This is a genomic window from Roseibium sp. M-1, assembly GCF_054515675.1.
In genome coordinates, this window is sequence record NZ_CM137257.1 from 3,855,001 (window position 1) to 3,912,081 (window position 57,081).

The 57,081-nt window shown below is 62.0% G+C and carries 50 protein-coding genes (2 of these 50 cut by a window edge); 20 read left to right on the forward strand and 30 right to left on the reverse strand.

The window, feature by feature from the left end:
- The 5 genes from ACX3M4_RS17370 to ACX3M4_RS17390 all read right to left on the reverse strand — a co-directional run.
- A protein-coding gene (locus tag ACX3M4_RS17370) for a dihydroneopterin aldolase (RefSeq protein WP_459354251.1) crosses the window boundary here: on the reverse strand, positions 1-269 show its 5' portion. 145 nt of this gene lie to the left of the window's left edge; the window shows 269 of its 414 coding nt (coding positions 1-269); the start codon lies at positions 267-269; its stop codon lies off the left edge, out of view.
- 94 nt (positions 270-363) lie between these two features.
- Positions 364-1,545 (reverse strand): mannonate dehydratase, encoded by a 1,182-nt coding sequence (gene uxuA / locus ACX3M4_RS17375; protein ID WP_459354252.1) that lies wholly within the window; start codon positions 1,543-1,545, stop codon positions 364-366.
- Between the two features lie 48 nt (positions 1,546-1,593).
- Positions 1,594-2,334, reverse strand: coding sequence for an FCD domain-containing protein (locus ACX3M4_RS17380; protein WP_459354253.1), 741 nt, complete (start codon positions 2,332-2,334; stop codon positions 1,594-1,596).
- Positions 2,331-4,151 carry a glycoside hydrolase family 2 protein gene (locus ACX3M4_RS17385; RefSeq protein WP_459354254.1) on the reverse strand — a complete coding sequence of 607 codons (1,821 nt, stop codon included), beginning with the start codon at positions 4,149-4,151 and terminating at the stop codon, positions 2,331-2,333. The genes ACX3M4_RS17380 and ACX3M4_RS17385 overlap by 4 nt, the downstream gene beginning before the upstream one ends.
- A 40-nt stretch (positions 4,152-4,191) precedes the next feature.
- A complete protein-coding gene (locus tag ACX3M4_RS17390) occupies positions 4,192-5,172 on the reverse strand; it encodes a TRAP transporter substrate-binding protein (RefSeq protein ID WP_459354255.1) in 981 nt (326 codons plus the stop codon).
- 259 nt (positions 5,173-5,431) lie between these two features.
- On the opposite strand from ACX3M4_RS17390, the gene ACX3M4_RS17395 reads away from it, so the two are divergent.
- The 3 genes from ACX3M4_RS17395 to ACX3M4_RS17405 are packed head-to-tail and all read left to right on the forward strand — an operon-like array spanning position 5,432 to position 9,684.
- The gene (locus ACX3M4_RS17395) at positions 5,432-5,956 is read left to right on the forward strand and encodes a TRAP transporter small permease (protein ID WP_459354256.1); all 525 of its coding nucleotides are present in this window, start codon (positions 5,432-5,434) and stop codon (positions 5,954-5,956) included.
- A 25-nt stretch (positions 5,957-5,981) separates the two neighbouring features.
- On the forward strand, positions 5,982-7,292 hold the full coding sequence (locus tag ACX3M4_RS17400) for a TRAP transporter large permease (RefSeq protein WP_459354257.1): 1,311 nt from the start codon (positions 5,982-5,984) through the stop codon (positions 7,290-7,292).
- Between the two features lies 1 nt (position 7,293).
- Positions 7,294-9,684 carry a glycoside hydrolase family 31 protein gene (locus ACX3M4_RS17405; RefSeq protein ID WP_459354258.1) on the forward strand — a complete coding sequence of 797 codons (2,391 nt, stop codon included), beginning with the start codon at positions 7,294-7,296 and terminating at the stop codon, positions 9,682-9,684.
- Positions 9,685-9,699: 15 nt separating this feature from the next.
- Here the strand turns inward: ACX3M4_RS17405 and proC are convergent, their stop codons facing one another.
- From proC to ACX3M4_RS17460, 11 genes are all read right to left on the reverse strand, one after another.
- The gene (gene proC, locus ACX3M4_RS17410; protein ID WP_459354259.1) at positions 9,700-10,554 is read right to left on the reverse strand and encodes a pyrroline-5-carboxylate reductase; all 855 of its coding nucleotides are present in this window, start codon (positions 10,552-10,554) and stop codon (positions 9,700-9,702) included.
- 275 nt (positions 10,555-10,829) lie between these two features.
- Positions 10,830-11,855, reverse strand: coding sequence for a trans-3-hydroxy-L-proline dehydratase (locus ACX3M4_RS17415; protein ID WP_459354260.1), 1,026 nt, complete (start codon positions 11,853-11,855; stop codon positions 10,830-10,832).
- A 25-nt stretch (positions 11,856-11,880) separates the two neighbouring features.
- Positions 11,881-12,984 (reverse strand): cis-3-hydroxy-L-proline dehydratase, encoded by a 1,104-nt coding sequence (locus ACX3M4_RS17420; RefSeq protein ID WP_459354261.1) that lies wholly within the window; start codon positions 12,982-12,984, stop codon positions 11,881-11,883.
- Between the two features lie 12 nt (positions 12,985-12,996).
- Entirely contained in the window at positions 12,997-14,247 is a 1,251-nt protein-coding gene (locus ACX3M4_RS17425; protein WP_459354262.1) for an NAD(P)/FAD-dependent oxidoreductase, read from the reverse strand.
- Between the two features lie 167 nt (positions 14,248-14,414).
- Positions 14,415-15,845, reverse strand: coding sequence for an aldehyde dehydrogenase family protein (locus tag ACX3M4_RS17430; RefSeq protein WP_459354263.1), 1,431 nt, complete (start codon positions 15,843-15,845; stop codon positions 14,415-14,417).
- A gap of 15 nt (positions 15,846-15,860) precedes the next feature.
- Positions 15,861-16,793, reverse strand: a complete 933-nt coding sequence (locus ACX3M4_RS17435) for a 4-hydroxyproline epimerase (protein ID WP_459354264.1) — start codon at positions 16,791-16,793, stop codon at positions 15,861-15,863.
- 7 nt (positions 16,794-16,800) lie between these two features.
- Positions 16,801-17,742, reverse strand: coding sequence for a dihydrodipicolinate synthase family protein (locus tag ACX3M4_RS17440; protein ID WP_459354265.1), 942 nt, complete (start codon positions 17,740-17,742; stop codon positions 16,801-16,803).
- A gap of 87 nt (positions 17,743-17,829) precedes the next feature.
- Positions 17,830-18,552: an amino acid ABC transporter ATP-binding protein gene (locus tag ACX3M4_RS17445; RefSeq protein ID WP_459354266.1), complete on the reverse strand. Its 723-nt coding sequence runs from the start codon at positions 18,550-18,552 to the stop codon at positions 17,830-17,832.
- Complete coding sequence (locus ACX3M4_RS17450; RefSeq protein WP_459354267.1) at positions 18,549-19,211, reverse strand: amino acid ABC transporter permease; 663 nt, start codon at positions 19,209-19,211, stop codon at positions 18,549-18,551. Before ACX3M4_RS17450 ends, ACX3M4_RS17445 begins: the two co-directional genes overlap by 4 nt.
- A 10-nt stretch (positions 19,212-19,221) precedes the next feature.
- Positions 19,222-19,884: an amino acid ABC transporter permease gene (locus ACX3M4_RS17455; protein WP_459354268.1), complete on the reverse strand. Its 663-nt coding sequence runs from the start codon at positions 19,882-19,884 to the stop codon at positions 19,222-19,224.
- Between the two features lie 309 nt (positions 19,885-20,193).
- Positions 20,194-20,994 (reverse strand): transporter substrate-binding domain-containing protein, encoded by an 801-nt coding sequence (locus ACX3M4_RS17460; RefSeq protein ID WP_459354269.1) that lies wholly within the window; start codon positions 20,992-20,994, stop codon positions 20,194-20,196.
- A 338-nt stretch (positions 20,995-21,332) separates the two neighbouring features.
- Between ACX3M4_RS17460 and ACX3M4_RS17465 the strand changes: the two genes are divergently transcribed.
- Positions 21,333-21,992, forward strand: coding sequence for a GntR family transcriptional regulator (locus tag ACX3M4_RS17465; RefSeq protein WP_459354270.1), 660 nt, complete (start codon positions 21,333-21,335; stop codon positions 21,990-21,992).
- Positions 21,993-22,027: 35 nt separating this feature from the next.
- Here ACX3M4_RS17465 and ACX3M4_RS17470 read toward each other — a convergent pair whose 3' ends face one another.
- The 4 genes from ACX3M4_RS17470 to ACX3M4_RS17485 form a co-directional block, all read right to left on the reverse strand.
- Entirely contained in the window at positions 22,028-22,357 is a 330-nt protein-coding gene (locus ACX3M4_RS17470; protein ID WP_459354271.1) for a hypothetical protein, read from the reverse strand.
- Positions 22,358-22,401: 44 nt separating this feature from the next.
- A complete protein-coding gene (locus ACX3M4_RS17475; protein WP_459359451.1) occupies positions 22,402-23,046 on the reverse strand; it encodes a L,D-transpeptidase in 645 nt (214 codons plus the stop codon).
- A 32-nt stretch (positions 23,047-23,078) separates the two neighbouring features.
- Positions 23,079-24,026 carry an ABC transporter substrate-binding protein gene (locus ACX3M4_RS17480; protein WP_459354272.1) on the reverse strand — a complete coding sequence of 316 codons (948 nt, stop codon included), beginning with the start codon at positions 24,024-24,026 and terminating at the stop codon, positions 23,079-23,081.
- 146 nt (positions 24,027-24,172) lie between these two features.
- The gene (locus ACX3M4_RS17485) at positions 24,173-25,537 is read right to left on the reverse strand and encodes an MBL fold metallo-hydrolase RNA specificity domain-containing protein (protein ID WP_459354273.1); all 1,365 of its coding nucleotides are present in this window, start codon (positions 25,535-25,537) and stop codon (positions 24,173-24,175) included.
- A gap of 423 nt (positions 25,538-25,960) precedes the next feature.
- Between ACX3M4_RS17485 and ACX3M4_RS17490 the strand changes: the two genes are divergently transcribed.
- The 8 genes from ACX3M4_RS17490 to ACX3M4_RS17525 all read left to right on the forward strand — a co-directional run bounded on the left by ACX3M4_RS17490 (position 25,961) and on the right by ACX3M4_RS17525 (position 34,476).
- The gene (locus tag ACX3M4_RS17490) at positions 25,961-26,869 is read left to right on the forward strand and encodes a LysR family transcriptional regulator (RefSeq protein WP_459354274.1); all 909 of its coding nucleotides are present in this window, start codon (positions 25,961-25,963) and stop codon (positions 26,867-26,869) included.
- A 199-nt stretch (positions 26,870-27,068) separates the two neighbouring features.
- Positions 27,069-28,229 carry an ABC transporter substrate-binding protein gene (locus tag ACX3M4_RS17495; RefSeq protein ID WP_459359452.1) on the forward strand — a complete coding sequence of 387 codons (1,161 nt, stop codon included), beginning with the start codon at positions 27,069-27,071 and terminating at the stop codon, positions 28,227-28,229.
- Positions 28,230-28,307: 78 nt separating this feature from the next.
- Positions 28,308-29,309, forward strand: a complete 1,002-nt coding sequence (locus tag ACX3M4_RS17500; RefSeq protein ID WP_459354275.1) for an ABC transporter ATP-binding protein — start codon at positions 28,308-28,310, stop codon at positions 29,307-29,309.
- Complete coding sequence (locus ACX3M4_RS17505; RefSeq protein ID WP_459354276.1) at positions 29,306-30,259, forward strand: ABC transporter permease; 954 nt, start codon at positions 29,306-29,308, stop codon at positions 30,257-30,259. Before ACX3M4_RS17500 ends, ACX3M4_RS17505 begins: the two co-directional genes overlap by 4 nt.
- Entirely contained in the window at positions 30,249-31,064 is an 816-nt protein-coding gene (locus tag ACX3M4_RS17510; RefSeq protein WP_459354277.1) for an ABC transporter permease, read from the forward strand. Before ACX3M4_RS17505 ends, ACX3M4_RS17510 begins: the two co-directional genes overlap by 11 nt.
- A gap of 20 nt (positions 31,065-31,084) precedes the next feature.
- A complete protein-coding gene (locus tag ACX3M4_RS17515; protein WP_459354278.1) occupies positions 31,085-32,512 on the forward strand; it encodes a gamma-aminobutyraldehyde dehydrogenase in 1,428 nt (475 codons plus the stop codon).
- Between the two features lie 364 nt (positions 32,513-32,876).
- Positions 32,877-34,043: a patatin-like phospholipase family protein gene (locus tag ACX3M4_RS17520; RefSeq protein WP_459354279.1), complete on the forward strand. Its 1,167-nt coding sequence runs from the start codon at positions 32,877-32,879 to the stop codon at positions 34,041-34,043.
- A 112-nt stretch (positions 34,044-34,155) separates the two neighbouring features.
- The gene (locus tag ACX3M4_RS17525) at positions 34,156-34,476 is read left to right on the forward strand and encodes a hypothetical protein (RefSeq protein WP_459354280.1); all 321 of its coding nucleotides are present in this window, start codon (positions 34,156-34,158) and stop codon (positions 34,474-34,476) included.
- A gap of 59 nt (positions 34,477-34,535) precedes the next feature.
- Here ACX3M4_RS17525 and ACX3M4_RS17530 read toward each other — a convergent pair whose 3' ends face one another.
- The 8 genes from ACX3M4_RS17530 to ACX3M4_RS17565 all read right to left on the reverse strand — a co-directional run bounded on the left by ACX3M4_RS17530 (position 34,536) and on the right by ACX3M4_RS17565 (position 44,527).
- Entirely contained in the window at positions 34,536-35,207 is a 672-nt protein-coding gene (locus ACX3M4_RS17530; RefSeq protein WP_459354281.1) for a hypothetical protein, read from the reverse strand.
- 264 nt (positions 35,208-35,471) lie between these two features.
- A complete protein-coding gene (locus ACX3M4_RS17535; protein ID WP_459354282.1) occupies positions 35,472-37,022 on the reverse strand; it encodes a caspase family protein in 1,551 nt (516 codons plus the stop codon).
- Positions 37,023-37,153: 131 nt separating this feature from the next.
- Positions 37,154-38,995 carry an aminopeptidase P family protein gene (locus ACX3M4_RS17540; protein ID WP_459354283.1) on the reverse strand — a complete coding sequence of 614 codons (1,842 nt, stop codon included), beginning with the start codon at positions 38,993-38,995 and terminating at the stop codon, positions 37,154-37,156.
- A complete protein-coding gene (locus ACX3M4_RS17545; RefSeq protein ID WP_459354284.1) occupies positions 38,988-39,983 on the reverse strand; it encodes an ABC transporter ATP-binding protein in 996 nt (331 codons plus the stop codon). Before ACX3M4_RS17545 ends, ACX3M4_RS17540 begins: the two co-directional genes overlap by 8 nt.
- Positions 39,980-40,981: an ABC transporter ATP-binding protein gene (locus tag ACX3M4_RS17550; RefSeq protein ID WP_459354285.1), complete on the reverse strand. Its 1,002-nt coding sequence runs from the start codon at positions 40,979-40,981 to the stop codon at positions 39,980-39,982. Before ACX3M4_RS17550 ends, ACX3M4_RS17545 begins: the two co-directional genes overlap by 4 nt.
- On the reverse strand, positions 40,978-41,808 hold the full coding sequence (locus tag ACX3M4_RS17555) for an ABC transporter permease (protein ID WP_459359453.1): 831 nt from the start codon (positions 41,806-41,808) through the stop codon (positions 40,978-40,980). Before ACX3M4_RS17555 ends, ACX3M4_RS17550 begins: the two co-directional genes overlap by 4 nt.
- A gap of 32 nt (positions 41,809-41,840) precedes the next feature.
- Positions 41,841-42,782: an ABC transporter permease gene (locus ACX3M4_RS17560; protein ID WP_152512138.1), complete on the reverse strand. Its 942-nt coding sequence runs from the start codon at positions 42,780-42,782 to the stop codon at positions 41,841-41,843.
- Positions 42,783-42,928: 146 nt separating this feature from the next.
- Positions 42,929-44,527, reverse strand: coding sequence for an ABC transporter substrate-binding protein (locus ACX3M4_RS17565; protein WP_459354286.1), 1,599 nt, complete (start codon positions 44,525-44,527; stop codon positions 42,929-42,931).
- A gap of 285 nt (positions 44,528-44,812) precedes the next feature.
- On the opposite strand from ACX3M4_RS17565, the gene ACX3M4_RS17570 reads away from it, so the two are divergent.
- Positions 44,813-45,409 carry a helix-turn-helix domain-containing protein gene (locus tag ACX3M4_RS17570; protein ID WP_459354287.1) on the forward strand — a complete coding sequence of 199 codons (597 nt, stop codon included), beginning with the start codon at positions 44,813-44,815 and terminating at the stop codon, positions 45,407-45,409.
- A gap of 317 nt (positions 45,410-45,726) precedes the next feature.
- On the opposite strand, the gene ACX3M4_RS17575 is transcribed toward ACX3M4_RS17570, so the two are convergent.
- Positions 45,727-47,220, reverse strand: a complete 1,494-nt coding sequence (locus ACX3M4_RS17575) for an aldehyde dehydrogenase family protein (RefSeq protein WP_459354288.1) — start codon at positions 47,218-47,220, stop codon at positions 45,727-45,729.
- Between the two features lie 3 nt (positions 47,221-47,223).
- Positions 47,224-48,330: a mandelate racemase/muconate lactonizing enzyme family protein gene (locus tag ACX3M4_RS17580; protein WP_459354289.1), complete on the reverse strand. Its 1,107-nt coding sequence runs from the start codon at positions 48,328-48,330 to the stop codon at positions 47,224-47,226.
- Positions 48,331-48,472: 142 nt separating this feature from the next.
- Between ACX3M4_RS17580 and pdxR the strand changes: the two genes are divergently transcribed.
- The 7 genes from pdxR to ACX3M4_RS17615 form a co-directional block, all read left to right on the forward strand.
- Positions 48,473-49,972 carry a MocR-like pyridoxine biosynthesis transcription factor PdxR gene (gene pdxR, locus ACX3M4_RS17585; protein WP_459354290.1) on the forward strand — a complete coding sequence of 500 codons (1,500 nt, stop codon included), beginning with the start codon at positions 48,473-48,475 and terminating at the stop codon, positions 49,970-49,972.
- A 104-nt stretch (positions 49,973-50,076) separates the two neighbouring features.
- Complete coding sequence (locus tag ACX3M4_RS17590) at positions 50,077-51,153, forward strand: extracellular solute-binding protein (protein WP_459354291.1); 1,077 nt, start codon at positions 50,077-50,079, stop codon at positions 51,151-51,153.
- A gap of 131 nt (positions 51,154-51,284) precedes the next feature.
- Positions 51,285-52,409: an ABC transporter ATP-binding protein gene (locus tag ACX3M4_RS17595; protein WP_459354292.1), complete on the forward strand. Its 1,125-nt coding sequence runs from the start codon at positions 51,285-51,287 to the stop codon at positions 52,407-52,409.
- Positions 52,409-53,278 carry an ABC transporter permease gene (locus ACX3M4_RS17600; RefSeq protein ID WP_459354293.1) on the forward strand — a complete coding sequence of 290 codons (870 nt, stop codon included), beginning with the start codon at positions 52,409-52,411 and terminating at the stop codon, positions 53,276-53,278. Before ACX3M4_RS17595 ends, ACX3M4_RS17600 begins: the two co-directional genes overlap by 1 nt.
- A 10-nt stretch (positions 53,279-53,288) precedes the next feature.
- Positions 53,289-54,149, forward strand: a complete 861-nt coding sequence (locus ACX3M4_RS17605) for an ABC transporter permease (protein WP_459354294.1) — start codon at positions 53,289-53,291, stop codon at positions 54,147-54,149.
- Between the two features lie 8 nt (positions 54,150-54,157).
- Positions 54,158-55,780, forward strand: a complete 1,623-nt coding sequence (locus ACX3M4_RS17610; protein ID WP_459354295.1) for a GMC family oxidoreductase — start codon at positions 54,158-54,160, stop codon at positions 55,778-55,780.
- A gap of 7 nt (positions 55,781-55,787) precedes the next feature.
- A protein-coding gene (locus ACX3M4_RS17615) for an NAD(P)/FAD-dependent oxidoreductase (protein ID WP_459354296.1) crosses the window boundary here: on the forward strand, positions 55,788-57,081 show its 5' portion. It continues 5 nt past the right edge of the window; 1,294 of the gene's 1,299 nt are visible here — the first part of the coding sequence; it begins with the start codon at positions 55,788-55,790; its stop codon lies beyond the right edge, outside the window.

Genomic DNA, 57,081 nt, shown 5'->3' on the forward strand with positions numbered 1-57,081 from the left:
TCGATATGACCGCCGGTAGCCGCCTTCTCCTTGATGAAGGCGACCGTGTCGGCATAGGAGACATAGGCTCCCGTTTCGCAGACGATCTTCCGGTAGCCCGGCACGGTCCGGATCTCCACATCGAAACGGACGGTCTGGCGTCGCCCCTTTTCGCTTTCGAGAACGCCGATCTCAACCGGGAGGCTCAGGCCCTCGATCAGGATGACATCCTGGCCGTCTTCAACAAGCGCGTCTGACGATCGGTCGGTCTGGGAGAATTCAGAAGACATGGGTGTTTCCGGAAACCTGATGAGAATGGAAGGCCGGGCAAAGCCATGTCATCCCACCGGCCTCGACGTCAAGCCGAAGCAGAGGGGCTCCGATTCAGCCCCCCGTGGCATCAGCCCCTTCGAAGGCGTCGACCGCGAGGGCAACGCCGCGCAGTTCCGCCAGACCACGCAGGCGACCGATGGCCGGATAGCCAGGCGTCGAGGAGCCGGTGAGATCGTTCAGGATGCGGTGACCGTGATCCGGCCGCATCGGGATCGTTTTTCCTCTCCGCCGCTCCAGCCGGCGCAGGGCGCGGATGATGGCGACCATGTCGATGTCGCCTTCCAGATGTGCGTCTTCATGGAAACTGCGCGGATCGGCTTCCCGTCTTGTGGCTCTCAAATGCACAAAATGCACCCGTTCGCCGAGTGCTTCCACAATCGCCGGAATATCGTTTCTGGCGTTGACCCCGAGCGAACCGGAGCAAACCGTGAAACCGTTTGCATGCGACACATTCATCGCGGCGATGCGCTGCAGGTCTTCCAGTGAGCCGACAATCCGCGGCAGGCCGAACAGGGAGCGGGGGGGATCGTCCGGATGGATCGCCAGCACGGCGCCGGCCTCTTCGGCCGCCGGCACGACGATGTCGAGGAAGTTCTGCAGGTTCTGAAACAGCTCCTCCCGGCCGACATCCGCATAGGCGGCGAGCCGGTCGCGGAAACTCTCCAGGGTGTAGCTTTCCTCCGAGCCCGGCAGACCGGCGATGATATTGGCCGTCAGCCGCGCGCGCCCTTCCGGTGTCAATTGCGCCAGCCGCGCTTCCGCCAGCGCGATGTCTTCCGGTTGGTAGTCAGCGTCGGCTCCCTCCCGTTTCAGGATGAAGAGATCAAAGGCGGCGTAGGCGGCATACTCGAAGCGCAGCGCCGTCGCGCCGTCGGCAAGCTCATAGTCGAGGTCCGTCCGGGTCCAGTCGAGCACCGGCATGAAATTATAGCAGATGGTCCTGATACCCTGACGGGCAAGCGCCCGCGCGGTTTCCGCCCAGTTCTGCGCCCAGCGTTCCCAGCCCGGTGCCCCGGTCTTGATATCCTCATGCACCGGAATGCTTTCCGTCACGACCCATTCCAGACCGGCCGCCTCGATCGTGCGTCGGCGCGCGGAAATTTCCTCCTCCGGCCAGAAGGTGCCGTTCGGGATTTCGTGCAGGGCGGTGACAATCCCGCGCGCGCCCGTCTGGCGGATGTCCCTCAGGGAGATGGGATCCTGCGGCCCGAACCAGCGCCAGCTTTCGATCATCGCTTCAAGGTCTTTCTTGTTGTTGTCGCGACAGGAAAATTGAAAGGGTCAGAGAGCCGCCTTGGCGGGCGTATAAAGGTAGCCGTCGAAATCCGGATCGCCGACATCGGAGAGTTCAAGCAGGGTCAGACGCACGTTTTCCAGATGCTGCCACATGGCCTGGCGGGCTTTCTCGCCATCGCGGTGGCGCAGGGCTTCCAGGATCTCCGCATGGTCGTCGAGCCATTTTGCCCGGTAACTGAGGTCGAAGATGCGGTCATGCAGCCGCGCCCACATGGAACTGTTCTCACGCTTCGACCACAGGTCCTCGACCTGGGCATGGAGAACACTGTTCTGTGTCGCCTCGGCGATCAAAAGGTGGAACTGCCGGTCGGCGGTATAGTCTTCCTCGCCGTTCTCGATGGCCTTGCGCTCCAGCTCCAGGGTCTCGCGCAGCTGGACGATGTCGCTCTTGGTGATGGTCGTTGCGGCAAAGCCTGCGATGCTGCTTTCCAGGAGCTGGCGTGCCTGCAGCAGTTCGAACGGGCCGAAATCGGCTTTCGGGACATGCAGCGAGATCTTCTCGCCGTCGGCGACATAACTGCCGGAGCCCTTGCGAACATCGAGATAGCCCTCGATTTCCAGAACGATAAAGGCTTCGCGCACCAGCGAGCGGCTGATGCCGAGCTCAAGCGAAATCTGGCGCTCGGTCGGAAACTTGTCGCCGGGCTTGTAACCGCCCTCCTCGATGCGGCGCGCCAGCAGCTCCGCGATTTCCTGATACCGGCGCTTGGAAATGTCGCTGGTCATGAGGCCTTCCTCGCATTCTCTCTGGCAGCGGCAATCTCTCGGTAATAGTCGGCCAGGATATGGAATGCTTTTTTCTTGGTTTTCTTGTCGGCGGCGATCAGCCCCTTGTGGTTATAGCCGTTCTGAAAGATGTTTTGCCGCCGTTCAACACGAAAATCATAGAGTATCCACGGAGACATGCCCTTTATGTAGCCAAGTTCGCGCAAGGTCGCGATCTGCCGGCGGTAGACTTCGGCCATATAGTCTTCGCTGAAGAGGCCCGTCTTCGGGCCTTTGTCGCCGATGACACCATCGGCGCCGGTTTCCGAAATCACCACCGGCCGGTCCGGGTCCGAGTTCTCGCCGATGGCGGCAAGATCGTCGAAATTCTCTTCATACCAGCCGTAATATTCATTGAGGCCGATGACATCGATATGCGCGGCCAGACGGTCTTCGATCCTGTTGCGGGCATGGTTGACGAGACAGGCGGCCGAGGTCAGCCGGGTCGGGTCCAGCTGCTTGCAGGTGTCGGCGAGACCATTCATGAAGGTCAGCCGCGCATCGGTGTCCGGATTCTCGTTGCCGACCGACCAGATGATGACGCTGGCGCGGTTGCGATCCCTTTTGATCAGTTCGCAAAGCTGGTTTTCCGCATCCCGGTATGTGGCCGGATTGGCAAAATCGATCGCCCAATAGACCGGGATTTCCTCCCAGAGCAGAAAGCCGAGTTCGTCGGCCAGCTCAGCAGCACGCTCGTGGTGGGGATAGTGGGCCAGACGCAGATAATTGCAGCCGAGCTCGCGGGCATGATCAAAACGGCGGCGGAGATCATCTTCGCTTGTCACCTTGCCGTGAACCGCATCGTCCTCGTGCACAGAAATGCCGCGCAAAAAGAGGCGCTCGCCGTTGAGAAGAATGTCCGTGCCGCGCCGTTCGATCTGGCGAAAACCGATCCGGTCGCGGACAGCGTCCTCGCCGAATGTGGCAGTGACGTCATAGAGCACCGGCGTCTCCGGGCTCCAAAGCCTCGGCCGGGCAGGAATGTCGAGGCTGCCTTGGCCATCTTCGTCAATTGCGATCTCCTTCAAGATGCCGAGACCGGGGATCGACAGGGTGACCGGCTCTCGCGCAGGTCCGTCGACTGTCACCTCGGCGCGCAGGGTCGCATAGGTTCCGTCCGGCACCAGATAGACGAAGAGGTCCTTGATCAGGCATTTCGGCGTTTCGAAAAACGAGACCTCGCGGTAAAGGCCGCCATAGTTGAACCAGTCGGTGTTGCGCATCGGCACACGGTCGCGGGTGCGGGTGTTGTTGACGCAGGCCATGATCCAGTTGCGGCCGGGCTTGAGCTTGCCCGTCAATTCCACGCAGAACGGTGTCGACGCGCCGTAGTGGTTGCCGAGGAACTCACCGTTGAGAAAGATCTTGCAGTCATAGGCCGCCGCGCCGAAGCGCAGGAAATGGCGTTTTGAAGGGTCGAGCGTGTCGACATCCAGCGGCCGCGTGTACCAGGTGCTGCCTTCGAAGAAGTACCATTTCTCTTTCAGCATCGCCCAGTTGGAGGGCACCGGCACGGTTTCGCCCATGTATGGGTCGTAGTCCCAGGGCTCGGACCGGTGTTCGGGAGCCTCCGGCAGCATGGCGAACCATTTCTGCCGGAGACCGGTATCGAGGAGATCAACGCAGAAAGTCCAATCGCCATTGAGGCTTTCCGATGCCCGCCCGCCCATAAAGATCAAGCCGGCATGGTTGAGAGACTGCGTGTTGAAGGGCACGTCATAGTCTTCGTCATGCAGCGCCTGCAGCGCATTGTCGGCAAGGTCTGAACGTTCGAGCATCTGCGGCCTCCGGCCAGGACTTTCTGCGGTGTGGTGAGCGTTACTGCGCTGCGGCCTTGATGCGCTCGATCAGGTCTGCAACGACTGCCGAGTTCTTCGCGGCTTCCTCATGCATCGGCAGGACGGCTTCGATGAACGGGCCTTTTTCCACTTCGATGAATTCGACGCCCAGTTCGGTCTTTGCGGTCTCGACGGCTTCCGCGCTCATGGCGTCCCACTGCTCGCGGTGGAAATCCATGCTTTCGCGCGCAGCGGTGCGGACCGCTTCCTTCTGCGCATCGTCGAGGTCGTTCCAGCTCTTGGTGGAGATCATCACCACCGACGGGATCATGGTGTGGCCGTCGTCGGAGAAGAACTTGGAGACTTCGCCATGGCGGGCGGAGGTCAGGGCCATCGGGTTGTTTTCAGCTCCATCGACCACACCCTGCTGCAGGGCGCTGTAGAGTTCGCCCCAGGCGATCGGCGTCGGGTTGGCACCGAGCAGCTCGACCATGCGGATGGCCGACGGGCTCGGCTGCACACGGATCTTCATGCCCTTCAGGTCTTCCGGGGAATGGATCGCCTTGTTGGCATAGAAGGAACGAGCGCCCTCGATGTAATAGGCAAGGCCGATGAAGCCCTTGTCCTCGGACGAAGCCAGGATGTCGGCGCCGATGTCGCTGGTCAGGACATCGTAATAATGGTCGGCGTTGACGAAGATATAGGGCAGGTTCAACGCACCGTAGGATTCCTCGAAGGCCTCCAGTTCCGACGCGTTGGAGCGGGCCATATCCAGCGAACCGTTCTGCATCAGCTCCATGGATTCGCGCTGCGTGCCGAGCTGGGCATTCGCATAGATGCGGATCTTCAGATCGCCGTTGGTCAGTTCCTCGACCCGGTCGGCCATGAACTGCATCGACTTGTGCAGCGGATGATCTTCCGGGTTGTTGTGATTGAGACGCAGCGTCTTGGCAGAAGCGGCAGAGCCCAGCGCAACGACGCCTGCAGCCAGGATGGCCGCGAGCTTCACGAATTTCGACATGATTTCCTCCCAGTTGCAGCCGTGGCCGCAGGAATGTCGCTCCCCCCGGAATTTCACTCCCTCGGGGAACGGATCGGTGCCGCGGCACGTTGGCGCCAATCCGCCGCGGAGGCCGAATTGTTCGTCCAATTTTCAAAATCAGTCAACCTTTTTTACAAAATTGGTTGACCAATTTTATTTCATGACGCATGTCTAGAAGCGCCGGAGCCTCGAGGAACGCACGTTTCCTTCGGGTCGGGACCGGTGCGGGAGGAATATCGTGACAGTCATCACCAGGGGCGTGGACTTGATCCTGCGCCTTGTCATCACCATCGCGTTTGCCGTTCTGGTCGTCTGCGTCGTCTGGCAGGTTATCTCGCGCTATGTGCTCGAAAGCCCGAGCACGGTAACCGACGAAATGGCCCGGTTCCTGTTCATCTGGGTGGCGCTGCTCGGCGGCGCCTACACGCTCGGCCAGCGCCGGCATCTGGCGATCGATCTCCTGCCTGTGATCGCCACAGGAAACCTGCGCACGCTCGTCAATCTCGCCATCGTTGCCGCAATCGCGCTCTTTGCCGGGCTCATCATGGTCTATGGCGGCCTCGACCTGGTGGGCCGGACGCTTGAAACCGGCCAGGTTTCGCCTGCCCTGCGCCTGCCCATGGGCCTTGTCTATGTCGCGATCCCGTTTTCCGGGCTCTGCATGCTGTTCTACTGCCTGACCTTCGTAGCCGACATCCTCGGCAGCGGCCGCGGCCCGAACGACCAGGGCGAGACCGCCTCCATCGGCGGACCGCTCGACTGACACCTGACCGGGAACGAATAACCTCATGGATATCCAGTCTGTCCTCGTCCTGTTCGGGACCTTCGCCCTTCTCATGGTCCTCGGCGTACCGATCGCCTATGCAATCGGCCTGGCGGCCTTTGCCACCTTCCTCCTGTTCATGTCCTTCGACCAGTCGGTCTATATCGTTGCCCAGCAAGTCGCTTCCGGCCTCGACAGTTTCACCTTGCTGGCGATCCCGTTCTTCATCCTGGCGGGCAACATCATGAACCGGGGCGGCATCGCCCTGCGCCTGATCGAATTCGCCAAGGTGCTTGCCGGCCGGCTGCCCGGCGCGCTCGCCCACTGCAACGTTATTGCCAACATGATGTTCGGCTCGATTTCAGGCTCCGCGGTCGCCTCGGCCGCCGCCGTCGGCGGGGTGATGTCGCCGCTGCAGCGCAAGGAAGGCTACGATCCGGCCTTCAGCGCCGCGGTCAACATCGCGTCCTGCCCGACCGGACTTCTCATTCCCCCGAGCGCCACCTTCATCGTCTATTCGCTGATCACCAACGGCACCTCGATTGCCGCGCTTTTTGTGGCCGGTTACATTCCCGGCATCCTGATGGGCCTCAGCCTGATGGCCGTCGCAGGCATCATCGCCAAACGCCGCGGTTACCCGGTCGAGGAGCGTCCGAGCCTTAGGGAAGTCATCGACAAGACCCTGGCTGCAATGCTGCCGCTCGGCCTCATCGTGATCGTCATGGGTGGCATCATCGGCGGCATTTTCACCGCGACGGAAGCCTCGGCGGTCGCCGTCGTCTACACGCTGTTTCTGGCCGTCATCGTCTATGGCGAGGTCAAATGGCGGGATATGCCGCGCATAATACTCGACAGCGCGGTAACGACCTCGATCGTGCTTCTCATGATCGGTTGCTCAATCGCCATGTCCAAGGCCATGGCCTTTGCCGACATCCCCTATTCGATCTCGGACCTGCTGCTCGGCCTTTCCGAAAACCCGATCGTGCTGCTGCTGATCATCAACATTGCGCTGCTCGTCGTCGGCACGTTCATGGACATGACGCCGGCTCTCCTGATCTTCACACCGATCTTCCTGCCGGTGGTGAAGGATCTCGGCATGGATCCGGTGCATTTCGGTGTCGTCATGACCTTCAACCTGTGCATCGGCATCTGCACACCACCGGTCGGTTCGGCACTCTTCGTCGGCTGTTCGGTCGGCGGGGTGAAGATCGGCGAGGTGATCAGGCCGATGATGGGTTTCTATGCGGTGCTGGTCGCCCTGCTCCTAGTGATCACGTACATCCCCGAACTCAGCCTCTTCCTGCCGCAACTGCTCCTCGGATACCAAGGGTCGTAAGATGAAAGCTCTCAAGACCTGGCGATATGCCGGCCGTTCCAGCGCCGGCATTGCGCTCGAAGTCGAAGGCCGGCACCGGCTTGTGATCAAGGTGCTGGAGGAGGCTCTGATCCGCGTTGTCCTCCTGAAGGACCGCAAGTACCGGCTGGACCGGACCTGGGCCATTGCACCGGAACGAGACGTTCCCTTCGACGGCCGCCCGCGGGACGATCTTGGCGGCTTCACCTGTCCGCCCTTCGAGCTCACGGAAGGTGACGGTGCTCTCATCTTGGAAACCGCGCAGCTCCGCCTCACCGTGAGGACACCGCTTGCCATGACCTGGGAAGCCCGCAAGGCACCCGGCGACCCGTGGCAGGAGGTTGCCCGGGACCGTCCGCAGGACGCCTACATGATCGGGCGAAGGGATCACCGCAATCATCATTTCCTGCGGCGGATGCCCGACGAGCGCTACTACGGTCTCGGAGAAAAATCCGGCCAGTTGGAGCGCACCGGCCGCCGCTTCGAGATGCGCAATCTCGACGCCATGGGCTATGACGCCCGCACGACCGACCCGCTCTACAAGCACGTCCCCTTCACGATCACCGACAAGGGCACGCTCGGCGCTGTCGGCCTTTACTACGATACGCTGGCACCGTGCTGGTTCGATCTCGGCAACGAGAAGGACAATTACCATCCGCCTTTCCGCGCTTTCCGGGCCGATGATGGCGACCTCGACTATTATTTCAGCTGGGCGCCGAGTGTGCTGGAAATCGTCAGGCGGCACCACTGGCTGACCGGCGGCACCGCCTTCATGCCGCGCTGGGGCCTCGGCTATTCCGGCTCGACCATGGCCTATACGGATTCGGAAAATGCCCAGGAGCGCCTGACGGACTTTCTCGGCAAGCTCTCGGAAGAGGACATGCCCTGCGACAGTTTCCAGATGTCGTCGGGCTATACGGCCATCAAGGGCAAGCGCTACGTCTTTCACTGGAACACGGACAGGTTTCCGGATGTCGAAGCGATGACAGCGGCATATCGGCAAGCCGGCATTCACCTCATTGCCAATATCAAGCCGGTGCTGCTCGACGATCACCCGCTCTACAGCGAGGCCGACCGGGCAGGGCTTTTTATCCGCGACTGCGACACCGGCGCACCCGAGCAATCGCCTTTCTGGGACGGTACCGGTTCCCATCTCGATTTCACCAACGAGGACACGGTCCGCTGGTGGCAGAATAACCTGAAGGAAAAGCTCTTCGACAGGGGCATTGCCTGCACCTGGAACGACAACAACGAATATGAAGTCTGGGACGACGAGGCTGTCTGCGACGGTTTTGGCATGCCGATCCCGGTCAACCTGATCCGGCCGCTGCACAGCCAGTTGATGACACGGGCCTCGCACGAAGCCCAGAGCATACACCAGCCGCGCAAGCGTCCCTATCTGATTTCCCGCTGCGCCTGCCCCGGTACCCAGCGCTATGCGCAGACCTGGACCGGCGACAATTTCACCTCGTGGGAGACCCTGCGCTGGAACATCCCGATGGGCCTCGGCCTCAGCCTCTCCGGCTTTTACAACATTGGCCACGATGTCGGCGGCTTTGCCGGTCCGAAGCCGGAACCTGAACTGTTCCTGCGCTGGGTGCAGAACGGCATTTTCCACCCGCGCTTCACCATCCATTCCTGGAACGACGACGGCACCGCCAACGAAGCCTGGATGTATCCCGAGATTACGCCGCTGATCCGGGATGCGCTGAAATTCAGGGCCCAGCTGATCCCCTATCTCTACAGCCTGCTGCATCTGTCGGTCACCGAAGGCGAGCCCATGCTGCGGCCGCTGTTCCTGGATCATCCGAACGATGCGGCCAGCCGCGAGGCCGAATTCGACTTCCTGCTCGGCCGGGATCTTCTTGTTGCGACGGTGGTGGAGGAAGGCGCCAGGACACGGCGCGTGACCCTGCCCGCCAACAGGGAAGGCTGGTGGGACTTCGACGGAATGAAATGGCACGAGGGCGGCCAGGTGATCGAGGTGCCGGTCTCGCTGGAAACGATCCCGCTGTTTGTGCGCGGCGGCACAGTGTTGCCGATGGCCGCTGCCAATCTGCGGTCCGATCCCTCCTTGGACACAGTGCGGAGCTGGCGGATCTATCCTCAGCCCGAGAATTGCCCGGACTGGCAGTCGCAGTTCTACGACGACGACGGCGATAGCGTCGACGCCCTTGCCGGCAGGCACTGCCTGACCCGCGTTTGCCTGTCACGCAAGGATGGCGGCGTCCATCTCGACTGGACCCGCTCGGGCAGCTGGCACCCTGCCTTCAACGAAGTCGGCATCTGGTTGGCAGGACCGGATGACTTGAGTGTCAACGGCACTCCGCACCGGGCTGGCGAAAAAATTGTTTTCGGAACATCCGCCTCATAAGAGCATCGGCAGACATCATTCCCTGACGATACGCAGGGTCTTGGGCTGCTCGGACGCCTTCAGCCCGGAGAGTTCCTTGCAGCGCTCGGCGGCTGCTTCCAGCGTGCGGCGGGCAAGATCCTGGATGCCGTTTTCATCGGCCATGAATTCCAGCATGCCGGCCTCGGTGGTGCCGCCCTTGGAGGTCACGGCGACACGGAAACCGGTGGCATCCGCGTCCGGCTGCGCCAGCATGCGCCCGGCACCGGCCACCGTACGGATGGCAAGTTCATGCGCCAGCTCTTCGGGCAGGCCAAGCTCCGCACCGGCGGCGGCAAAGGCTTCCGCCATGGCAAAGACATAGGCGGGCCCCGCGCCGGAAAGCGCGGTAACGACGGGCAGCAGGTCCTCGTTCGGCAGTTCCACCAGCGAGCCGAAGGCAGCAAGAAGCTCCATAACCTCGGATTTCTGACTGTCGTCTGTGGCGGGATTGGCGACGAAGGTCGTCACCGCAGCACCGACTGTTGCCGGCAGGTTGGGCATGGCGCGGATCACTGGGGTGTTGTCTGAAAAATGGGCGGCCAGCACGGAAATCGGCTTGCTGGCGGCAATCGACAGGATCACGGTTCTGCCGCCGCCAAAGTCCTTCAGGGGTGGCAGAACCCTTTCGACGATCTGCGGCCGCGTCGCGATGACGATGGCGGCTGGTGCCTCCGGAAACGGCTCGTTGATGTTGACGCCGGCCTGAGCCTGCAGCCAGTCGGACGGACGCGGGTCGCGCACGAAGATCGATCCTGCAGGCAACCCTTTTGCCAGCCAGGCCTCCAGAAGGGCCTTGCCCATAAAACCGCATCCGATGAGGCAAACGCCTCGCTTCGCCAGCTCTTCCATCTTGCCGCGATCGCCAAAAATTATTTCTGGAACCCAATAGAATAAATTCCAGGACCCGCGACAAGACGTAACCGTCTGACACCGGTAATTTTTTCTTTCCGCAAAAGATCCGTTTCGAAGATTGGGATGATAGATACGATTTACTCGACCCTTTCCCCAGAGGCATGTGACGCGACGGTATCGACCCTTGCGAGACCCCGCGGAAACGCCTTCAACCCGCGAAGAAAAACTCTCGCAGGAAGAAGAATTTCCCTACGTCAATTCAGCATCCGGGATCACGCTCCCCAGGTGTCGGAGAGCCTGTAGCCGCCCGGCCAGGGGTCGCTCGGGTCGAGCATGTGTTGATGAATGCCGGTGACCCAGCCTCGGCCGGAAATTTCCGGAATAATGCCCGGCCTGCCGCCGATGCTTTCCTCCGAAACAATCCGTCCGGTGAAGGAAGACCCGATGATGGAGATGGCCTCGAACGTGTCGCCGGTCTTCATCTGACCCTTGGCCGCCATCAGCGCCATGCGTGCGGAGACCGCCGTGCCGGTCGGAGACCGGTCGACCTTGCCCGGCTGGATGGCAACCGCCGAGCGGCCGGTCAGGCCGGTTGGCGTTTTTGAAAGCGGGCCGCAGAAGGCACAGAAGGAGATGTGATCCCAGCCGGCGTTTTCGGGATGCGAGAAGCCGAGCTGTGCGTTGGCCGCATTGGTGATGCGGACTCCGAGCCGGGCGATGTCCTTGGCTTCCGCCTCGACAATCTCGAAGCCAAGCGCGGCTGCATCCACAACCACGAAACTGTCGCCGCCATAGGCCGTGTCGACGGTGAGCGTGCCGATGCCTTCGACCTCGAGCGGCACGGCCATCTTGTCGGCAAAGCTGGTGACGTTCTGGACGAAGATGCGCTCGGCCTTGCCATCCCGGCATTCCGCCCGCACCCGCACCAGACCGCCCGGCGCCTCCAAGACCATCTCTGTCACCGGTTCCGTCATCGGCACGATGCCGCCGTCCAGAAGCACGGTCGAGACGCAGATGGAATTGGAGCCGGACATCGGCGGTGTATCTTCCGGCTCCATGATGATGAAGGCGGCATCCGCGTCCGGATGTTTCGGCGGCACCAGCAGGTTCACATGACGGAAGACGCCTCCACGCGGTTCGTTCAGCACGAAATTGCGCAAGGTCTGGTCCTGGGCGATGAAACTGCGTTGTTCCCAGAGCGTATCTCCCGGCGGCGGGGCGACGCCGCCGACGATGACGTCACCGACCTCACCCTCGGCATGGCAGGAGATCACGTGGATGGTCTTGCTGCTGCGCATGGCGGCACCTTGTTTTCTAAAAGCTTCAGGAATAACGCGCGACCGGTTCACCCAGCGCATCGAAGATCGGAGTAATGCCGAGGCCTGGCCGGTCGGAAGCTGTCATGCGGCCGTTGACCCGCTTTGGCGCGCCCTCGGCGATGTCGACCGTGCCGTAGCTGTTGAAATCCGTCGCCGAGAAGGTGAAGTCGGCAGGGGTCGACCGCGCAAGATGGGCGATCGCCGCGGTGACGATGTCGCCGCCCCAGGTGTCTTCGATGGTCATTGGCAGGCCATGGAGGACACAGAGATCGCGCATCAGCTTGGCCTTGGTCAGGCCGCCGACCTTGGAGATCTTCAGGTTGATGCAGTCCATCGCGTCTTCGGCGATGCCTCGCACGAGGGTATTCGGCCCGTCGATGACCTCGTCCAGGATGAACGGCAGTGCCGTGCGCCTGCGGATGGAGACGCTCTCCTCATAAGTGAGGCACGGTTGTTCGATATAGACATCCAGCGCGGAGACGGCCCCGACGACGCGGGCGGCCTCGTGTTTGGTCCAGCCGGTATTGGCATCGGCCACCAGCAGGTCCGATTTTTTCAGGACAGCGCGGGTCGCATGGATGCGGTCGATGTCATCGTTGGCATTGCCGCCCACTTTCAGCTGGAACTTGGTGTAGCCCTCGGCCGCATAGCCTTCGATCTTCCTGGCCATGATTTCCGGCGCTTCCTGGCTGATCGCCCGGTAGAGCACCACGTCATCCTGCGCCGCGCCGCCGAGCAGCGTATAGAGCGGCTGGCTGGTCGCCTTGCCAAGCAAGTCCCAGCAGGCAATGTCGATGGGTGCCTTGGCGTACGGGTGCCCGCGCAGGGCTGCGTCCATCACGCGGTTGATCTCGCCGATATTGAGCGGGTCCTTGCCGATCAGGTGCGGGGCAAGTTCCTCAAGACCCGCCCGCACCCCGATGGCGTAGCTCGGCAGATAGGCAGACCCGAGCGGGCAGCATTCCGCATAGCCTTTCAGGCCTTCGTCGGTGACGATCTCGACCACGGTCGAGTCGAAGACCTCGACGAAATTGCCGTTCGACCAGCTGTAGCGCCCCTCCTTCAGGGGAAGATCGACCTGAAAGACGTTGATGGCCGAAATTTTCATGACTGCTCTCCTTCAGAAGCGGCGCGCGGAAAAGGCGGAAAGATCGATGGGGGTCTTTGCGTTGGTAACGAGACTTGCGACCAGTTCCGCCGTTCCCGCGGATTGAGTCAGGCCGAGATGGCCGTGTCCGAAGGCATAGACGATGCGGCGGTCGCTTGGCGAGCGGTCGATGACGGGCAAGCTGTCGGGCATCGAAGGGCGGAAACCCATCCATTGACGGCCACCGCCTGCCTTCAAGCCCGGCAGGAAGCGTTTCGCCTTGTCCAGCAGGATCTCGGCGCGTTTGTAATTCGGCGGCAGGTGCAAGCCGCCCAGTTCCACCGCACCACCGACACGGACACCGCCGTTGATCCTGGTGACGACGAAACCGTGACCGGAAAAGGTCAGATGGGTTTTGAGCGGAAATGCGCCTTCCGGCAGCGTCGTGTTGTAACCGCGCTCGGTCTCAAGCGGGATCCGGTCGCCGACAGTCCTTGCCAGATGATGCGACCAGGCCCCGGAGGCGACAACGACCTGCCGGGCCTTCCACGTGTTTCCGGCTGCCTCGACATCAACGACATCGGTCGCAGGCTTCAGCCCGGTCACATCGGCGCGCTCCATTCTGCCGCCGCGTTCCAGAAAGACGTCGGCGAGATGCTTGAGCCAGCGTGCCGGATCGCAGGTGTTGGTCCAGTCGGGCGTGAAGGCGGCATGGGTGAAGCGCGGATCGAGGCCCGGCTGGATCGCGGCAATCGCCTCCGGGCTCTCCAGAAGTTCGTAGCGGATGCCATGCTTCCTGCGCAGTTCCCAGCCCGGCAGGCTGGCGCGATATTCCCGCTCGCCTTCATAAAGCTGCAGCTGGCCTTCGGCCTGGATGAGGCTGTCGCCGGCCGTGTCGGAAACCTGCCTTGCAAGCGCCTGCTGCGACAGCGCCATCAGCGCTGCCTGGGCAGTCATCGATGCCTGATACTTGTCCGGCCAACTCGCCCGCCAGAAGCGCAGCATCCACGGTGCGATCTTCAGGGCATAGGCGGGTGGAATGGACAGCGGGCCCAGCGGGTCGAGCAGCCATTTCGGCGCCTTGCGCATGATGCCCGGCGTTGCCAGCGGCACGATGTCGGTAAAGGCGAAAGCCCCGGCATTCATCTCCGAGGCCCGGGGTGTTTCGGACTGCCGGTCGAGCACCAGCACCTGCTGTCCCCTTGCCTGCAGGGCAAGGGCAGAGCTGATGCCGATGATACCGGCGCCGATCACGATGATGTCCTGGACTCTGTCGTCCGTCATTTCCAAGAACTTTCAAAAAAGGCCTGCGGGGCAGGGCGAAACGCCCCGCAGGCAGTTTGCTGCTTCGTGCCCAGCTTCAGGGGTCAACTTCAGGGGCCAACTTCAGGGGCCAACTTCAGGGGCCAAGTTCAGGGGCCAAGTTCAGGGGCCAAGTTCAGGGGCCAAGTTCAGGGGAGAGTGTAGGCAGTCTTGACGGAAGTGTAGAACTCTGCCGCGTACCGGCCCTGCTCGCGCGAGCCGAAGCTGGAGCCCTTGGTGCCGCCAAAAGGCACGTGATAATCGACGCCAGCCGTCGGCAGGTTGACCATCACCATGCCGGCCTGGGCATTGGCCTTGAAATGGCTGGCATGTTTCAGCGAGGTGGTGCAGATGCCGGAGCTGAGACCGAACTCGGTGTCGTTGGCGATGTTCAACGCTTCCTCGTAATTCTTCACCCGGATGACGGAAGCCACCGGTCCGAAGACCTCTTCGGTGTTGATGCGCATGGCATTGTCGGTCTCCGTCACCAGGGCGGGCGCCATGTAGAAGCCTTCAGTCTGACGGTTGAGCCGTTCGCCGCCCTGAACCTTGCCGCCTTCCTTTGCCGCGATATCGACATAGGAAAGGTTCTGCTGCAGCTGACGCTCGTCGACGACCGGACCCATCTGGATGCCGTCCTCCAGGGCGTTGCCGACTTTCAACGCCTGCATGCGCTCGGCGAGCGCGGCGACGAAGCGGTCGTGGATGCCCTCGGTGACGACGAGACGCGAACTTGCCGTGCAGCGCTGGCCGGTGGAGAAGAACGCGCCGTTCAGGCACGCTTCTACGGCGATGGTCAGATCCGCATCGTCCAGCACGACCATCGGGTTCTTGCCGCCCATTTCCAGCTGCACCTTTTTCAGGTGCTGGCCGCAGGCCGCCGCGATGCCGCGGCCGGTCGGCACGGAGCCGGTGAAGGAAATCGCTTTCACCTTCGGGCTTTCGATGAGGCGCGGGCCGATTTCAGACCCCCGGCCCATCACCAGGTTCATCACCCCTTCCGGCAGGCCGGAGCGGGAGAGGATCTCGACCAACGCATGCGCGCAGCCCGGAACGAGCTCGGCCGGTTTCAGGATGACCGCATTGCCGTAACAAAGTGCCGGGGCGATCTTCCAGGCGGGAATGGCGATCGGGAAGTTCCACGGCGTGATCAGGCCGACGACACCGACCGGAAACCGCGTTACATCGACTTCGATCCCAGGGCGGACGGAGGCAAGCCTGTCACCCGCAAGCCGCAGGGCTTCGCCGGCAAAGAACTTGAAGATCTGGCCTGCGCGGGCGACTTCGCCGATACCTTCCGGCAGCGTCTTGCCTTCCTCGCGCGACAGCAGACGGCCGAGCTCGGCCTTACGGGCAAGCAGTTCGGTGCCAACAAAATCGAGAACATCAAATCGCTGCTGCGGCGTCGACGCCGCCCAACCGGGCGCGGCGTGATGGGCGGCCTCGATGGCTTGGTCGAGCTCGTCCCGGCCCCCCTTGGCGGCATGGCCGAGGATATCGCTGATATCTGACGGGTTGACGTTGGGCGTGCTGGCTGTGGTCTCATGCCACTGCCCACCGACGAAGTTTTTGTAATCCATGATGTCGCTCTCAGGTTAGAGGCGGATGCCGGCGCGGTAGGGGTCCGCCGGATCAAAAATCAGGTTGGCATCGGACGTGACGAAGGCCTGCCCCGTGATGGTGGGAATGACGCCACCGGCCGTTCCCGGCTGGTAGCTGATCTTGTAGGTGCTGCCGATGACGCTTTCCTGCAGATAGTCCTCACCCGGCGCCAGCGCGCCGTCCTCGGCAAGGCAGGCGAGCTTGGCCGAACAGCCGGTGCCGCAAGGCGAGCGGTCATAGGCTCCACCCGGGCAGAGCACGAAGTTGCGACTCTGGTTTGCGGGGTCGTCTGCCGGGCCGAAAAGCTCGATGTGATCGATCCAGGCGCCATCCTTGCCGGTCACCCCCGCCGTCTCCAGCGCCTCGCGGATCTTCAGCGTCAGGTCGGTCAGCGGGCGAATATTTGCACCCGTCAGGGAAATCGGACTGTTCTTGACGAGGAAAAACCAGTTGCCACCCCAGGCGACATCGCCGGTGACCGGTCCGAAACCTTCCACATCGACTGTGACATCCTTTGCATGCCGGTAGCTTTCGATATTGACCACCGACACGGTGTTGGCGTCGATGAGATCGATTTCGACCACCCCGACAGGTGTCTCGATCCTGTGCCGACCCGGTTCGATCTGCCCGAGATGGGCGAGCGTCACGCCGAGGCCGATTGTGGCGTGGCCGCACATGCCGAGGTTCTGCAGGTTGTTGAAATAGATCACGCCAGCAACGCAGTCCGGATCGGATGGCGGCACCAAAAGCGCGCCGATGATGGCGTCGTGGCCGCGCGGTTCCAGCACGACGGAAGCGCAGAAATCGAGATGCTCCGCCTCCAGCCGCGCCGCCCGCTCGTTCAGCGTGCCGGACCCCAGGTCCGGCCCGCCTTCGAGAACGACGCGAGTCGGCTCGCCCGCCGTATGGCTGTCGATGACACGCATCGCGCTTTTACTCCGCTTGCGCCGACCAGTCGGCGTACCAGGTCTTGAAGAGCTTGTACTGGGCTTCGACATAGTTGCGCTGCGCGTCGGTGAGCATGTCGGTCTCGTTGAAATGCAGCGTGTATTCAGGCTCGCCGTTCAGCACCATCAGATGCTTGTAGTAGAGCACCAGGTCCGTGCCTTCGTCGAAGCTGGACAAGACAGCAAGCGCTTCTTCCAGTTCCTTTGCCTGACGGCGCGCCTTTGCATCACCTGCGGCGGCCTTCTTGCAGAGCGAGACCAGATGCAGGACTTCCCTGGGGATGGCATTGCCGATGCCGGTGATGGCGCCGGTCGCGCCGCAATTGACGAAGCCGTGGAAGACGGCGGTGTCGACGCCGACCATCAGCGTTACATCGTCATCCTGGGAAGTGATGTTCTCGGCCGCATAGCGCAGGTCATTCAGACCGCCGAATTCCTTGAAGCCGATCAGGTTCGGAAATTCGCTGCGCAGGTCGAAGAAGAGATCGGCGCGGGTGGCGAAGCCGTAATAGGGGCTGTTGTAGATCACTGCCGGCAGGTTCGGTGCCGCCTTCAGGATGGCACTGAAATGATGGCGCTGCGCGATCGTGGAAATGCCGCGGGAGAGAACGCGCGGGATCACCATCAGGCCATGGGCGCCGACCTTGGCCGCATGGGCGGCGTGAGCGACGGCGGACTTTGTGTTGACGGCGCCGGTGCCGACGACCACCGGCACGCCGGCCTTCACCAGGCGCTCCACGCCTTCCATGCGCTGTTCGTCGGTCAGCAGCGGCCAGTCGCCCATGGAGCCGCAATAGACGACGGCGGACATGCCGGCTGCGATCAGTTCCTGGCCCTTCTTGACGAGGGCCTCATAATCGGGCGTGCGGTCGGCCTTGCACGGGGTCATCAGCGCGGGCATGCAGCCGGAGAAGATATTGGACGTCATCATTCACTCCTGGATAGGTCAGGCCTGCCTGTTGGCTCCCCGTGCCAGGCACGGGCCCTCAGCCTGACGATCTGTTGTAGCGCCGGGTCAGCGCACGTTAGCAAGAAATTTTCGGGTGTTCTCGGAATTGGGTTCGCCGAAGATCTGGGCCGGCGGCCCGATCTCCTCCATCACCCCCTTGTGGAAGAAGGCGACACGGTCGGACACATCGCGGGCAAAGCCCATTTCGTGGGTGACGCAAATCATCGTCATGCCTTCTTCCGCCAGCAGCCGCATCGTGTCGAGCACCTCGCCCACCAGTTCCGGATCGAGCGCGGACGTTGCCTCGTCGAAGAGCATGTAGCTTGGCTCCATCGCAAGCGCGCGGGCAATTGCGAGGCGCTGCTGCTGGCCGCCGGAGAGGTTGTTCGGATAGACGTCGAACTTGTCCTCGAGCCCGACATGCTTGAGCTGCTTCTCGGCGATCGCACGGGCTTCGTCGCGCGGCTTGCCCTTGACGATCTTTGGCGCCAAGGCAACGTTTTCCAGCGCTGTCAGATGCGGAAAGCTGTTCCACTGCTGGAACACCATGCCGAGCTTCTGGCGCAGCTTGTTGATATCGGTGCCCTTGCCATGCACATCCGTGCCGTCGACCATGACCGATCCCTTCTGGATCGGCTCCAGGCCGTTGATGCAATAGAGGAGCGTCGACTTGCCGGAGCCGGAGGCGCCGATGACGGAGAGGACTTCGCCCTTTTCGACGTCGAGGTCGATGCCCTTGAGCACCTGAAGCGGGCCGAAAAATTTCTCAAGGCCGCGGATCTCGATCATAGGGCCCACCTTTTTTCCAGTTTTGCGGCATAGCGCGAGATCGGGAAGGACAGCGCGAAATAGAACGCGCCTGCGAGAGAGAGGATCAGGAAGGGTTCCTGCGTCCGTGTAATGAGGATCTGACTGGCCTTGAGCAGCTCGACATAGCCGAGCACGGAAACCAGCGCCGAATCCTTCATGACACCGAGCGCCACCCCGACCCAGGCCGGAAAGACGGCCCGCCCGCCGATGGGAAGGACCACGTGGCGCATGTCCTGCCAGTAGCTCATCCCGAGCGACCGCGCTGCGCGCCGCATCGGCTTGCCGACCGCCTCGACACCACCCCGGGCAACATTGGCGACGAGGGCGGCACAGTAGATCGTCAGGATGACGACGCCCGAGGCGAAGGGATCAAGATCCAGGCCGACAATCGGCGCGAAGTTGTAGAACAGCACCAGCTGGATGATCAGCGGCACGGAGCGGAAGATGTCCAGCACCGGCGCCAGCAGCAGGGTCGCCGTCAGCCGGCCCTCATAAAGCATCCAGCCGAACAGCCCGCCGAGCAGTGTGCCGATGCTGATGGAAACTGCCGAGATCCAGAGGGTCCTGAGCGCGGCTTCCCCCAAAAACCAGAAGTCGTGAATGTTGAAGCCGGAGAAGAAGTTGATTGTCTGGTTCATCCTCGCCTCCTCAATACCGGAACAGGCGCCAGGCCATCAGTCGGGAGGCCCCGAGAATGATCTTGACGATCGCGTAGTAGATCACGGCGGTGACGGCGAAATATTCGAAGATCCGGAAGGTCTTGCTGGCGAAGAACTGCGTTTCGCCGGAGAGTTCGCGGAAGCCGACCAGCATGCCGAGCGAGGACATCAGCACCGCCCAGACCATCTGGTTGGTGACCGGGTGATAGACGATCCGGAACACCTGCGGGATGACGATGCGTGTATAGGCCTGGAAGGATGTCATGCCGAGCGACCGCGCCGCGCGCAGCTGGGTATCGGGCACCGCCTGGAACCCGCCACGGAAATTTTCCGCCAGGTAACCGGCGCAGTTGAAGCTGAGACCGGCAAGCACGATGGCAAAGGGCGACAGGTGGATGCCGAAGGCGCCGATCCCGAAGCCGAAGAAGAACAGCTGGAAGAGAGCCGGCGTGTTGCGTGCCAGCTCCACCCAGGCGGTTGCCAGCCACAGCAGCGGCCCCTTCATCTTCAGCCGGATCAGCGCAAGGCAGAGCCCGATGACGATGCCGATCACCATGGAAAGCGCCGCGACCTGAAGGGTCAGCAGCCCCGCTTCCAGGAGATCCGGCAGGCTCTTCATGACCGGCCGCCAATGGAAATTGTAGTCGAACATGTTTCGATTTTTCTCCGGCTACCCCACCCGAAAGAAGCAAGGCAATCGTGTTCGTAAAATCTCGCCAGCAAGATGCACTGCCGAGGTTTTGTCCGCTGGTGTCACCCCGGACAAGCGAAGCGCAGATCCGGGGCCTACTCGCCGGGCAACTTGCTGAAGCTGCGGAGTTTTTCTCCGACGGCCAGAGCACCGCTCAACCTCTCTGGAAGCGAGTGGGCCCCGGGCCTCCCTTCGGTCGCCCGGGATGACATCAGAGTATGCCGCGAATGACCGGCAGGTCTCCATGCCGGTCACTCCGTCGCGATTTCCTCAGTACATCACGCCCGGGATACGCAGTTCCGGGGCGTCGCCGCCGACATACTTGCCCCAGAGCTCGTCGTAGCGGCCGGAGCGCACCTGATGGGTGACGAAGAGATTGAGGAAGTTGAGCCAGGTCACGTCCTCGCGCTTGCCGACGACGGAGGTGTAGTCCGTGGTCCAGGGCATGCGCGGGCCGGGTTCCAGCGTTTCATACTGTTCGGTGATCGGCTTTACCGCCGTGTTGGTGGTCAGGCCGATATCCGCCTTGCCCTGGGCAACAGCCAGGAAGACCTCGTTTTCCGACTGGTAGCCCTGATAGAGATGCTCTTCACCCCATTCGGCGGCGATCTTCAGCCACTCCTGTTCCGGCACGGTGCCGATCGCAGCGGCGACGCGCTTGCCGCGAATGTCGTCGAAGCCCTTGATCCCGCTCTCTGTGTTGACCACGCCCTGTGCGTAATAGATCGCGTATGGAATGGTAAAGCCGACGGTGCGCGCACGGGCCAGGCTGTCGGAGGTGGCACCGAAGACCACATCGGCACGGCCGGTCACGATGACCGGCAGGCGCTCGGCCCAGGTAACCGGATAAATGATCGCCTCGACCTCAAGCGCGGCGGCGAGATCCCTGCAATATTCGACGTCGAATCCGGCCGGCTCGTTGTTCTCGTCCCGGTAGCCGATCGGCGGGAAGTCCAGAACCACGCCGCATTTCAACTGGCCGCGATCCACGACGTCATCGAGCGTGTCGGCCTTAACCGGCAGCGCGGCGGCAAGCGACAGGGCGGCAATCGCCACAAATTTCCTGATCATGATTTCCCCTCTTTGTTTGAAGTCTTGTTTCCGTGGCTTCCCGGGCCACGGGTTCTTTCAGTCCGGCCCTCTGGCAAGTCCCTCGCCGGCCTGCAGCAATACCGGAGAGTCCCAGTGCCACACCGGCACCAAGCCCTGCCTGCATGTGCCCGGCTCCCCTCTTGCAGAAACGGCCGGACCGCACAGGGCCTGACCTCTTCCGCCTTGGGTGTTTCCCTTGGGCGGACAATTGATAAACCAAATTGGATCCAATATTCAATATAAAATATTCCAAATCATTTTCGCTTCACCATTCAGGGCCCATCCCGTAAAAGGTGAGATCAGGGAGTACTGGTCCTATGAAACTGAAAACGATGGATATTTCCGCGACCGCGTCAGCGTCGTCGATTGTGTTCGATGCGCTGCGGAAAGCCATTATCGAGGGCCAGCTGGAGGAAGGCGAGCCGCTGCGCCAGGACGAAATCGCCCGTCTCTTCAACACCAGCCGCATCCCCGTGCGCGAGGCGATCTCGCGGCTGGAGGAGCAGGGACTGGTGAAGACCCAGCGCTACAAGGGCGCTGTCGTTGCTGGCCTGTCGCCGACGGAAACGGCAGAAATCTTCGACCTGCGTGCTCTTGTCGAACCGGAAATCATCCGCAGCGCGGTGCCGAGGATGTCCAAGGAACTGCTGGCGGAGGCGCGCGACAAGTGCGCGGCCTTTTCCTCTGCCACCGACCCCATGGCCTATGGCGACCTCAACCGGGACTTCCACGAGACGCTTTACAGCGCCAGCGACCTGAAATTCTTCCAGGAGATCGCCGACAACGCCATCGACCGGGTCGAGCGCCAGATCCGCGCGCAGCTGGTCCTGTCGAACGGCATGGAGCGGGCGGGACGCGAACATTTCGCCATTCTCGACGCCTGCGAGAAGGGCGATGCGGATCTCGCCTCGAAGCTGACCCGGGATCATATCCAGGGCGCCAAGGCCTCCCTGCTGAAGCATCTTCAGGCAGGCTGATCGGCCTCCCCAGACCTTCACGGGTTTTCAGAAAATCAGACCCGGGTGACCGATTGCACGGTACCGGTTTCGTCGATTACGCAGACAGCCTGGCCGCCGGAGAAAGTGAGGTTGACCTGATAGGCCGCCTCGCCGGAACGCATGGAACTGACGGGCAGCACATTGCCGTCGGCCACCTGCAGCTCTTCCGCAGCAGTCGCCGCGCATAAAAGCTGAAGATCCGTCGGCGCCGTCTCGCTGGTAGAGCGGACATCGCCGGCACTCGGGGCCTGGTTCGAGCCGCTGGTGTTGCAGCCTGCCGCAAGGGACAGGCACAGAATTGCGGCAAGCCCGGCACCCCGGTTTGCTGCTGTCACGGATCTCATTGCACGCATCTCCTGCCCTCTGCCCAATCTGGACACCCGAAAATCTAGACGCCCTTGTAAAGCGCGGCGCCCTGCATCAACACGATGACTTTCGCGCCAACCTCGACGCGGCTGTAAAGGTCGGCGACATCCTCGTTGTTGAGGCGGATGCAGCCGGACGAAATGTTGAGACCGATCGTCCAGGGCTCGTTGGTGCCGTGAATGCGATAGATGGAATCCTGGTTGCCGACGTAAAGATACATCGCCCTGGCGCCCAACGGATTGTCCGGCCCGCCCGGCATGCCGTTCTGCCATTGGGCAGACGCCGGATCGCGGGCGATCATTTCAGGCGGCGGTGTCCAGGTCGGCCATTCCTGCATGCGGCCGACCTTGACAATGCCGGCCCAGCCGAACCCGTCCCTTCCGACGCCGATGCCGTAGCGGATCGCCTGGAAATTGGGCTGCACCAGATAGAGGAAGTGCCGGTCGCCGTCGATGATGATCGTGCCGGGCTTCTCGGCCGTACGGAACTGAACCACCTGCCGTCGGAATTCTTCCGGAGATTGGCCATGCCTGTTGAAGTATTTCGCGGCGGCGCGTGGCGTATAATCCACCCATTTGCGGTTGACCGGATCATAGATCTGCGTCTGGAAAGATTGCGCCATGGCGAGGCCTGCAAAGGCCAGCGCCGCGACGGCGACCGCTCCCATGAGGGCACCGCGATACGAATTCGCCAGCCTGGTCATTTGGTCCACTCCCCGATCCGGTCCGCATTCGCGGCTAGCCAGTCCTTCGCCACCTCGTCAGCAGGTTTGCCCTCCACCTCGACCGCATAACTCATCGCCGTAACATCGGCGGGGTCAAAGTCGATAGCCGCCAGGAACGCCGTCACGTCCGGCCGGTCCGCCTCCAGGGAAGCCGCATAGGCAATGTGAAATTCGGAGGCGTCCCAGGCAGTGTCCGCACGGGATTTTTCCAGCCAGCCGCTGTCTTCTGCCCGGGTAACAATCGTCCATCGGCCGGCATCGTAAGGCGGCTCCTCAAGCTTCGCGATCTGATGCAGTTCGAAGACGTGATGCGGGCCGTAACAGTAGAAAACCATGGGCTTGCCGAGGGAGACGGCGGCATCGACGGCGGCCATGGCGACTTCCTCCGGCATCTCCAGCAGCGTCATGGTCTGGTCGTAGCCGTAGGAATGCGCCCTGATCTTCTCGATCTCGGTTGACGACCAGGACGGTGCTCCGATCCAGATTTCCCCCTTGCCGTCGCCGTCACTGTCGAACTTCGCCGCCATCTCCGGCTTGGCGAGATCGGCAACCGCGGTAATGCCGGTCTGATCCAGCGTCGCGCTGGTGGCGCAGATGTTCTGTGTGGCTGCGACACCTTTAGGACTGAGTTTCAGGACCTTTTCCTGCTCGCTCAGCTTCTCTACCATGGCGGTGAGGTTCGGCAGCCAGACTTCGGGATGGATCTGGATCTCGCCCCGGCCGATATCGGCAAGGATCGTCATGGTGCCGCGTTCGCGCATTTCGGTCTCAACCCCGTACCGCTCCTTCAAGACGCCGTCGATGATATGGGCGGTCACCTGTGCCGATGGCCAGGCGGGGACGCCAATCACGATAGCCTCGGCGGAGGCGGAGGTGGAAAAGGCAAGCGCCAATGGCACCGACATCAACAAAGCGTGCCTCACGGCCCGTACTCCCTACAAATCCGGTGCAGTACCATAAACAGGCAGTGAAATATGACGCAACGGCAAATTGTCGTGAAACTGCAGGCTGTTTTTGAACCAGCCCAAATGCCTGGGCTTTCGCCTTGTGCCGGGACCCAAAAGAGGTTTCAGGTCAGCAGCACTTCGTCCCGGTAATCCGGCACCAGGCACTCCCAGCCGAGCTCGCTTTCGATCCGGTAACGCAGCGCGTCCGCGGCATCCGGTTCGCCATGGGTGATGAAGGTCTGCTTGGGTGCAGCCTCGAACTCACCGAGCCAGCGCAGGATCTCGTTTGCGTCGGCATGGGCGGACAGCATGTGAAGGTTGCCGACCTCAGCCCTGATCGGCACATCGCCGCCATGGATCCGGACGCTCTTTGCTCCGGACGTGATCGCCGCACCGCGGGTGCCGCCCGCCTGGAAGCCGGCAAAGAGGATCGTGTTGCGGTGATCAGGTGCATAGTGCTTGAGGTGGTGCAGCACGCGGCCGCCGGTTGCCATGCCACTGGCCGAGATAATGACTTTCGGCATCGGGCTCTGGTCGATCGATTTGGACTCTTCGACATCCTCCACATAGCGCGCCGTATCCGTGGACCAGTCGCAATCTTCCGCGCTCAGCCGGTGGTTGCCAAGATGGCGGGCAAAGACATCGGAGGCGCTCACCGCCATCGGACTGTCGAGAAAGACGGGCAGGTTCGGGATGCGTCCGGCTTTCTTCAGCTGCTGGATGTGAAAGAGCAGCGACTGCGCCCTGCCGACCGCAAAGGAAGGAATGACGACCGTTCCGCCGCGACCGGCCGTCCGGGTGATGACCTCGGCCAGCGCGTCTTCGGCATCCAGCTTTTCATGGAACCGGTTGCCATAGGTGGATTCGATCAGCAGATAGTCCGCCTGGCGAATCGGTGCCGGGTCGAGAAGTGTCGCATCGCCATAGCGGCCAAGATCGCCGGAAAAAACGATCTTCGTCCCGCCCCATTGCAGCTCGACGATTGCCGCGCCGAGAATATGGCCGGCACCGCGGAAGCAGGCCTTGAAGGTGCCGAGCATTTCGTGCTCCTCGTCAAACCCCACCGGCCGGAACCTCTTCAGCGACACTTCCGCGTCTTCCCTGGTGTAAAGCGGCAACGCCGGATGGTGCTTGGTAAAGCCGTGCCGGTTGGCAAAATCCGCATCCTTTTCCTGCAGGAAGCCGCTGTCAGGAAGCAGGATCGCGCAGAGGTCGCGCGTCGCCCTGGTCGAGACGACCGGTCCCCTGAAGCCGTTTTTCACCAGGAGCGGCAGATAGCCGGAATGATCGAGATGCGCATGGGTGAGGATCACCGCGTCGATGGTCTTCGGGTCAACCGGCAGCGGCGCCCAGTTGCGCAGGCGCAGCTGTTTGTAGCCCTGGAACAGGCCGCAATCGACAAGAACGCGTTTGCCGTCTGCCTCGAGCAGGTATTTCGAGCCGGTGACTGTGCCCACGCCACCCAGAAATGTCAGTTTCATGCTCATGAAATCCCCTCCCATCGAACAAGGGCCGTCGCGGCTTCGGAAGCCGCATCGATCCTTTCTACGCCTTGCAGCGCCGGTCCGCGTTGACATAGGCCCGGGTCGCGGACGAAGTCAGCTGAACGTTGCGTATCCCGGGCTTCGCTTGCGATCCTGTGCATTCGCCAAGTCACCTTTAACCTCTCCTATTGGGAGAGGTCGGCGCGAACGCGCCGGGTGAGGGGACAAACGTCTCCTGATTACGGCGAGTTTTGCCCCCTCACCCCAGCCCTCTCCCGGCGGGAGAGGGAGCAGACCCTTGCAAGTGCGCCAACTCCTGTCAGGACCTGGTTTGCGGCCCTTCCATTGTTTCGATTGGACAAACCGACTTCTGCAGACGAGGGTAGACCATCAGCGCGCCTTCGCTCTCCACCCCACGAGCTCAGAATGTCCTTCACCATCCGGCAACTCCAGTATTTCGTCGCGGCGGCGGAACGCAGCTCCATTTCCCGGGCGGCGCAGGCCTTCAATATCTCGCAGTCCTCGATGACCGAGGCGATCAAGGAGCTGGAAAGCGACCTCGGGGTGCTGTTGTTCGAGCGCCATTCGCGCGGCCTCACCATTACCCACAAGGGACACCAGTTCCTGCGCCATGCCACCTCGATCCTGGCCAGCGTCTCCAATGCCAAACGCGCCTTTGTCGAACCGCCGGATGCCTCGCCCGGACACCTGCATCTGGGCGTCACGTCGCTGGTTGCCGGTTACGTCCTGTCGGATCTCCTGGCCCGTTTCCGCCGTGCCTATCCAGGCGTCGAGGTCAGCGCCATCGAGGACAGCGGCGACTATCTGGAGCATCTGCTGATCGGCGGCGAACTGGATGTGGCCGTCATGGTGGTCTCGAACCTGCGCGACACGATGGCCCTGGAATCCGAAATCCTCGAAGTCTCGCCCTATCGCCTGTGGTTGCCCATCGGCCACCGGCTGGAGACACCGGACAGCGTCGCGCTTTCCGACCTGATGGGCGAACCGCTGATCATGCTGACGGTCGACGAAATCGAGGAGGCGACCGGCAAGCTCCTCGGCGCCCTCGGCTCCCGCCCGCCCGTTGCCTTCCGGACAAGGTCGGTGGAAGCCGTGCGTTCGCTTGTCGCGACAGGCGCCGGCATCGCCATCCTGCCGGATCTGGTTTACCGGCCCTGGTCGCTGGAAGGCGACCGGATTGAATCCCGCGATGTCAGCGGCAGCCTGCCGGTGGTCCAGGTGGGTATCGTCTGGCGGCGCGGATCGACCCCAATGGCCACGACGGCGAATTTCATCGAACTCGCCAAGGCCCAGCGCATGCTGCGCAATCGCTGAATCACCCTTGTATTTCAAACCCTTCGGATTTCGCTGTTTGAAGCGGAATGTGTGTCAAAACAGGTATCGGTAAAACCGATAGAACGTTTCTATTTTTTGAATTGGCGATTGCTTCGGGAAGGGCGCACTCTTCTCTCCATAAGAAAAGCGGAAACAGATCCCTTCCAACATCTCATCCGTCTATGGGGAAAATATCATGATGAAGAAGTTCCTGAGTTGCTGCTCAGTGGCATCGCTGCTGGCCGCACAAACCGTAAACGTGCAAGCCGCGGAGATGATCACCGAACTCGGCCAGCCGGAGGGCGAAGTCACCATCGTCGCCTGGCCCGGCTATATCGAGCGCGGCGAGACCGACAAGAATTTCGACTGGGTCACCGCCTTCGAGGAGAAGACCAGCTGCAAGGTGAACGTCAAGACGGCGAACACCTCGGACGAAATGGTCGCCCTGATGAACGAAGGCGGCTTCGACCTTGTCACCGCCTCGGGCGACGCCTCGCTCCGCCTCATTGCCGGCAAGCGCGTGCAGCCGGTCAATGTCGACCTCGTCCCGAGCTGGTCGGCCGTCGACGACCGCCTGAAGGATGCGCCCTGGCATACGGTCGACGGCGTTCACTACGGTGTGCCCTACATGTGGGGCCCGAACGTCCTGATGTACAACACGGATGCCTTTGCAGAAGCCCCGGATTCCTGGAGCGTGGTCTTCGAGGAGACGACCCTTGGCGACGGCAAGTCCAACAAGGGCCGGGTACAGGCCTATGACGGCCCGATCCACATTGCGGACGCCGCCAACTACCTGATGTTCCACAAGCCGGACCTCGGCATCAAGAGCCCCTACGAGCTCACCCAGGACCAGTACAACGCGGCCCTCGACCTCTTGCGCCAGCAGCGCGGCCTGGTCTCCCGCTACTGGCACGACGCCTTCATCCAGATCGACGACTTCAAGAACGAAGGCATCGTTGCCTCCGGGTCCTGGCCGTTCCAGGTCAACCTTCTGAAGGGCGAGAGCCTGCCGATCGCCTCCGTCATTCCGAAGGAAGGCGCCACCGGCTGGGCGGACACCACGATGATGCATGTGGATGCCGCGCATCCCAATTGCGCCTATCTGTGGATGGAGCACACGCTTTCCTCCAACCTGCAGAGCGATCTCTCCGTCTGGTTCGGCGCTAACCCGTCCGTACCGGCGGCCTGCACCGACGGCCGCGGCATGCAGACGGCGGAAGGCTGCACCACCAACGGCATGGACGATTTCGAGAAGATCAAGTTCTGGACCACGCCGGTCTCCAGCTGCGCCAGCCAGGAACAGTGCGTTCCCTACTATCGCTGGGTGTCCGACTATATCGGCGTGATCGGCGGCCGCTGAGCCCGCCAGGCCCCGTCAGCCTTTTGAACCAGACCCGCCTGCCGGTTTCAGACCGGCAGGCGAAGGAAATCCGTGACCATGCAATCTGCCGTCCTCTTCAAGAACGTGTCCCGTCACTATGGCGTTGTCCGTGCCGTCGATGCCGTCGATCTCGATGTGCGCGCGGGCGAGTTCTTTGCCATGCTCGGGCCGTCCGGCTCCGGCAAAACCACGAGCCTGCGCCTCATCGCCGGCTTCGAACAGCCGACGTCCGGACATATCGAGATCTTCGGCGAAACCGCCGAGGGTGTTCCGCCCTACCGGCGCAACGTGAACACCGTCTTTCAGGATTATGCCCTCTTCCCGCACATGAGCGTACGCGACAACGTCTCCTATGGCCTGATGATTGCCGGCATGGGCCGCAAGGAACGTCACCGCAAGGCGGAAGAGGCGCTGGAGCTTGTGCGCCTGCCGGGCTATGGCGACCGGGCACCGAGCGCGCTTTCCGGCGGCCAGCGGCAGCGCGTCGCGCTCGCCAGGGCGCTCGTCAACCAGCCGAAGGTGCTGCTGCTCGACGAACCCCTCGGTGCGCTTGACCTGAAGCTGCGCGAACAGATGCAGGAAGAGCTGAAGAGCCTGCAGCAGAGCCTCGGCATCACCTTCATCTTTGTCACCCACGACCAGGGTGAGGCGCTTTCCATGGCCGACCGGGTGGCGGTCTTCAACCAGGGGCGCATCCAGCAGGTCGGCACGCCCGAGGACATCTACCAACGGCCGGACACGCCTTTCGTTGCGGATTTCGTCGGCTCCTCCAACGTACTGCCGCCGTCACTCGTCATGGAACTGACGGGACGCGAGGCAACCGCCAGCCTCAGGCCCGAGGCAATCCGGCTCGGATCTGCCGAGCCCCACCGCGCAACCGTGACCGGCCTCAGCTACACAGGCCCGGTCACCCGGGCTTCCGTTGCCTTCCGCGACTTGCAGCTTGCCGTGCTTATTCCGGCCGGAGCACCGGTACCCGCAAGGGGCGAAGAGGTCGGCATCGGCTGGGATACCGGCGCGCTGCACCTGATGGCATCCGGATCAGGGAGCGGCGCATGACCGCGACCCTCTCCGCCGCCGCCATTCTTCCGCAAAGGCCCGGCCTCCTAGCCAGGTTCTCCGACCTGCTGTGGCGCCGCCCTTCCGTCCTGCTTGCCGTTCTGCTCGGACCGCCCTTGCTTTGGCTTGGCGTCGTCTATCTCGGCTCGCTCGCAGCCCTTCTGGCGCAGAGCTTCTTTTCGATCGACGAGTTCTCCGGCCTGATCCGCTATCAGCTGACGCTCAAGACCTATGGCGAACTGTTTCATCCGGCCAATCTCGACATCATCGTGCGAACGGTGCTGATGGCGGCCTGCGTCACCGTGGCCTCCGCCATCGTCGCCTTCCCGATCGCCTATTTCGCCGCGCGATATGCCAGGGGACGCTGGAAGGCCTTCTTCTATCTCGGCGTCATGCTGCCGCTTTGGTCGAGCTATCTGGTCAAGGTCTACGCCTGGAAGCTGATCCTCGCCAAGGAAGGCATCCTCACCTGGGCCTTCTCGAAGGTCGGCCTGATGCCGGTGCTCGACGCGCTGCTCTCGATCCCCGTCATCGGCGGCAACTCGCTCTCCGTCAGCTACATCGGCACTTTCCTCGTCTTCGTCTATGTCTGGCTGCCCTACATGATCCTGCCGATGCAGGCGGCACTGGAACGGGTTCCGGCGAGCCTTCTGGAGGCCTCAGCGGATCAGGGCGCGGTGCCGTCCCAGACCCTGCGCCATGTGCTGCTGCCGCTGGCTTTGCCGGGTGTCGTGGCCGGGTCGATCTTTACCTTCTCGCTGACGCTCGGCGACTACATCATCCCGCAGATCATCGGTTCGTCCCGGCTTTTCATCGGCCAGGCGGTTTATGCCCATCAGGGCACGGCCGGGAACATTCCGCTGGCTGCCGCCTTCACGGTCGTGCCGGTGGTGATCATGGGTTTCTATCTCTGGGGTGCAAAACGGATGGGAGCCTTCGATGCCCTCTGAGCGCAACACCAAAGCCCCGATGGGCCTGAAGATCGCGGCGATCGGCGGGCTTCTGTTCCTTCATCTGCCGATCCTGCTGATCTTCGTCTATGCCTTCACGACGGAAGAAAAAAGCTACCAGTGGCCGCCCCCCGGCTTCACGCTGAAATGGTTCGGGGTGACGTGGAGCCGGCCCGATGTCTGGGAGGCGCTCTATCTCTCGCTGCAGGTGGCGGCGATCTCGACGATGATTGCCATCGTGCTCGGGAGCTTCTGCGCGGCGGCGGTTGCCCGCTCGCAGTTCTTCGGCCGCGAGGCGATCTCGCTCTTGGTGATCCTGCCCATCGCCCTTCCGGGCATCATCACCGGCATCGCGCTGCGCTCGGCCTTCAGCCTCGGCGACATCCCCTATTCCATGTGGACCATCATCCTGGGTCACGCCACCTTTTGCGTGGTGGTCGTCTACAACAATGCGGTTGCCCGCTTCCGGCGGACGTCCGCCTCGCTGATCGAAGCATCGATGGATCTCGGCGCCAACGGCTTCCAGACCCTTAGATACATCATCCTGCCGAATATCGGCACGGCCCTTCTGGCAGGCGGCATGCTCGCCTTCGCCCTGTCCTTTGACGAGGTGATCGTGACCACCTTTACCGCCGGGCAGCAGGCCACCCTGCCGATCTGGATGCTGGAAGAACTGGTCCGCCCGCGCCAACGGCCCGTCACCAACGTCGTCGCGATGGTGGTCGTGCTTGTGACCTTCCTGCCGATCCTCGGCGCCTACTATCTCACCCGCGACGGCGACCGCATCGCCGGCCAGGGCAAATGAAGAAACGAGGGAGAACATAAATGGACACGCAAATGCTGATCGGCGGCGCCTTCGAGGCCGGCACCGAGATCGAGGAAACCATCCTCAACCCGCGCACCGGCGAGACCATCGTCGCGCTGCCGGAAGCCTCGCAGGACCAGGTCTCCCGCGCCGTCGACGCCGCCGAAAAGGCCTTCGAAACGTGGTCACGAACGACCCCGGCGGAACGTGCCGGTTATCTCCTCAAGATTGCCGACCGCATCGAGGCCGAGGCAGACGGCTTTGCAGCCCTCGAAGCCCTCAACTGCGGCAAGCCGATCAACGCCGCCAAGGGCGATGAAATCCCCGCCATTGTCGATTGCTACCGCTTTTTTGCCGGGGCAGTTCGCTGTGTTCCGGCATCCGCTGCCGGTGAATATATGGCCGGGCACACATCCATGATCCGCCGCGACCCCATCGGCATCGTCGCCTCCATCGCGCCCTGGAACTATCCGCTGATGATGATGGCCTGGAAACTGGCACCGGCCATCGCGGGCGGCAACACAGTCATCTTCAAGCCGTCCGAACAGACGCCGCTGACGGCGTTGAAACTGGCGAAGATCCTCGCCGACGTGCTGCCGGAAGGCGTCGTCAACGTTGTCCTCGGCCGGGGCGAGAGCGTCGGCAACGCGCTGATCAACCATCCCAAGGTCAACATGATCTCCATCACCGGCGACGTCGCGACCGGCAAGAAGATCATGCAGGCGGCCTCCAAGACCGTGAAGCGCACCCATCTTGAGCTTGGCGGCAAGGCCCCGGTCATCGTCTTCGACGATGCGGATCTGGACGCCGTCGTCGGCGGCCTCAGGGCCTTCGGTTATTACAATGCCGGACAGGACTGCACCGCCGCCTGCCGCATCTATGCCGGGGCGAAGATCTACGACAAGTTCGTCGCCGAACTCTCCTCTGCTGTCTCGGACATCAAGTTTGCACTCGATGACGACACGGAAAACGAGATCGGCCCGCTCATTTCCCTGCGCCAGCGCGACCGGGTGGCAAGCTTCGTCGAACGGGCGCTGGAACAGCCGCATATGGAAGCGACCACCGGCGGCAAGGTCCACGGTGGCAACGGCTTCTATTACCAGCCGACTGTCATCGCCGGCGCGCTGCAGTCCGACGAGATCGTCCGCCGCGAGGTTTTCGGCCCGGTTGTCTCCGTCACCCGCTTCAGCGAGGTGGACGACGCCGTTGCCTGGGCCAATGACAGCGACTACGGCCTCGCCTCTTCCGTCTGGACGAAGGACGTTTCCCGCGCCATGCAGACTTCGGCCCGGCTTCGCTATGGCTGCACCTGGGTCAACACCCACTTCATGCTGGTCAATGAAATGCCCCATGGCGGTCTGAAACAATCGGGTTACGGCAAGGACATGTCCCACTACGCGCTCGAGGACTACACGGCCGTCCGGCATGTGATGATCGCCCACGGCTAAGTGGCACGGTCAGTCAATTTCCAAAAAGTGGGGCAGACCGGGGGAGATCCCGGCCTGCCCCCTTCTCTGTAACCTCACCTTTGCTGCACCTGAATGCGCCGCAAACGCTGGTGTCTCCCCGGACTACCGCAGGGAGATCAAGGTGATGCACGTTGCGGGTCCTTTTTCCACTTCACTTGCCCACCCGCCTTTGTAACACCCGATCACGATTGCCCGCGCCGCATTGACTTTGCTGCATCGCAGCATAACTTGATTGAAGTTAACCGAGGCAAGGCTGTCTGAATCAAGCCGGCCGCGGCAACCAACAAAATCGGGAGGAAACGTTTGGGGGCGGGGCCCAGCATCAGGGAAAGGAAACCGGACCTTGAGAAAAGACGTTTCTGAGACCGTTTCACTGAAGACTTCCAATCGGTCGAATTCCAGGTCTTCCAGGACGCGGCTGAACCTTGCGCTCCAGGGTGGCGGCGCTCATGGCGCCTTTACCTGGGGCGTGCTTGACAGGCTGCTTGAGGAAGAAACGCTGGAGTTCAGCGCGATTTCCGGGACCTCGGCGGGTGCCATGAATGCCGCGGCACTGTTGACCGGCCTGTTGCGCGGTGGCCGCGAAGAGGCACGCGCGACGCTGGAAGGATTCTGGCGGCAGGTCTCCAAAAGCAGCCGCTTCACCCCTTTCAACCTGTCGACGGCCCGGGCTGTTCTCGGGGGGCTCGGCATCGATTTTGAAACCCTGCCGCTGTTTTTCGGTGCCGGCATGCAGTTCCTGTCACCATACGACCTCAATCCCGCCGGCTTCAATCCCTTGCGGGAGATCATCGAAACCACCATCGACTGCACGGCCATCGCCAGCGGCTCCATCCCGCTGCATGTCACGGCGACCCATGTCGGCACCGGCGAGGCGCAGATCTTTTCAAGTCCCGGCATCACACCGGATGTGCTGCTCGCCTCCGCCTGCCTGCCCTCGCTCTTTCATGCGGTCGAGATCGATGGCGAGGCCTACTGGGACGGCGGTTACACCGGCAATCCCAGCCTGATGCCTCTTGTGCGGGACGCAGGGACCGCCGACCTGCTCCTCGTTCAGACCAGTCCGGTCGAGCGACAGGGCCTGCCCCAGGATGCACGCGAGATTGCCGCGCGCGAGAAAGAGATTTCCTTCAATGCGCCCTTGATCAAGGAGTTGCGGCTGCTCGCCGAATTGCAGCATCAGGCACGAGACAGCCTGTCTTCCAGCGGTGGCTTCCTGTCGGGTCTCAGCGGGCGCGGCTCGAAAAAACTCGACAACAGCCCCGCCGCCGCCATCGCCAATCTGAAGATCCACCGCATCGCCAGTCCGGGCATGAACAGCCGCAGCGGCCAATCGAAACTCGATTCCACCTGGCCTTTCCTGGAAGAGTTGCGCGAAGAGGGCCGTCAGGCAGCAGAGATCTTTCTTGCCGACCACCGGCAGGATCTCGGCCGGCGGTCCAGCCTCGATCTGTCGCACTGGCTTCAGTCACAGCGCAAGGGCACGTCCGTTATTGCAAGGGCTTCCTAGAACTTTTCCCGGTTCGTTCGAAGTGGCCGGCGTTCTCGCGGGTTGGCGGTTTTGTTTGAACCCATCGGTTTCTCGAACGTTTTCCTTGAGGAAACAGTTTAGGGAGAAAACGATGTTACGATTGAGGACCAGCAGCCCGCGCCTCCGGGCCGCTTCCGTCGTGCCGCTTCTGCTGGCGGCAACGCTTTCCCTTGCCGCCTCCCCGGCGCTTGCCCAGCAAGATCTACCGGATTGCGAAGTCGCGCCAGGCACGGAAGAGGGAGACCGGGGCGAAAATGCCACCGATGAGGAAACGTCTTCCCTCTCCGACTGCGATGGCGTGCTGCATCCGGCACCGGTGGGCGACAAGGAGCTTGTCGAACCGGCTCCGGATGCCGGCAGGACACCGGTTCTGCAGCCGAAGGACGTCCCCGTTCAGCCGGCTCAGGAATAGGCCGCCCCCGAATATAGTGAGTGGAACCCGAAGCAACGCCGGTTCCCACCCGGTATTTCTCAGGACCGAAGCAGTCTCTTGGTGGACCCGACGGCAGAAGCAATCTGTGAATAGTGAACCTTGCGCTTTTCCGAGTTTCCAGCCGACCGCAGCAGTTTCGTCGCGGTTTCTTCAATGGCGGCAGTCGCCTCCCGGCTGGCCCTGGCAATATTGGCCTGGGACACTGCACGGTAGCTGCGCCGCCCCTGCGTTGCGCGCGGTGCGCTGGTATCCTGATACTGCGTCACGATACTGTCGAGCTTGCGGGACAGGGACCTCAGCTCCCTGCCGGCTTCCTGGTAGTTCGGGCGCCTCTCGATCGTCGAGGCCGCACGGGCCAGCACGTTCTTCAGGCAGTCAAAGCGATATTCGGGACGGAAGGAGCCTTCGCATTCCCGGCTGCCGCTTTCGATCAGCCAGACGACGCCTCGCGTGACCTTGTCGTCGTAATCGTAAGTGGCACCCAGACTTGGATCCCGCTCATTGTCGATATCACCGGAGTACTCGGAAGAGTGCGATGAGGACTCATTGTATTGCGCCAGAAGAAAGTCGCCATAAGGGCCATTGCCGTCCCCACGCTGAGCGAAGTCTGGTACAAAGGGGACCGCGTGGGCCGGAACAATCGCGGCACCTGCAAACTGCCCCAGAAAGACTGCAACAAAAGCGCTGTTTATAAGTTTTCCATTCAACATGACTTCCCCCAATTCAATTTCAAAACGACATCACCTGACAAGCTTCAAGCTTCTATAAAAAATATCGATACGAGAGCCGGTTTCTGTAACAGAACAATTCTATAAGTAAAAATTCCAATACCCGCAGCGATTGCAAATAGCGAGAACAAGCCTAAAACTTGATGAACTTTAGTTTATTGAGATCGAAGTAAAAGAACAAGACTTTTAATTACGTTACGTCATATATACGAATGAAGCCGGCACCTTGAGCGCCTTAAAATCTTCCTATTCGGAGAGGCCGTAGGCCTGCCGGAGGCCGCGCTGGGTCTGCGGCCCGAACTGGCCGTCGATGCTGCCTGTGTAAAAGGAGCGTTCCGACAGCTTGCGCTGCAGGGACCTGCGCGTCGCCGCCTTGAACATGTTGGGATTGTCCGAGAGCTGGCCCAGCACTTCCTCGTTGCCAGACCTAAGGGCGCGATAGAGATACTCGGCCGCGTCTTCTGCCTGCCTGCCGTCGACGATGCCGTCGTCGATCAGGGCCGCATAATTGAACATGGCCTCCGGGTGCCTGAGATCCGCCGCCTGGCCAAAGAGATCGATCGCCTTCTTCGGGTCCCGCACAACACCGAGACCGCCCTGGAAATAGAGAAAGCCGAGGTCGTTGATGGCGTCGGCGAATCCTTCATCCGCGGACCTGCGGAACAGCTCCAGTGCCTTGTCGACATCCTGGTCAACCCCGATGCCGCGCTCATACATGCGCGCCAGCTCGAACATTGCCTCCGGATCACCCGCTTCGGATGCCTTTTCCAGGAAGGCGGCCGCACGCGAGGGGTCGTAGCGGTCCTCCGCCGGGTTGAGCCGCATATAGGCTAGGCCCTTGAGCGCCCGGCTGTCACCCTCCCGGGCGGCGATCTGCAACTGTTCTTCCTGGTCGACTTCGAGCCGCCCCCAGGCGTTCTGCCGGGCGGAAGCTTCGAGCCGGTTCACTTCCTGGCTCGTTCCGGCGAGAAAATAGGGTTTGCCGGAGAGGGAGCCGTAGGTGTGCGGCTCCTGGGCGTTCGCAGTCGCCTTGAGCACGGTGTCGCGCACCTGCCGGAAGGCAAGGCCGATTTCGAGGTCCTGGGCCTTGAGCGTCTGGGCAAGCGCCATCGCGAATGGACTGTTGTCCCCGGCCCCGTCCAACGCAACCGCCCCGGCTTCGGCGGCATAGGCGACGAGTGTGCCGCGCTCCGGGGACGGCGGCGCAAGGCCGCGTCCGGCGATACCTGCATTGACTGTCAGGGTTTCCGGTGCGCCAATTTCGGCAAAAGGGTCGTTGCGGCAGGAATCCAGGATCACGATCCGGAGTTGCCGGGCCTTGTCGACGGCTTCCAGAATATCGTCGAGGGAAACCGAGGTGTCGGCCACTTGCTGCCGGTTGTCTGCCTGGGCATCGGACGGCACGAGAAAATTGCGGCCTCCGACTTCAATGCCGTGTCCCGCAAAATAAACCAGGGCGACATCCGCGGTTTCCGCCTCGAAGGCGAAGCGCGCCAGCAACTGCCTGAACTCGGCAAGACCTATATTGAAATGCTCCGAAACTTCGAAATTGAGCGCATTCAGCGTGTCGGAAATCAGCTTGCCGTCGTTGATGGTGTTTGTCAGTTCTGGCGCATTTTCATAAGCCGCTATGCCGACGACCAGTGCCATGCGCCGTTCTACAAAGGGGTCCGTCGCCGCCTGCGCCATGACGCAGGAAGCCGCCAGCACCGTCAGCACAATTATGCCGAAGCGCCCCGGCGCCAGAACGAACCGCCGGACCAGCGCTTGAAAATGTCGAGTGCACTGCAAAGACATGGAGGAAAAGAACCCGCCTCTGGCTTACCTCTTGAAAACGCGGGCCCCATCATTGAGGCAAAGGTCCGGCAAGACAAGTTACTTTTCGTCGCGTCATGTCCCGCACGCCAGCGGCAACCGGCGGGCAGCCTTCAGCTTCCGACCGCCTGCCGCCAGGCACCGGGCCTTGATCTGCCAAGCGGCCGGCAGGCTGCTTCAAGCCACTCCCGTGCCGCGCCGGTGCAATACAGGCCGACACGGTTCTCGACGTCGGCATGATAGCTGTCCAGCCAGTCGATTTCCGCAGCACTCAACTGCTTTGTGATGAGCGCATCGGTCTGGATGGGGATCCAGGTCAGATTGGAAAATTCCAGGAAGCCGTCATCCGCCTCGACGATCTCGAACAGGTTCTCGATGCGGATGCCGTAGTGTCCGGCCTTGTAGTGCCCGGGCTCGATGGACATGACCATTCCTGTAGCCAGGTCGACCGGATTGTGCGGCTTGCCGATCCGTTGGGGCTGTTCATGCACCGACAGGCGATGGCCGATGCCGTGGCCGGTGCCGTGATCATAATCAAGACCTAGATCCCACAGCGGGCGGCGGCAGATGGCGTCGATGTGATGACCCTGCGTGCCCTTGGGAAACCGCAGCGTCGCCAGCGCGACCAGCGCCTTGAAGACGGCCGTATAGGCCTCGCTATACCCTACCGGAAGAGTGCCGAAGGTATGGGATCGGGTCGCGTCCGTGGTTCCGGTCTCATATTGCCCGCCGCTGTCCATCAGGTAACAGGCTGAGGGAAGGATCGGTGCCGAGCCCTTCGGATCGGCCGCATAGTGACACATGGCGGCATTGCCCCCGGCACAGGAAATCGTGCGGAAGCTTTCCGACAGAAAACCGGGACGCGCCTGGCGGCAGGCAAGGATCTTCTCTTCCGCCTCATATTCGCTGACCGGGTCACCGCTTGCGGCCCGCGCCGGCACGGTCTCCTGAAGCCAGACACTGAACTCCACCCAGGCAACCGCATCCTGTATGTGACAGGCCCGGATGCCCTCCAGTTCGGCGGCGTTCTTGTGCGCCTTGGCAAGCGTCACCGGACTGCGGCGCGCAACCGGCTCGGCCTTTGCCGTAACAACGGCCTGACTGACCGCGGCGGGCGAAAAATCCGGATCGGCCAGCACCTTTTGACCGGCAGACACCTTGTCTTTCAGCACGTCCAGGAAGCTTTCCTTCGGATGGATCGTCACCCAGCCGGGCAGCGTATCTTTGAGGCCATCCTCGAAATTGCCCGTGTTGACGAACCAGTGCCCCTCGCCCTCACGTTCCAGCAGGAAGAACGACAGCGGCATCGGATTGAAGGCAACGTCGTCGCCGCGGACATTCAGCAACCAGGCAATGTTGTCGGGCTGGGTGTCCACCAGCAGATCGATCCCGTCCTTCTCCATAACAGCGATCAGACCGGAGCGCTTTTCGGTCGGCGACACCCCCGCGAACTGCATCGGAAAGGCGCTTATGAGGCCGGCCGGCTCGGCAGGCTGGCCGTGCCAGACGGCATCGACCGGATTGCCATCGACCGGCGTCAGCGTCGCCCCGGCACGAGCCACTGCGGTTTCGAACCTGGTCACCCAGGCCGGCGGCAGCAGCATGGCATCATAGCCGATGCTCCAGCCAAGTCCGGCCACCTCGCCGAGCCAGACCTCTGGCGGATTTTCAAAGAGATGATCCCGGTCGATCAGTCCAGCCGGACACTGGTTCTGCGCCTGCACCGTATAGCGTCCATCGACGAAGAGGCGCACGCTGTCCTCCGTGACGATGGCAACACCCGCCGAGCCGGTGAAGCCGGTGACGAAGGCAAGGCGCATGTCATGCGGGGCGATATATTCGCCCTGATGCGCATCGAAGCGCGGAACGATCAGGGCGTTCAGGCCTCGGGTGGACATTTCCACCCGCAGGTCGGTCAGACGGCCGGCAATCGCGGCACGGGTCGTTTCAGGCATTCTCGATCTCTTCGGCATGGTGACAGGCAACCGAGCCGCGGCCCTCGAAGGCGCGCAGCAACGGCAAATCCGTGGTGCATTTCGGGGTCTTGTGTCGGCAGCGGACATGGAACGGGCAGCCGGGAGGAATATCCATCGGCGAGGGCAGCTCCCCTTCCAGATGGATTTTCCTGCCCTTGTCGTCCGGATCCAGCGACGGCGCGGCGCTGAGCAGCGCCTGGCTGTAGGGATGCATCGGCCTTGCGAACAGGGTCTCGCTGTCACCGATCTCGACAATCCGGCCGAGATAGATCACGGCGACCCGGTTGGAAACGTGGCGCACCAGGCGCAGATCATGAGCGACGAACAGGATCGTCAGGCCGAGACGTTCCTGCAGCTCCAGCAGCAGATTGACGATCTGCGCCTGCACGGAGACATCCAGCGCGGAGACCAGTTCGTCGGCGATCAACACCTCCGGCTCAACGGCAAGCGCCCGGGCGATAGCGATGCGCTGGCGCTGGCCGCCGGAGAACTCATGCGGCAGTTTCTCCAGTGCGTCGTGCGGCAGCTGCACAAGATCCATAAGGCGTTCCATCCGCCCCGGGACCTCCGCCTCGCCGCACATCCTGTGCACCAGCAGGGCTTCTTTCAGGATCTGCCCGGTGGTCATGCGCGGATTGAGCGAAGAATAGGGGTCCTGGAACATCATCTGGACCCGGCGATTGTAGCTCCGGTCCCGCGGCTCTCCGGCTGCGAATATGTCCGCGCTGTTGAACCGAATCTCGCCGTCCTTCGGTTTGTAGAGCCGCACGATACAGCGCGCGAGGGTCGACTTGCCGCAACCGGATTCGCCGACAACGCCAAGGGTTTCTCCCCGGTGCAATTCAAGCGAAACCCCGTTCAGCGCGTTGACATCCCGCGGCGGTCGCCCCGCGACAACGTCAAGCACGCCACGCTTGCCCGTGAAGGTCAGGCTGACATCGCGAATTTCCAGAACCGTATCGCTCATGCCGCCGCTCCATCGCGTTTTTCGATCCTGTTGAAACAGGCCAGCGCCCGGCCGTTTCCGGTCGGAAGAAGCTCCGGCCGGGTTGCTTCGCATTCTTTCGTCCGGTTGGGGCAGCGCGGCGCGAAGGCGCAGCCCTCGGGCAGTGCCAGAAGGCTCGGCGGCGTTCCCGGGATGGAATAGAGCGGCGTTCGCGGCGGGACATCCTGCGGCACCGAGCGCATCAGTCCGACCGTATAGGGATGCTGCGGTGTCTTCAGGACGGAGCGCACCGCGCCTTCCTCCACGATCCGCCCGGCATACATCACCGCCACCTGATCGCAGGTCTGGGCGACAACACCGAGATCGTGAGTCACCAGGATGACACCCATGTCGAAATCCTTGGCCAGCGACAGGATCAGGTCAAGGATCTGCGCCTGGATGGTGACGTCGAGCGCCGTGGTCGGTTCGTCCGCCAGGAGCAGCTTCGGCCGGGCGGCAAGCGCAATCGCAATCATCACCCGCTGGCGCATGCCACCGGAAAACTGGTGCGGATATTCGTGGAGCCGTGAGGAGGCCGCCGGGATACCGACCAGATCCAGCATCTCGATGGCCCGCTTGCGGCGCTCGGTTGCCGGCATCCTTGTGTGAGCCTTCAGGGTCTCGTCGATCTGCAGCCCCACCGTCAGCAACGGATTGAGCGACGTCATCGGCTCCTGAAAGATCATCGCGATCTCACCGCCGCGGATCTTCCGCAATTTTGTCTCCGGCAGCTCGACCAGATTGTCGCCGCGCCACTGAACCTTGCCGGTCGTGCTGCCGTAGCGCCGGGTGAGGCCGAGGATCGAGCGTAGCGTCACGCTCTTGCCCGATCCGCTTTCGCCGACAAGGCCGAGGATCTCGCCCTTGCCGAGCTTGAAGCCGACGTCGCGGACGGCAGGGATCGACAGGCTACCGGCCTTGAAGGTGGTTGAGAGGCCTTCCACCTCCAGAAGGGGGGTGTGAACAGAGGTCAGGGTCATCCGCGCGGCCTCAACAGATCCGCCAGACCGTCGCCGATCAGCGAAAAGCCGAGCCCGGTCATGACGATGGCAATGCCCGGCATCAGGCTCAGCCACCAGGCGGTGGTGATGAAATTGCGCCCCTCGGCGATGAGAACACCCCATTCGGCCTGGGGCGGCTGCGCCCCGAGGCCGAGATAGCCGAGCGACGAGCCGAGCAGGATGGCGAGCGCCATGTCGGTCATCCAGTAGACGATGATCGGCGTGATCGCGTTCGGCAGCAGATGCCGGAAAATGATGCGCCGGTCGGAATAGCCCATGACGATGCCCGCCGACGCATAGTCGTTGGCCTTTTGCGAGATCACCTCCGCCCGCATCAGCCGGGCGTAATAGACCCAGTTCACCAAGGTGATCGCGATATACATGTTGGTGAGCCCCGGCCCGAGCACCGCGACAATCGCAATCACCAGAACCAGGAACGGAAAGGTGATGACTGCATCGACGACGCGGCCGAAAACGAGATCCGCGACACCGCGGTAATAACCGACCAGCGCCCCGACGACGACGCCGATGACAAGGGCGAAGACGGTGGCGAAAAACGCCATGCGCATGTCGACGGAATAGGCCCAGATGACACGGGAGAAGGTGTCCCGGCCCAGCAGGTCCGTGCCGAAGAGATGTTCCCAGCTTGGCGCCTGGCGCACCGCGACATAGTCGATCTGATTGGGATCGTAGGGCGCAAAGAGCCCCGGAAAGAGGGCAAGCAGGGTGGAAAAGCCGATGATGCCGACACCGGTCATGAAGCCGGGTTTCGACAGGGCCTGCTTCAGCAGGCCCGGCTTTTTCATCGGGGCCGCACCCGGGGCAAGAGTGATATCGCTCATGTCAGGCGCATCCTCGGGTCAAGCCAGCTCTGGAAGAGGTCGGTCATAAGAAAGACCAGCGACACCAGCACCGCAAAGGTCAGGGTCAGACCCTGGATCAGCGGATAGTCGCGCGCGAAGATCGCCTCGAGCATCGACCGGCCGACACCGGGCACGGCAAAGACCGTCTCGGTGACAAGCGTGCCGCTCATCAGCTGACCGATGGAAAGGCCGAGCAAGGTCACGGTCGAGATCAGCGCGTTTTTCAGGACATGCCGGCCAAGGATCAGCCGGTTTGGCAGGCCCTTGGCCCGGGCGAACTGCACATATTCGGCATCCAGCACTTCGATGATGGCAGAGCGCAGGTTCCGCATCAGGATCGCGGAAGTGTAGAGCGCTACGGTGACGGCCGGCAGGAACAGGTGATAGAGCCGGTCCGCGAAGGTCTCGCCATAGCCGCCGACTGGAAAAAGCCGCAGCTGTGCCGCCAGGAACGTCAGCAGGATCAGGCCGATATAGAAGACCGGCATCGAAAGGCCGACCTGGAACACGGCCCGGATAAGGTTGTCCTGCCATTTGCCGCGATTGACCGCTGCCAGAAAGGCGAGCGGTCCGGCGATCAGGATCGACAGCGTCACCGCATAGAGGGTCAGGAAGATCGTTGTCGGCAGCCTGGCCAGGATCACGTCGAGCACCGGCGCGCGCAACAGGATGGACCGCCCGAGATCGCCCTGCAGCGTGTTCTTCAGAAACAGCCAGAACTGGGTCCAGAGCGGGGCGGTCAGGCCGAGCTTCTCGCGGATCGCGGCGATATCGGCATCGGAGGCCTTGTCACCCGCGATCGCGATGGCCGGATCGCCGGGAAGAAGGCGGACAAGAAGAAAGATGATGATCATCACCAGAAGGAAGGTCGGGATCATCAGAACCAGCCGGTTCAGGGTGTATTGCACACCAGCCATATTGTTTTGCCGTCTTTTGCCGAGAAGGGTTCGGAAGGCCCGGATGCCAGTGGGACGGACGTCTGGGCCTTCCGCTCTTGGGAGGAACGCGTGATCGGCAGAACTTCAATAGAACCTGTTTGAAGTTCTGCCGAACGGAGGATGCTCTAGCGTTCCAGCGAAGCCTTTTCGAAGATGTTCGCACCGAGCGGCGTCTGGAAGTAACCGGAGACCTTTCCGGACACGGCGACCGCAAACGGCGTCTCGTACATGAACAGGAGCGGAGCTGCATCCGCGTAGAGTTCCTGCATCTGACGGTACTGGTCGGCGCGCTTTTCCGGATCCATCTCGGTGGAAGAGGCTTCGTAAAGGGCATTGAAGTCGGCATTGTCCCAGCCGGTCCCTACCGCCTTGCGCGTCGGGAAATAACCGAGCCAGCCGGTCACCTGGCTCGGGTCGGCGACGTCATCCACCCAGCCATAGGTGTGGATGTCGAACTCGCCCGAGCGGTTCTTGGCGCCGCGTGTCGGCCCGTCCACCTGTTCGGCGACGAGGTTGATGCCGAGCGGTGCCCACATCTGCTGCAGGGCGGCAAAGATGGTGGCGTCGTCCGCGGACCCCGCCAGCGTTGTCAGGGTGATTTCCGTTCCCGGCGCAAGTCCGACCTCGGCGATCAGCGCCTTGGCTTTCTCGATGTCGAAGCCGTAGAGCGGGTTCATGTCGACCGCCAGCGGTGTCGATGACGACATCAGCGGCGACGACATAGGCTTGCCGGCTCCCTGCAGGACGAGCTGGATCAACGCGTCCTTGTGGGTCGCATAGTTGAGAGCCTGGCGCACGCGCTTGTCGGCAAGCGGGTTCGGCGAGCCGTCGGCGCTGGTCTCGCGAGTGTTGATCGGCGAATAGATGATCCGCGTCGACGGGAACAGGTACATGTTGACCGCAGGATCCGCATCCAGCTCGGCAACACGCGAAAACGGGATGAACTCGGCGATATCGACCTCGCCTGCCGTCAGCTTGAGAATGCGGGTGGCATCGTCCGGAATGTCCTGGAAATGCACCTTGTCCAGATAGGGCAGCGGCTTACCGTCCTCGCCCATCTTCCAGTAGTGCGGATTGGCGGAGAACGTCATCGACGACCCCTGCTCGAAGCCGCTGAGATAGAACGGGCCGGAACCGACGCCGGGACCACCGGCGGCGAAGAGCGCCGCGGACTTTTCCTGGTCGGTCGCACCCGGAGCGGCCTCAAAGGCCTTTTTGGAGACGATCGCCGAATTGAACGTCGCCAGCATCGAGAGCAGCGCCGGATCGGGATTGGCAAGCGAGATGGTGATGGTCTTGCCGTCTGCCGTCACCGATGAGATCGCCGAGAAGAGACCCGACCAGGGCCCGAGATCCGGGTTCCTCGCCCGGTCCAGGGAAAACACCACATCCTCACCCGTCAGCGGACTGCCGTCGGAGAATTTCAGGCCGTCGCGCAAGCCCAGGGTGATCGTCTTGCCGTCGGCGGAGACTTCATGGCTTTCCGCCAGCGCGCCGGTGATCGCACCGCTTTCCGGATCGCTTTCCAGCAGCGTCGAGAACAGACTGCCCACCATCCAGATATCCGGATTGCGGTCTGCATAGATCGGATCGACAAGCTTCGACCCGTCGTAACGGGCGAATTCGAGAGTGCCGCCGCGTTCGACCGCGCTTGCGGCCTCATATGTGAATACGCTCAGAGCCGTGCTCATTGCCAGCACGGTGGCAAATGCTGCCGCCTTCATGGTGTGTCCTCCCAGATGCACATGTCATGAGGCTCCGGAGCTTATCCAAACCGATTGCCGCCGCAAGGCATTTTTTTAGTATTACTTCTACTTTTTCTAATTTTTTAGAACCTACTAAAATTCTTCAATCGAATTAAACATCTGTATTATAACTGATTTTTCGACATTTCCTTTTGGCCAATTTCACTAAAAAAAATTTTAGTGTAGATAAATTATTGCAACTGACCGAGGCTGGCATTCTTTCCCGGCGAAGGCTATAAGGAAGCGCCGGTAGGGAGGATATCCATGACGTTGAGCGAGCCGACAGCCACACCCCAAGCCGATCAGGACACGCCCAATTACGGCCCCGTCATCCGGCAGCGGCGCAAGGCGCTTGGCATGACGCTGGACGATGTCGCCAAGGCCACAAACCTCACCATCGGCTTTCTGTCACAGGTCGAGCGCGGCATTTCCTCGCCGTCGCTGTCCTCGTTCCAGAGGATCGCCGGCGCGCTGCAGACAAGCCTCGAACAGCTGATCAAGGTGCCCGAGCCTTATTCGGAATATGTCTCCAAGGACAACCGGCAGACCTATGTGCTCGGCAAGGCCAAGCGGCTTTATGAAAAGCTCGGTCCAGGCTTTCCCGGTGCGCTGACCTATCCCTGCATCATTCACCGCCCGCCGGGCCATGTCTCGGAACATATGCAGCATGAGGGCGAGGTCTTCTGCTACCTGCTTGAGGGCACGCTCGAATATCACCTCGGCGACAAGGTCTTCATAATGACCCCGGGCGACAGCATCCACCACGACACCGCCAAGCCGCACTATTCCAAGGTGCTCGGCGACGAGACGTCGGCCGAGCTCTGGGTGAGTTCGACGCCGATCAATTATTCCAAGAGCTGATTTTGGCCTGAGTGGAGCAAGTGGCCGATCCTTCGAGACAGCGCTTGCGCGCTTCCTCAGGATGAGGTCGAGAGTGCGGAAAGGTTATGTTGCCAGTCAGTGCCCTCTCTCCTTCGAGACGCCGCTGCGCGGCTCCTCAGGATGAGGCTTTGAGTTTGGCTCCGCTGCATTTCCAAAACTAGAACCTCATCCTGAGGAGCTTGGCAAAGCCAAGCGTCTCGAAGGATGGGCCGCTTGTTCTCTACGTCCCACTTCCCCCAAAAAAGAAGCCGGTTCGATGAAACGAACCGGCTTTAGGGAGGTATGGGATTGACTGCTCAGGAAATCCGGGCGGCGATGCTCTTGGTCTTGCAATAGCTCTTCAGGCCTTCCAGGCCCTTTTCCCGGCCGAAGCCGGACTTCTTGTTGCCGCCGAAGGGCACCTCGATGCCACCGGCGAAATATTCGTTGATGTAGATCTGGCCGGCATCGATCCTGCGCGCCAGCTGGTGCGCCTTGGCGAAATCCGAGGTGTAGATACCGGCAACGAGGCCGTACTGGCAGTCGTTCGCCAGTGCCAGCGCATGCTCGGCATCATCCGCCACCTGCACCGTCAGCACCGGGCCGAAGATTTCTTCCCGTGCCAGCTCGTCATCCGCGGAGACCGCATTGACGATGGTCGGCTCAAAGAACCAGCCCTTGCCGGTTGCCGGATCCTGAGCAACGGCACCACCTGCAACGATGTCCGCGCCACGCGCACGCGCGCGTTCGACAAAACCGGCGATCTTCGCCAGTTGTTCGGAGGAATTGACAGGGCCGACATCCGGCCTGTCCAGGCCATGGCCGAGCTTCAGGGACTTCGTGCGCTTCACCAGTTCGGAGACGAAGTCCTCATGGATGGATTTTTCGATCACCAGCCGCGAGCCCGCCGAACATATCTGCCCGGCATTCTCGTAGATCGCGCCGAGCACGCCCGTCAGCGCCTGCTCCCGGTCGCAGTCGCCCAGCACAACCACGGGAGATTTGCCGCCAAGCTCCAGCACGACACGGGTGATTTCGTCGGCAGCCGTCTTCATCACCCGCTTGCCGGTCTCCACCGAGCCGGTGAAGGTGATGTGATCGACGAGCGGATGAGCCGTCAGCGGTGCGCCGGTTTCCGCGCCTGTGCCCGTGACCACGTTGCAGACCCCGTCCGGCAGCCCGGCATCGCTCAGGATCTTCGCCAGGAGCAGCGCCGTGAACGGCGTCTGTTCGGCAGGCTTGGCAACAACCGTGCAGCCGGCGGCAAGGGCCGGCGCAAACCCGCGCGCAGCCGTCGAGATCGGGAAATTCCACGGGATGATATGCGCGGTGACGCCGACCGGTTCGTGGATGGCATAACCGATATAATTGGGCCCGAGCGGAAAGCTGTCGCCCTGCAGCTTGTCGCAGGCACCTGCATAATATTCGAACGTCCGCGCCGCCCCGCGCACGTCACCCAGCGCCTCCTGCAGCGGCTTGCCGCTGTCGAGGCTTTCGGTGACGGCAAGAAGATCGAGGTTTTGCAGGATCAGCTGCGAGGCTTTCTGCAGGATACGGGACCGCTCCACCGGCGCCATATCGCGCCAGACGCTCTCGAACGCCGCCTTCGAGGACTGCACCGCCTGGTCGACATCCTCCGCGGTTCCGGCCGTGAAGCGGGCAAAAGCCTCGCCCCGGCCCGGATCGAAGCTTTCCATCGTCCTGCCATGGGCAGGCTGTGTGAAAGCCCCGTCGATGAAATGGCCAAGCGGCAGCGCCGCCAGGGTTCCGGTGTTTCTGTATTCGCTAATCAGGTCGGTTGCCGCCAACATCGGTTACGCTTCCCGGGAGCTGATCTTGTAGGTGGATTTGGCGAGCCACTCCGGATTGATCTCGACACCCCAGCCAGGGGCATCGGTCACGGTGGCGTGGCCGTCGACGATGTCATAGGGCGAGGAAACGAAGAGGTCGTATTGCCACGGATAGTAGTCCGCTTCCTCGATGGAGAATTCCAGATATTTGCCCGGATTCGGGATCGACCGCAGCAGGTGCATGGTGAAGAGCGTCACCAGCGACAGGTTGGCCGCATGCGGGGTGCAGGGGATACCGGCCTCATGCGCCATCTGCGCCACTTTCATGGTGCGCACCATGCCGCCGAGATAGCAGATATCCGGCTGGATCACGTCAACGACACGTCCGTCGATCATGCGTTGCCAGTCGACCAGCGAACAATCCTGCTCGCCGCCGGTGATGTCGATGTCGAGCGCGTCCGTCACCTGCTTGGTCTGGTCGTAGTGCCAGTAGGGGCAGGGCTCCTCGTAATGGGAAATGCCGTTGGCTTCCAGGAACCGTCCGACTTCGATCGCCTTTTCCGGCGAATAACAGGAATTGGCATCTACCAGCAGGGCCGTGTCGTCGGCAAAGGCCTTGCGCATGGTCGGCACGATCTCTTCCGTCCGGCCCGGCCATTCGTCGCGGTCGCGGCCGCATTCGGCGCCGATGCGGAACTTGAAGGCATCGAAGCCGTAAAGGTCCTGCTGTTTCTTCAGCCGGGCCGCCTCGTCCTTCGGGGTGATATCCCGTTTCATCGACGAGCCGTAGGCCCGCACCTTGCCGGGCGTACCGCCAAGCAGTTCGCAGACCGGCTTGCCTTCCAGTTTGCCGCGCAGATCGAAAAGGGCCGTATCGAGCCCCCCCATGGCCCGGCGCAGATACGAGCCCGGAAACTTGTGTTCCCGCTCCGGGATGATTTCCATCAGGTGCTCGATATCGAAGGCATCCTGCCCGAGCGCGTAAGGCGCGACCTGCCGGTGCACCACTTCGGCCGTGATATCGGCGTAATAAGGCGCGACCTGGCCCCAGCCGGTGGCACCGTTCTCCGCCGTCACGCGCACGAAGCAGACGAATTCATTCGTAAATGTTTCTATTGATTGTATTTTCATGTTCTAATCGGATCCCGGGACGGGACGCTCCCAGAGGGCTGCCGCAAGGCAGTGGATTGGCTCTGGCGCAGACCCTATCCGGAATTGGACTTGATAGAAGGTCCGTTTTGCGCAATCTCTCATACCAATTTGGGAGAACGCCATGAAACGGCATGCCGGCGCGGTGCTGTCGTCGATCAAGATCGACAAGACGGCCGAAAAGAAAATCTCGATCCAGCTTTACATGGCCCTGCGCGACCTTCTGCTGACCGGCGCCCTGACGCCGGGCGACCGGCTGCCGGCCACGCGCACCCTGTCGCAGGAGATCGGCGTCTCGCGCACCACCGTGATCGATGCCATCGACCGGCTGATCGCCGAAGGCCTGCTGGAAGCCCGGGTCGGAGCCGGAACCTTCGTCAGCGAAGCACTCACTGAACGCCTGGCCCCCAAGCCGTCGACGGAGGCAAGCGATGTCGTTGCCGTCGTACCGCGGCTTTCCCATGCCACCCGTCACGCGATCCCGGATTTCACCGTGCGCACGCGCCTGCCGCACAAGTCCCAGGCCTTCGTCACCGCCCTGCCCGCCCTCGACGCCTTTCCGATGGCCCAATGGGCCAAGCTTTCCGCCCGTCACTGGCGCAAGGACCGGGATCTGATCGCGGGTTACGGCGAGGCCTTCGGCTACATGCCGCTGCGCCGTGCGATCGCCCGGCAGCTCAATGCCTCCCGCGGCATCAAATGCGACCCGGGGCAGATCTTCATCACCAACGGCGCACAGCGCGCCTTTTCCCTGGTCGGCGGCATGCTGGTCAATCCGGGCGAACCGATCTGGTTCGAGAATCCCGGCGCCATTGGCGCCCGCAACGCCTTCATAGCCATCGGCGCCCGGCCCGTGCCCGTCGATGTGGACGGGGAAGGGCTTTGCGTCGAGGACGGCCTGGCCAAGGCGCCGCATTTCCGGCTCGCCTTCGTCACGCCCTCGCACCAGCAACCGCTCGGCCATGTCATGAGCCTGTCCCGGCGCCTGGCGCTTCTGAAGGCCGCCAACGAGGCCGATGCCATCATCGTGGAAGACGATTATGACGGCGAATTCTACTATGGCGACCAGCCCCCGCCGACACTGAAAAGCATCGATACCCATGGCCGTGTCGTCTATGTCGGCACCTTCTCCAAATCGCTGTTTCCGGCGCTGAGGCTCGGCTTTGCGCTGGTCCCTGAAGGCCTGGTGGAAAGCTTTGAGCGTATCTGCCTGACCTGGCTTGCAGGTGTTCCGACCGTCACCCAGGCCATCGTCGCCGAGTTCATGGACGAGGGCATGTTCGCGACCCATATCCGCACCATGCGCCAGCTTTACAAGCACCGGCACGACACGCTGCTGGCGGAAGCCGCAAGCCTTGCGGGCGACATCGACCTGCAGCCGACCAGCAGCGGTTTTCATGCCATAGGCACCCTGTCGCCCCGGCTCGAAGAAGCCAGGATCGTCGCCACTGCGGCCGAGAGCGGCATAACGACCGTGCCCCTGTCGCGTTACTCGCTCGGGCGCATTTCGCAGCGCGGCCTCGTCCTCGGCTTCGGCAGCTGTACGTCGGAGGACATTCGAAAAGGGGTGAAGATCCTGAAGAAAATCCTGCCGGAATGCTGCACGCGCGAAAATGTCGCCTGAAGTAATTGGACTGCTAAATTATCTGCAATGGATATATTTGGCAGGCCAATTCCCCCCTAGGCTTCCTTCCGGTTTGATTGCAGCGTGTATTCAGGGAGGAAGTCATGCGTTTGAAAGCAACACTCACAGGCCTATTGGCCGCCACCATGCTCGCCGGCGCCGGGACCGCCCACGCGGAAACCCTTCGCCTGCTGACCTGGGGTTCTTACGCCCCCGACGAGCTGGTGCAGAAATTCGAAGCGGAATATCCGGACATCGATGTCGAGGTCACCTATTCCAACAACGAGGAAATGATCGCCAAGCTGCGCGCGACCGGCGGCGCCGGCTTCGACCTGGCACAGCCGAGCCACGACCGCATCTACGCCGCGCAGCTGGAATATGACATCTACAAGCCGATGGATCTTTCCAAGATCGACACCGGCGTGATGGAAGCCAAGCTCCTGGACGGCGTGAAGGCCAACACCACCATCGAAGGCGAAGTCTATGCCGTGCCGCACCAGTGGGGCACTTCCGGCCTGATGGCCGACAAGACCAAGGCGCCGGATCTGAAGAGCTGGGCGGACCTTTGCGATCCCGCCTACAAGGGCAAGACCTCGATGCGCCTGAAGCGCACCATCCTGCTCGGCACCGCCTTTTCCATGGGCGAAGACCCGTTTGCAGCCTATTCGGATCTTGAGAAGTACCAGGGCATCCTCGACAAGGTCGCCGAAAAGCTGATCACCTGCAAGGACAACATCAAGGCCTATTGGCAGGGCGGCGACGACCTCTCCGCCATGATGCTGTCCGGCGAAATCGTCGGGTCCGAAACCTGGGATTCCACGGCTTACAAGCTCTTTGACCAGAACCCGGACATCGTCTTCGTTCCGCCGAAGGAAGGCGCTCTGGCCTGGATCGACACCTTCGCCCTGCCGGCCAAGGGCAAGGCGGACGATGCCGCCTACAAGTGGATCAACTTCGTGCTGCGGCCGGAAAACGTGACCGTCATGTCCGGCAGCACTGGCGCGATCGCCGCGGTCAAGGGCGGCAAGGACCTGCTGCCTGAAGACAAGAAGGCAGCCGTGAATGCGGCCTTCACCGATGCCGACATCGAAAACCTCAAGTTCTTCGCCAACATCCCGGCGGGTGTCGAGGACATGGAAGGCAAGACCCTGGAAAAGATCAAGGCTGCCACCGGCGGCTGATCGGGATCGTTGCTGCCGGGGATGACCCTTCCCGGCGGCATCTGCCAGAGAACCTTCAATAAGACCTATCGGGGGATACAGCGAGGATCGTGTATCCCCCCAACTTTCTCTTCTTTCCAGTTGGCGCCTTCATGAAACAGAACACCCCGACCTATGACCTGGAGTGCCAGGACCTTTCAAAGAATTTCGGCGCCTTCCGGGCCGTCAAGAACGTCTCCTTCGAGATCCCGAGCGGCTCTTTCTTCTCCATCCTCGGCCCTTCCGGCTGCGGCAAGACGACGTTGATGCGCATGATCGCCGGTTTTGAGGATCCGTCCGGCGGCGACATCCGCATCAAGGGCAAGTCGGTGCTCGGGGTGCCGCCCAACCGGCGCAACGTCAAGATGGTGTTCCAGCACCTGGCCCTGTTCCCGATGATGAATGTCTACGAGAACATTGCCTATGGCCTGCGCTGCAACGGCGTCGCCAATGACCAGATCAAGCGCCGCGTGCACGACGTCCTGGAGCGGATCGCGCTGCCGGATGTCGCCGAACGCGAGATCCACCAGCTTTCCGGCGGCCAGAAGCAGCGCATTGCCATTGCCCGCTGCATGGTGCTCGACCCCGACGTACTGCTGCTCGACGAACCGCTCGGTGCGCTTGACCTCAAGCTGCGCGAAGCGATGAAGATCGAGCTGAAGCTGCTCCAGCACCAGTTCAACACCACCTTCATCTACATCACGCACGACCAGTCCGAAGCGCTGGTGATGTCCGACAACGTCGCCATCATGAACCAGGGCGAGTTCGAACAGATCGGCACGCCGCAAGAGCTCTATCACCGCCCGCAAACCGCCTTCGTCGCCGGTTTCGTCGGCGACAGCAACCGCTGGTCCGGCACGGTCAAGTCCGCCGACAGCACCGGCGGCAAGGTCGAAACGGATCAGGGCCTGACCATGAGCTTCTCGGCCGGCGCCGGGCAATCAATCGGCGACGGCGACAAAGTCGAGATTTTCGTGCGCCCCGAATTCATCCGCACGGTACGGGCGGCGGACGCAGACACGAGCGACATTGACGGCGACAACCGCATGGACGGCGTCATCGACAGCCTGCTTTTCAACGGTGCCAACAGCCGCGTTCTGGTGCGCACCGGCAGCGGGGAACTGGTGGAATCCGACGTGACACTGACCGGTAACAACGACCTGAAACCGGGCGAAAACGTCCGCCTCGTCTGGTCGTCCCGCCAGGCCATGTGCTTTGCACGCGGGGGAGCAGCGTGATGCACAGCAAGGACATCAAGAAACTCTCGCTGATCCTGCTGTTTTCGCCCTTCGCGCTCTGGATCCTGCTGCTTATCATTCTGCCGCATATCGGCATGGTGGTGCTGTCGCTGAAGGAGAAGGTCGCCCCGCGCGTCTATCAATACAGCTTCGCCAACTATCTCGACTTCATCCACGAGCCGATCTACTGGAACACGCTGCTGCGAACCGGCAGCATGTCGTTGCTGGTGACCGCGCTGGCTCTGCTGATCGGCTTTCCGATCGCCTACTACATCGCCAAGATCGCCGGACCGCGCGCCCGCGGCGGCCTGTTCCTGCTCTGCCTGATCCCGCTCTGGGTATCCGACCTGATCCGGTCCTTCGGCTGGATCCTGCTCCTGCGCGAGACCGGCGTCATCTCCAACTTCCTGCTCTGGACCGGCCTGATCGGCCAGCCGATCGAGTTCCTCTATAACGATGCCGCCGTCATCATCGGCCTCGTCTACACCGTCATCCTGTTCATGATCGTGCCGCTGGTCTCCACCCTCGACGGCATGGACAATTCCATGATCGAGGCGGGCTACAATCTCGGCGGCAACGGTTTCACCGTGCTGCGCCGGATCATCATTCCCTATGCGATGCCCGGCATCGTCGCCGGCTGCATCGTCACCTTCATGCTGACGGCCGGCTCGTATCTCACACCGATCCTGCTCGGCGGCAAGAATTCAAGCTGGTTCACCGAACAGATCTACAACCAGTTCATCACCCGCTTCAATTGGGAGGGGGGCGCTGCCTTCGGCATGCTGCTGCTGCTCTTCACCTCGCTTGTCATCTGGCTCGGCCTGAAACTTTCCGGCCAGACCCTTGCCAACACCGTGGCCAAGAGCTGAGGGGACGATCATGCTATCCAACAAGAAGTCCTCTCCCTTTCTCCTGGGATATCGTCTTTACGTCGCTGCCTTCTTCGTCTTCCTGGCAGCGCCGCTGATCGCGGCCGGGGCCTTTGCCTTCAACGACAGCCTCTTCCCGGCGCTGCCCTGGCAGGGGTTCACACTCGACTGGTTCTTCTCCGATACCGAGCCCAAGCTCGGCATGTTCCACGACAGGCGTCTGTTGCAAGGTCTCTACTATTCCTTCGTCATCGCCATCTTCGTGGCGATGCTGTCGGTCTTGGTCGGCACCACCAATGCATTCCTGTTCGTTCGTGGTGAATTCCCGGCCAAGAATTTCTTTTACATCCTGATGGTGCTGCCACTGGTGATCCCGGGCGTGATCCTCGGCATTTCCATTCTGGTGCTCGCCAGCGACACGGCGAACTACGTGGAAGATGCGTTCAATATCGAACTGGAGTTCCTGCGACCCGGGATCATCCTGGTCGTGCTCGGCCAGTTCTCGTTCGTCGCCACGATCACCTCGCTGGTGATCACGGCGAGGCTGAAGAAATTCGATGCCACCATGGAGGAAGCCGCCTTCAATCTCGGCGCCAGCCGGGCACGTGTCCTGCGCACCATAACTCTGCCCTTCCTGCGTCCCGCCATGATCGCGGCCGGTATCGTTGCCTTCCTGGTCTCGTTCGAGAACTTCAACACCACGCTGTTCCTTGTCGGCTCCGAAGCGCCGCTGACGATCACCATGTATGACCGCATGGCCAAGGTCGGCTCGACCCCGGTGCTGAACGCCGTCTCGTTCTTCCTGATGGTCGGCTCCGGTCTGCTGGCACTTCTGACCGTCGTCATCCAGCGCGACAAGTCGGCTCAATAGGAGAAATCATGTCAGAGTTTGACTTCGTCATCGTCGGCGCAGGGTCCGCCGGTGCGGTTCTGGCCGACCGGCTGTCCGCGGACGGCAAGTACACGGTGTGCCTGCTGGAGGCCGGCGGCTCCGATCTCAATTTCTGGATCTGGATGCCGATCGGCTACGGCAAGGCCTTCTACAATTCGAATATCAACTGGATGTACCGGACCGAGCCCGATGAGGGCCTGAACGGCCGCACCGGCTACTGGCCGCGCGGCAAGGTGCTCGGCGGGTCCAGCTCCATCAATGCCATGGTCTATATCCGCGGCCAACATGCGGATTTCGAGGACTGGAAGGCCATGGGCAATCCCGGCTGGGGCTGGGAGGATGTGCTGCCCTATTTCAAGCGCAGCGAAACCAATTGCAACGGAGCCGACGCCTATCGCGGCGGCAACGGGCCGGTTCATGTCTCGTCCGTGGACAAGGACGTTCATCCGCTGTGCGAGAACTTCCTGACTGCCTGCGAGGAAGCCGGTTTTGCCCGCAATCCGGATTTCAACGGCGCCACCCAGGAAGGGGTCGGGCTCTACCAGATCACGGCGAAGGACGGCTTCCGCATGTCGACCGCCCGTGCCTATCTCTCCAGCGCAAAAAAGCGCCGCAACGTGTCGATCCGCACCAGGGCCCATACGACACGGCTTGTCCTGGAGGACGGCCGGGCGACCGGTGTCGTCTATGTCCAGGGCGGCGAAGAAAAGATTGTGAAGGCCCGCCGGGAGGTGATCCTCAGTGCTGGCGCCGTCAATTCCCCGCAGATCCTGATGCTCTCCGGGATCGGCGACGGCGCAGCGCTGCAGGCCAAGGGCATCACGCCACTCGTCCAGTCGCCTGCGGTCGGAAAGAACCTGCAGGACCATCTCGGCCTCGACTATCTCTACCGCTCGAGGGTCCCGACCCTGAACCAGCAGCTATACCCCTGGTGGGGCAAGCTCGCCCAGGGGCTGCGCTATGTTCTCACCCGAAGCGGCCCGCTCTCGCTCAGCGTCAACCAGGGCGGCGGCTTCGTCAAAGGCAGTCCGGAGGCCGAGCGGCCGAACATCCAGCTCTATTTCTCGCCAGTCAGCTATACCAAGGCGCCGAAGGGAAAGCGCCCGCTGATGAACCCAGACCCGTTCCCCGGCTTCCTGCTCGGTTTCCAGCCGACGCGCCCGACCAGCCGCGGTCATATCGGGCTGCGCTCAAGCGATCCCTTCGACACACCGGAGATCCATCCGAACTCGCTCAGCACCAACCGGGACCTCACCGAGATGATCGAGGGCAGCAAGCTGATGCGCAGGATCGCCGGAAGTCCGGCGATGCAATCGGTCATCGAAGAGGAAATCACGCCGGGTCCCTCCGTCCAAAGCGACGAGGAGATGCTGGAGGATGTGCGGGCCCGCTGCTCGACCGTCTTCCATCCTGTCAGCACCTGCCGCATGGGGCCTGACAGAAACGAGAATGTCGTCGACAGCCGCTTGCGGGTCTATGGTGTCGAGGGCCTGCGTGTCGTCGATGCTTCGATCTTTCCGACGGTCACGTCCGGCAACACCAATGCACCGGCGATCATGGTCGGTGAAAAGGGCGCGGACCTGATCCTGGAAGACACCCGCGCGGCATGAGGACAGCATGACCGGGACCGTACTTGCCGACGATTTCAAGACGATGCCCTACTGGCAGGAGATTGCCCCGAAGGTTTCCCTTCAGGAGATCGCCCTGCCGGAAGAGGTCGATGTTCTGGTCATCGGCGGCGGCTACACCGGCCTCAACGCGGCGCTGCAGACCGCCCGCGAGGGCCTCGGCACGCTGGTTCTGGACGCCGAAGCCCCCGGCTGGGGCTGCAGCCTCCGGAATGGCGGCCAACTCTCCACCAGCCTGAAACCCGGCTTCGGCAAGCTTGCGCGCCGTTACGGCAAGGACCTCGCGACCCAGCTCTGCCTCGAAGGCCAGGCCTCGCTGGACTACATGCACGCTCTTGCGAAGGAACCCGGCATCGAACTCGACCTGCGCGAGGTCGGCCGCTTCCATGGTGCACACAAGCCGCATCTTTATGAAAAACTGGCGAGGGAAAGCGCAGCGGGACACGCGGTCTGGAAGACCCATACCTTCATGGTCTCCAAGGCGGACATGGCCTCGGAACTCCGCACCGATGCCTATCACGGCGGCATCGTCTATCCGCATCACTGCAGCATAGACGTTTCGCGCTACCACCCGTCCCTTTTGAAAGCGGCACTTTCCGCAGGCGCGAAGGTGAAGGGCCATTGCCGGGTCATGTCACTTGAGCGGGCGGGATCCGGTTTCAGGGTACTGACGTCTGAGGGGCTGGTCAAAGCCGGCAAGGTGATCCTGGCCACCAACGGCTATACCGGTGCACTCTCGCCCTGGCACCGGCGCCGCATCATCCCGATCGGGTCCTATGTGCTGGCAACGGAAGAGCTGCCGAAGGACCTGGTCGATCGCCTCTTCCCGACGGACCGGGTGCTCTCCGACACCCGCAAGCTGGTCTATTACTACCGCCTGTCCCCGGATCGCAAACGCGTGCTTTTCGGCGGCCGTGTCTCCTTAAGCGAGACCGATCCCCGCAAGAGCGCCTTGCGGCTTCACCGGGACATGGCGGCGCTCTTTCCGGAGCTGACGGAAACCAGGATCACGCATGGCTGGATGGGATTCGTCGGCTACACCTTCGACACGCTCGCCCACGCGGGCGAGGACAAGGGCCTCTATTTCGCCGGCGGATATTGCGGCTCCGGCGTCGGCATGGCGAGCTATCTCGGCATGCGCATCGGCCAGAAGGCGGCGGGCCTGGAAAAGTCCCCGTCCGCCTTCGAGCAGATCCCCTTTCCGACCCGGCCGCTCTACTATGGCACGCCATGGTTCCTGGCACCGTCTGTGCTGGTCTACCGCATGCGGGACCGGTTCGGCA

Excerpts from the sequence above, each read along its gene's own strand:
- uxuA (WP_459354252.1), bottom strand. The coding sequence starts at position 1,545 with ATGATCGAAAGCTGGCGCTGGTTCGGGCCGCAGGATCCCATCTCCCTG.
- ACX3M4_RS17380 (WP_459354253.1), bottom strand. The coding sequence starts at position 2,334 with ATGACCAGCGACATTTCCAAGCGCCGGTATCAGGAAATCGCGGAGCTG.
- ACX3M4_RS17385 (WP_459354254.1), bottom strand. The coding sequence starts at position 4,151 with ATGCTCGAACGTTCAGACCTTGCCGACAATGCGCTGCAGGCGCTGCAT.
- ACX3M4_RS17390 (WP_459354255.1), bottom strand. The coding sequence starts at position 5,172 with ATGTCGAAATTCGTGAAGCTCGCGGCCATCCTGGCTGCAGGCGTCGTT.
- ACX3M4_RS17400 (WP_459354257.1), top strand. The coding sequence starts at position 5,982 with ATGGATATCCAGTCTGTCCTCGTCCTGTTCGGGACCTTCGCCCTTCTC.
- ACX3M4_RS17405 (WP_459354258.1), top strand. The coding sequence starts at position 7,294 with ATGAAAGCTCTCAAGACCTGGCGATATGCCGGCCGTTCCAGCGCCGGC.
- proC (WP_459354259.1), bottom strand. The coding sequence starts at position 10,554 with ATGGAAGAGCTGGCGAAGCGAGGCGTTTGCCTCATCGGATGCGGTTTT.
- ACX3M4_RS17415 (WP_459354260.1), bottom strand. The coding sequence starts at position 11,855 with ATGCGCAGCAGCAAGACCATCCACGTGATCTCCTGCCATGCCGAGGGT.
- ACX3M4_RS17420 (WP_459354261.1), bottom strand. The coding sequence starts at position 12,984 with ATGAAAATTTCGGCCATCAACGTCTTTCAGGTCGATCTTCCCCTGAAG.
- ACX3M4_RS17425 (WP_459354262.1), bottom strand. The coding sequence starts at position 14,247 with ATGACGGACGACAGAGTCCAGGACATCATCGTGATCGGCGCCGGTATC.
- ACX3M4_RS17430 (WP_459354263.1), bottom strand. The coding sequence starts at position 15,845 with ATGGATTACAAAAACTTCGTCGGTGGGCAGTGGCATGAGACCACAGCC.
- ACX3M4_RS17435 (WP_459354264.1), bottom strand. The coding sequence starts at position 16,793 with ATGCGTGTCATCGACAGCCATACGGCGGGCGAGCCGACTCGCGTCGTT.
- ACX3M4_RS17440 (WP_459354265.1), bottom strand. The coding sequence starts at position 17,742 with ATGACGTCCAATATCTTCTCCGGCTGCATGCCCGCGCTGATGACCCCG.
- ACX3M4_RS17445 (WP_459354266.1), bottom strand. The coding sequence starts at position 18,552 with ATGATCGAGATCCGCGGCCTTGAGAAATTTTTCGGCCCGCTTCAGGTG.
- ACX3M4_RS17450 (WP_459354267.1), bottom strand. The coding sequence starts at position 19,211 with ATGAACCAGACAATCAACTTCTTCTCCGGCTTCAACATTCACGACTTC.
- ACX3M4_RS17455 (WP_459354268.1), bottom strand. The coding sequence starts at position 19,884 with ATGTTCGACTACAATTTCCATTGGCGGCCGGTCATGAAGAGCCTGCCG.
- ACX3M4_RS17460 (WP_459354269.1), bottom strand. The coding sequence starts at position 20,994 with ATGATCAGGAAATTTGTGGCGATTGCCGCCCTGTCGCTTGCCGCCGCG.
- ACX3M4_RS17465 (WP_459354270.1), top strand. The coding sequence starts at position 21,333 with ATGAAACTGAAAACGATGGATATTTCCGCGACCGCGTCAGCGTCGTCG.
- ACX3M4_RS17470 (WP_459354271.1), bottom strand. The coding sequence starts at position 22,357 with ATGAGATCCGTGACAGCAGCAAACCGGGGTGCCGGGCTTGCCGCAATT.
- ACX3M4_RS17475 (WP_459359451.1), bottom strand. The coding sequence starts at position 23,046 with ATGGGAGCGGTCGCCGTCGCGGCGCTGGCCTTTGCAGGCCTCGCCATG.
- ACX3M4_RS17485 (WP_459354273.1), bottom strand. The coding sequence starts at position 25,537 with ATGAGCATGAAACTGACATTTCTGGGTGGCGTGGGCACAGTCACCGGC.
- ACX3M4_RS17490 (WP_459354274.1), top strand. The coding sequence starts at position 25,961 with ATGTCCTTCACCATCCGGCAACTCCAGTATTTCGTCGCGGCGGCGGAA.
- ACX3M4_RS17495 (WP_459359452.1), top strand. The coding sequence starts at position 27,069 with ATGAAGAAGTTCCTGAGTTGCTGCTCAGTGGCATCGCTGCTGGCCGCA.
- ACX3M4_RS17500 (WP_459354275.1), top strand. The coding sequence starts at position 28,308 with ATGCAATCTGCCGTCCTCTTCAAGAACGTGTCCCGTCACTATGGCGTT.
- ACX3M4_RS17505 (WP_459354276.1), top strand. The coding sequence starts at position 29,306 with ATGACCGCGACCCTCTCCGCCGCCGCCATTCTTCCGCAAAGGCCCGGC.
- ACX3M4_RS17510 (WP_459354277.1), top strand. The coding sequence starts at position 30,249 with ATGCCCTCTGAGCGCAACACCAAAGCCCCGATGGGCCTGAAGATCGCG.
- ACX3M4_RS17515 (WP_459354278.1), top strand. The coding sequence starts at position 31,085 with ATGGACACGCAAATGCTGATCGGCGGCGCCTTCGAGGCCGGCACCGAG.
- ACX3M4_RS17525 (WP_459354280.1), top strand. The coding sequence starts at position 34,156 with ATGTTACGATTGAGGACCAGCAGCCCGCGCCTCCGGGCCGCTTCCGTC.
- ACX3M4_RS17530 (WP_459354281.1), bottom strand. The coding sequence starts at position 35,207 with ATGTTGAATGGAAAACTTATAAACAGCGCTTTTGTTGCAGTCTTTCTG.
- ACX3M4_RS17535 (WP_459354282.1), bottom strand. The coding sequence starts at position 37,022 with ATGTCTTTGCAGTGCACTCGACATTTTCAAGCGCTGGTCCGGCGGTTC.
- ACX3M4_RS17540 (WP_459354283.1), bottom strand. The coding sequence starts at position 38,995 with ATGCCTGAAACGACCCGTGCCGCGATTGCCGGCCGTCTGACCGACCTG.
- ACX3M4_RS17545 (WP_459354284.1), bottom strand. The coding sequence starts at position 39,983 with ATGAGCGATACGGTTCTGGAAATTCGCGATGTCAGCCTGACCTTCACG.
- ACX3M4_RS17550 (WP_459354285.1), bottom strand. The coding sequence starts at position 40,981 with ATGACCCTGACCTCTGTTCACACCCCCCTTCTGGAGGTGGAAGGCCTC.
- ACX3M4_RS17555 (WP_459359453.1), bottom strand. The coding sequence starts at position 41,808 with ATGAAAAAGCCGGGCCTGCTGAAGCAGGCCCTGTCGAAACCCGGCTTC.
- ACX3M4_RS17560 (WP_152512138.1), bottom strand. The coding sequence starts at position 42,782 with ATGGCTGGTGTGCAATACACCCTGAACCGGCTGGTTCTGATGATCCCG.
- ACX3M4_RS17565 (WP_459354286.1), bottom strand. The coding sequence starts at position 44,527 with ATGAAGGCGGCAGCATTTGCCACCGTGCTGGCAATGAGCACGGCTCTG.
- ACX3M4_RS17570 (WP_459354287.1), top strand. The coding sequence starts at position 44,813 with ATGACGTTGAGCGAGCCGACAGCCACACCCCAAGCCGATCAGGACACG.
- ACX3M4_RS17575 (WP_459354288.1), bottom strand. The coding sequence starts at position 47,220 with ATGTTGGCGGCAACCGACCTGATTAGCGAATACAGAAACACCGGAACC.
- ACX3M4_RS17580 (WP_459354289.1), bottom strand. The coding sequence starts at position 48,330 with ATGAAAATACAATCAATAGAAACATTTACGAATGAATTCGTCTGCTTC.
- pdxR (WP_459354290.1), top strand. The coding sequence starts at position 48,473 with ATGAAACGGCATGCCGGCGCGGTGCTGTCGTCGATCAAGATCGACAAG.
- ACX3M4_RS17590 (WP_459354291.1), top strand. The coding sequence starts at position 50,077 with ATGCGTTTGAAAGCAACACTCACAGGCCTATTGGCCGCCACCATGCTC.
- ACX3M4_RS17595 (WP_459354292.1), top strand. The coding sequence starts at position 51,285 with ATGAAACAGAACACCCCGACCTATGACCTGGAGTGCCAGGACCTTTCA.
- ACX3M4_RS17600 (WP_459354293.1), top strand. The coding sequence starts at position 52,409 with ATGCACAGCAAGGACATCAAGAAACTCTCGCTGATCCTGCTGTTTTCG.
- ACX3M4_RS17605 (WP_459354294.1), top strand. The coding sequence starts at position 53,289 with ATGCTATCCAACAAGAAGTCCTCTCCCTTTCTCCTGGGATATCGTCTT.
- ACX3M4_RS17610 (WP_459354295.1), top strand. The coding sequence starts at position 54,158 with ATGTCAGAGTTTGACTTCGTCATCGTCGGCGCAGGGTCCGCCGGTGCG.